This is a genomic window from Paenibacillus sp. FSL R7-0048, from assembly GCF_038004505.1.
GTDB classification, from domain to species: Bacteria; Bacillota; Bacilli; order Paenibacillales; family Paenibacillaceae; genus Paenibacillus_AQ; species Paenibacillus_AQ odorifer.
In genome coordinates, this window is record NZ_JBBORF010000001.1 from 2881303 (window position 1) to 2938973 (window position 57671).

The window sequence follows — 57671 nt, forward strand, 5'->3', positions numbered from 1 at the left end:
GTGCTGTTCAGTTCGCCAATGCAGGGTAGAATGATGCCCATTGAGGAAGTGCCTGATCACATTTTTGCGGCTAAGCTAGTGGGCGATGGTGTTGCATTTTTGCCGGAAAAAGGGGAACTTACTTCACCCGTATTCGGGAAAGTTATGCACGTCTATCCTACAATGCATGCCGTGGGTATTTCGACACCGGAAGGGTTAGAGGTACTCATGCATATAGGGATCGACACTTCACAGCTCAAGGGACCCTTTGAGGCGGTTGTAAAAGAAGGCGACAGCGTGGAGCCAGGTCAATTGCTTGTTAAATTCGACCTCGCTTATTTGCGTGAACATGCGGCCTCATTGGCTACACCGATGGTGATCACGAATCCTGATCGAGTCAAATCATGGAGCTATGCTCCATTTAAAAATGTTAAAAAGGGGCAATCATCAGTAATGTCCGTAGTCTTACACGAAAGTAACGTTGGAGGGATTGAAGGATGATACAAGGCATAGGCGCAGCAGCAGGTGTAGCTATCGGGAAGGCCTTTGTCTTGCCGAACTGGGAATGGAGCTTACCGGATACACAAGTGAACCCAGTGGATCTAGCTAAGGAGTTTGAGCGTTTATACGAAGGTATCCGTACCTCTAAGGACGAGATTGAATTCATCAAAAAAGAGTTCAGAGAAGTGGTAGGTCCGGAGGAATCGAGTATTTTTGATGCTCATCTGGCGATCTTAGATGATCCTGTGTTCATGAGTGAAATCCGAGGGATCATTGAGCGCCAGTACAAGGCGGCAGAAGTAGCTGTGAAAGAAGCGATTGATCATTTTGTAGCGATGTTTGATCTGCTAGACGATGAGTACATGAAGGAGCGGGCGGTGGATATCAAGGATGTCGGAAACCGTCTTTTAAAACATCTTTTAGGCGCTCCAGAGGTTACGTTACCATCGGATACACAGCCATATATTCTTGTTGCGAAGGAGTTGTCTCCTTCCCAGCTAGCTCACTTGAATCCAACTTATGTTCTAGGTATTGTCACTATGATGGGCGGTAAAACCTCACATTCCTCCATTATGGCTCGTGCGCTAGGCATTCCTCTTGTAGCAGGCTTGGAGAATAATCTGTCTAATCCTATTCAGACCGGGGACATGCTTGTGATCGACGGTGATACCGGATCTGTACAAATCCATCCAGATGAACTTACGATAAATGAATACGTAGCGATTCGGGATAAACAGCATAAAAAGAAAGAGCAACTGGAACTGCTCGCCACCGTGGAGGCTGTTACCAAGGATGGTGTGAACCTGCGACTTGCCGGCAATATCAGTTCAGTTAAAGAACTCAACATAGCGCTTAAGTATGGAGCTGAAGGCGTAGGCCTGTTCCGCACGGAGTTTCTTTATATGGATCGCAGATCTTTTCCAACTGAGGATGAACAATTTGAAGTGTATAAACAGGTTGTCGAGAAGGTGGGCAATAACACTGTAGTGATTCGTACGCTGGATATTGGCGGGGACAAGCAGTTGGATTATATCCAGCTGCCTGAAGAGCAGAATCCTTTCCTTGGTTATCGGGCGATTCGCATCAGCTTGGACCGATTAGATATGTTCAAAACCCAGCTAAGTGCCATTTTGCGGGCAAGTGCATACGGGAATGTAAAGTTAATGTTTCCAATGATTTCTTCCGTAGAGGAAGTGCAGGCGGCAAAAGTTGTTTTAGAAGAAGTGAAAGCTGAGCTGGAGCAACGAGATATCCCTTTTAACCGGAATCTTCCTGTGGGTATTATGATTGAAGTTCCGGCAGCGGTTATGATTGCTGATTTACTGGCTGAGGAAGTTGACTTTTTCAGTATCGGCACTAATGATTTGGTTCAATATGTGTTAGCGGTAGACCGTATGAATGAACAAATTGCTCATATGTATCATCCGTACCATCCAGCGGTTCTGCGAATGATCCGTATGACGGTAGAAGCGGCACGTAATGCCAAGATTGATATCAGTGTATGTGGTGAAATGGCGGCGGATGAGCGTTCTTTGCCTCTTTGGCTGGAGCTTGGAATTAGAGAACTCAGCATGTCGCCGCAGGCGCTGCTGAAGGTTAAACACCGCACACTGAACACACTGGCCAAGGATGCTAAAAGAATCGCCAAAGCGTGTTTCCACCATCGTACAAGCTCAGAGACGGAAGAAATGTTAACTGCGTTTGCCCAAAAAAGTGGTCTTACACTTGGATCAAGCGGGGAACTACAGGAGAAAGCCTCATCCTAAAATTACTGTAACTTTTATTCATTTCATATCAAGGTTCGGCATTCTTGCCGAGCCTTTTTCTTTATTTAAGCCATACTTTTAAAAAAAACAAAACCGTTTGCCCTGCGGCGCAGTCAATACATAGAGAGAGTTACACAGAACCGATTTAAGAATAAAGGCAAGGGGGGAGGCGGGCCGAAAATGGATCACATTATAAATGACGAAATGGAAATGGCTGCTACGGACGAAGAGCTGTTTTATGAGCAAGTGGCTGGACAGAAAAGAAAACTTTATAGCATTGCTTACAGCTATTTGCGAAATGAAGCGGATTCGCTGGAGGTTTTGCAGGAGGCCACCTGCCGTGCATGGATTAAACGAAAAAGCTTAAAAGATGCGGAGCGTTTCGCTCCTTGGTTAACACGTATTTTGATTAATTGCTGTAATGATGAGCTGAAGCGCCGAAAGAGGAATACAGTCGCAGAAGCTGCTCGAAGTGATGAGGGGATCATGGAGATGAAAAGTGACCGCAGACTGGACATGGAACAAGCGCTGGATGGAGTGAAACCCAAATATCGCCAAGTGCTGGTGCTCAAATATTACAAGGATATGACCCTTGCCGAGATTGCAGAGGTGCTGGATAAACCCGAGGGCACAGTGAAGACATGGCTGAATAAAGGATTAAAACAACTGCGTGACAAAATGAAGCGGAAGGGGGAGCTATTTTATGGCTGAGTCTGAAGAGAAGCTGCTTAAAGATTATTTTCAGAAAATCGATGCGGAGGCAGAAGAAATTCTGGATGTAAAACTGGACACCGCGATCCGCAAGGGGATGCAGCAAGGGAACCGTTCACGTTTGTCTTTTAGAAAAAAGTACGCTGTTGTTGTATTGGTAGTCTTGGCATTCGCCTTACTTATAATTGTGCCTTGGGCAAATCAGATGATAAATCCCGTACGTGCGCAATTACCTCCAAAAAGCTGGGGTCAGCTTGAAGTGTTTAGACCCGTTATTGCTAATAATCTGACGATTAAATCAGCACTTGATGCGGGGATGATGAAGGAGGTAAATATCTCTTCTCCTGAGGTGGATGGGATAACATGGACTGTTAATGGAATCATTGCAGACCGGAGAGGCATTGCAGTACTTTATACAATCCAGAACAATACGGATCAGAAGATGCGGCTTTTTGGCTTGTCTTTGAAAAAGACTCCAGAGGATAAATACCACCTTAGTGGATACAGCGGGTTTAGCACTTCTAATGCACAAGAGGTTGGGTCCCCTGGGACGACTCGTATGTATGAGCAAATCGTCTGGGATAAATATCAGGATGAGATACCAGAGGAGTTGAATATCACACTATCGCTTTTTCCAGATGCTCTTGGTCAAGTTTTTAATAACAAGGATATAAAAGAAATGGATGTCAAAATTCCACTGGAAGCTGATAACAATTATTTTGAAGGAGAACTCGTTGATCTGAAGGATAGTCTGTCTATCGGCGGACAGAAAATTATAATGGACCAGGTTTATATTGGGCCTACGGGTATTTATATGCGACAAACCTTTGGCAGAGAGAATACGATGAGGATTTTCAGTTTGCTTTCACCTAAGCTTGTCCTCGGAAAAGGGGATCATCAAGAGGAACTAATGTGGGCAAGTGCTTCGAATATTTACCACAATGACAATATGAGACCTGATGATCCAATCAAACTTGAAGTTGAGGGAATCTCTGCTCTAGATCAGTCAGAGGTCGAACTTGTGATTAATACGGAAACACAGCAGATTTTAAAGGCACCGGATAACTATCTCACGATTTCTAAACGGACCGCGGATGAGGAGAAGGGGATTATATTATTGGATTTATTGATTCCCAAAAAAGTTGAGGAGTTGCATGAAGCAACCGGTTTTGGGATAGACGATAATTTTGTGGATAGCGCTGGAAGCGGACATTGGCTTGTACATGATTCTGAGGGTTATTCTAGATATAGAGAATACCGTGAGGACGCTAAGGGAACTACAATAACTTATTTTCTCAACGTAGGCAAAGAAAAGCTGCCTCAACCGCTGACCTTCAAATTTAACGATTATCCAAACCTGATCATGGAAAAAGTAAGCATGCGGATTAGATAACCATCTGGATTTTAAACACCTCAAATCAAAAGCCCTGTTCCTCAAATTGTGAGAAACAGGGCTTGTTTGATTTTAAACTATATACCTACTGTTTTATTCCCCAGCGAGTGCATCGCAAAAGGCTTTCCCGTATGGCGGAAGATCTGGCGGGCGGCGAGCAGAAATGATATGTCCATCCGTAACCACAGCTTCATCCTTCCAGATGGCTCCGGCATTCTCCATGTCATCACGGATGCCTGGCGTGGAGGTGACGGTTACACCTTCCAGAATTTTAGCGGAAATTAATACCCAGCCTGCATGGCAGATCTGCCCAATCGGTTTTTTAGCCGCATTAAAATCCTGTACGAGCTTTAGAACGGCACTGTATCTACGGATTTTATCAGGAGCCCAGCCGCCTGGAACCAAAATCCCATCATAATCTGCGGCATTAAGCTCGTCCCAGGAGTATTCTGCTTTAGCAGGTACGCCATATTTACCGATGTACGTCTTATCTTTTTCCAGACCTGCCAAATGAACCTCAGCACCTTCTTCTCTCACCCGATACACGGGATACCAGAGCTCCAAATCTTCAAATTCATCGTCTACGAGTGCTATGACCTTTTTACCAGCTAGTCTCATTTAGTTAAGCTCCTTTCGATTCCCATGATTCTTTCATTATTCTATCAAATTTAAAATATGAAGTCATCTTTAGGGATGCAAATTATAGACAAATTGCCAATTTAATCATTATATGCAATAAAGGAGGGTTTTAATCGAGTGGAGTCGAATATAGAAGTTGAAAAAGTCAAACTTTGTGCTTTATTAATTTTGTGCAAGAGGTGTAGAAGATGTATAAAGATAATTTGATGGAGAAGTTGTGCAGTTGTGGTGGCCTCATGAACTTACATATGCATTCTTTGATTTTTAATACGAAGATGAAGATTACCCATGTTCCTGTCTATACCTGCCCAGAATGCGCTAGTTATGAACCTTTGCAGTTTATTAAAGCAGATCTAGGCAAATTAGTAAAAGAACTCAGTGGAGAGGATCCGGGAAAAGATTTTTTGTTTACGGAGAGAAATGAATTGGCCAGTGTATTAAAAGAATCCTTGTCAGAAACTATAATAGGGGGAATATCAGAACTAGAGACAATAATCCGAGAGAGGATTCAGAGTCGAGTCGATATGCTTCTCGATATCTATCGTTTAGCTGAGAAGCTGTCAGACCAGCATTGGATGGAAGAAACTAGTCGAAGATTGTCTCAATTAACCTTCCAAATGGCTGAAAATGAAGATTATAAAAAAATTGTGTGAAAATAATGAAAATTTTTCACGGAATGTTGGATTTTTCACTCACTTTTTGTTACGATAGATAGAAGTTACATTATTGATGCTCTTGGACAGGTTAACCAGCACTGGTCACAATTTTAATCCAGGGTGACGTTTTCAGCCTTGAAAGAAATTTTGAAAGGAAAATGAAGCGTTATCATTGCACAAATGTACAAAGTGTCGTATCATATTTTTAATTAGTCGAACGATAAAATTTATCGCAATGGAGAGAGTAATTTGACGGTAACCATTTACGATGTAGCTCGAGAAGCAGGCGTATCTATGGCTACGGTATCACGGGTTGTGAATAATAACCCTAACGTGAAACCGCAGACCCGGAAGAAAGTTTTTGAAGCGATTGAACGTTTGGGATATCGTCCCAATGCCGTGGCAAGAGGTCTTGCCAGTAAGAAAACGACAACCGTTGGGGTTGTCATCCCTGATATTTCAAACTCGATTTTTGCAGAAATTGCACGCGGGATTGAAGATATCGCGAACATGTATCATTACAATATCATATTGTGTAACGCGGATAAGCGTAAAGAGAAAGAAATTCGTGTCATTAATACCCTTTTGGAGAAACAGGTCGATGGTCTGCTCTTCATGGGGGGTACAGTAACTGACGAACATATTCAAGCTTTCCAGACTTCTGCAGTTCCGATTGTTCTATGTGCTACACGGGATGAGAAGGGAACTTATCCTTCCGTTGACATCGATCATGAAACCGCTGCTTTTGATGCTGTGAACACATTGATTCGTCACGGTCATCGTGAGATCGCTATGATCAGTGGCACACTGCAGGATCCTGCAAATGGATATGCACGTTTCCATGGTTACAAGAAAGCATTGGAACAGGCAGGAATCGAGTACCAAGAGGATTTGGTACGCATCGGTAACTACCGCTATGAATCTGGTGTAGAAGCAATGAAGTATTTCCTTGGACTCAAGAAGAAACCAACCGCTATTTTTGCGGCAACGGATGAAATGGCTATTGGTGCCATTCACAGTATTCAAGATGAAGGTCTGAAGGTTCCGGATGATTTCTCCATCATTAGTGTGGATAATATTCGTATGGCTTCGATGGTTCGTCCTTTGCTGACAACCGTAGCTCAGCCTATGTACGATTTGGGCGCAGTTGCGATGAGACTTTTGACCAAGCTTATGAAGAAAGAAACCGTTGAGAATCCGCGGGTTATCCTGCCTCATGAAACGATTCTCCGCTTGTCGGTTAATCATCTAAATAAGTAATTTAAGAACTGAACAGTTATTCCGTAAAAAGCTCCTTATGGAGCTTTTTATGTTTTTATTTGCTAAATAAATCTTCAAAGGAGGTATTTACTGTGAGTGAAGTCATCGGATTAATCGGAGCGATGGATGAAGAAATCAAGCTGCTTCTAGAGGGTATGGAGGACAAGCGGACAAAAGTTAAAGCAGGTATACAATATTACTTAGGAAACATATTAGGCAAATCCGTAGTGCTCTGTAAATCTGGCGTGGGTAAAGTAAATGCAGCAGTTACGACTCAGATTCTAATTGATAATTTTGGCGTATCCCGTGTGTTGTTTACGGGGGTTGCTGGAGCAGTACATCCTGAATTGAATATTGGAGATATTGTTATATCGTCTACATGTGTACAACATGACATGGATGCTACGGGGCTTGGATTCGCAAGAGGCGAAATTCCTTATCAGGAGACTTCCGTCTTTCAGGCAGACCCTGCGCTAGTACAGCTTGCTGAGAAGGCATGCAATGAGCTAGGTCAAAAGTACTTGATAGGCAAGGTGTTATCTGGTGATCAATTCATTTCTAATGCGGAGATTGTAGCTGAATTAAGAGAGCAAATGGATGGAGCTTGTGTGGAAATGGAAGGGGCGGCGGTTGCCCAAGTCTGTCATATGAACGCCACACCCTTTGTCATCATTCGCTCCATGTCAGATAAGTCTGATGGATCAGCTGAGGTGAATTTCAGGGAATTTACAGAACAATCCTCACAACGCTCGCATTCCATATTAGAATTTATGCTGCAGCATATTTAATGATCAATACATAAAGCGTTGTCTAAAACGTACTCTGTCAAAGGTCTCCTGGGAGGACATGGGCACCTCTTGTCCAATGCGAACCATTAGGCAGTTAGCGGGATGTGAACAAATTTCTGGATCATCCGTAGCATACCAAACCATATTAACCGTCTTCATCAGCCGTTCCATCATCTGGCGATAGGCCCATACGTCCAGCCCACTGCCTTTTAAATCCCAGTGCCAGTAATACTCTGTTGTAAAAACAATACAATTCTCCAATTGCTCCCGCTCAAAAGCAGTAGAAACCAGCAGCCGGCCTAGTCCGGCCCCTCTATAATCATTACTCACCTCTATCGCTCCAAGCTCAATAAGATCCTCCATACCACCCTGTGACCATAACTCCATTTCATCTGGATAATGGAAGGTCACATAGCCTACTATAACGTCATTCTCTACTGCGGTAATTACACGGCCCTCTGGCAAGCTGGCGATCTCTACGAGCGCCTCTTGCTGCTCTAAGGGCCTGCGGAAAGCATCAAGGTCCTGATGCATATGCAGGACTTCAAGGTCCTCGGGAGATCGGGGTCCGCTCACAGTTATCGTTCTACCCATATAGCAGAGAGTATGGGAAATAGGGATTTTGCGATGCTCCATGACAGTGCTCCTTTCAGATCAAAAAAATGGTATGTAAACGCTTGCTATGGTATACTAATTCAGACATAAAAAATTCACATTCATTGCATTGACATCATTATTTAAAACATGAGTCTTACCCTTAAAGCTTAAATCAAACGAGTGAGGGAGGCAAGAGTGATGGGTCAAGTCCATAGCGAAATTTTGCCGGGTCGTGTGCAGAGCTCCAATATGTCTGATTATGCGGAGGCAGTAGCCAATTTTGAGTGGGAGGATGTTGAACGTAATTTCTCATGGTATGAAACCGGCAAGGTTAATATGGCCTATGAAGCCGTTGATCGCCATGTGGATGAAGGGCGGGGAGCGGCAACGGCCCTACTCTACAGTGACACTGTACGGGAAGAATCCTATACATTTGCCGATCTGCAGGAGCGGTCGAACCGGTTCGGAAATGTATTGCGTAAATATGGCATCGGTAAAGGAGATAGGGTATTTATTTTTATGCCTCGCCAACCGGAACTGTATTTCAGTCTGCTAGGTATTCTCAAAATCGGAGCCATAGCAGGACCCTTATTTGAAGCCTTTATGGAAACAGCAGTTAAGGATCGTTTGGAGGATAGTGGGGCTGTTGCGCTGGTAACTACGCCTGAATTGCTGCATCGGGTCAAGCGAGAAGAGCTTCCTGAGCTGCGTCATATTTTTCTAGTAGGTGGAGCAACTGATATTGAGCAAGGAAACTTAGGATTCGCAGAAGAGATGGCTAACGTTTCTGCTGATCTTAATTTAGAATGGCTTGATTTGGACGATGGCCTTATTATGCATTATACTTCTGGTTCTACAGGTAAGCCAAAAGGCGTTTACCATGTGCATAGAGCAATGATTCAACATTATTATACAGGTAGAGTAGTGCTAGATCTACGTCAAGACGATATATACTGGTGTACGGCAGATCCTGGCTGGGTGACCGGAACTTCATACGGCATATTTGCCCCTTGGTTAAACGGGGTGACCAATGTAGTCAGAGGCGGCCGCTTTAGTCCTCAGGATTGGTATAAGACAATCGAACGGAATAAGGTATCTGTATGGTACAGCGCACCTACAGCTTTTCGTATGTTGATGGGTGCAGGGGAGCACTCTTTACAGGGGATTGATTTAAGCAGTTTGCGCCATGTTCTATCGGTTGGTGAACCGTTAAATCCGGAAGTAGTACGTTGGGGAGATAAATTTTACAATCAGCGTATTCATGATACTTGGTGGATGACTGAAACAGGGGCACAATTGATTTGTAATTATCCGTCAATGGATATCAAACCAGGCTCGATGGGCCGTCCGTTACCGGGGATTGAAGCAGCGATTCTGGATGACCGGGGAAATGTTCTCCCGCCTTTTTCTATGGGGAATCTTGCGATAAAAACTCCGTGGCCATCCATGATGAAAACGATCTGGAACAATCAGACGAAGTATGAGGAATATTTCCGGATTCCTGGCTGGTACATTTCTGGCGATTCAGCTTATATGGATGACGAAGGATACTTCTGGTTTCAGGGACGAATTGATGATGTCATCAACTCTTCTGGTGAGCGTATTGGTCCATTTGAAGTGGAGAGCAAATTAGTGGAGCATCCGGCAGTGGCAGAAGCGGGTGTAATCGGCAAACCGGATCTTGTGCGGGGGGAGATTATTAAGGCTTTTATCTCGCTTAGAGAAGGTTATACTCCAACTGCTGCCTTGAAAGAGGAGATCGCCGCTTTTGTCAAAGCGGGTCTGTCTGCACATGCTGCCCCGCGGGAAATCGAGTTTAAGGATAAACTTCCGAAGACACGATCAGGTAAAATCATGCGGCGTGTACTGAAGGCATGGGAGTTGCATCTACCGACAGGAGATCTATCCACGATTGAGGATTAGAATGAATTGTAAAAAAACACCGTTCCCGGATGAATTCATGGGAACGGTGTTTTGCTGTGTAAAATTATTTAATGATCTTTGGGTTAACGTGTCCCTGCATTATTACCTGCTGTGGTATTATTACTGCCTCCAGTACTGTTACCTCCGCCGGCTGGTGTTTCCGTCGGTAGTAGCGGGAGAATGTTACCTGGATCCTCAATAACGTCTCCTGGTGTCGTCTCAGGCTCTGTAGGCGCCTCTGTACCAGGTTGTTGATCAGGTGTAGGAGTTGCTTCGGGTGTTGGTGTAATCCCTCCAGCAACGCTGCCAGAAGCCGTCTCATTACCTGCAACATCCACGGCTGTTACATAAAAGGTTGCATTAGCACTTGCAGGTGTACCCGGTGTGAATACCTTGTTCTCATCTGCCATGAGTATAGATTGCTTCTGGAAAGAACCTCCGTTTAATGAACGATATAAGCGGTATCCCACAACATCTGCCGAGCTGCTAGCGGAGAAGCTGATGACCGCTTTACCAGTGCTATAAGAGACGTTAACATTTCCGGGAGCAGCAGGGGAAGCCCCATCGTCCACACGTGGATCAACTTCTGTTGGAAAATCCGTCTTGGCATCGGCTGGCATATAATACTCCAGTGATTTATGATCCTTCATCTTAGGGAAGGCAGCCAGGAGTTCTTTGACTAGTTCCTGTATCGGCTTCTCGCGTTTAACGACGATTTTTTCCTTTAGGAACTCCTCTGGAGTGCCTTCCAACGGGATATAATTGACGCCTTTGTAAGTAATATACTTGGCTTTGGAAATCCCGTCGTCGCTCTCTTTTGGCACATATTTTGTATTAAATATATCCGTTGTGAATTTATCAGTCAGGGATGTTGGCAGTTTGCCGCTATATGCGGAAACTGTCTTTTTAATAATTCCCTCAGGTTGTGCAAATTTGTCTGTGACGAATAGTTCCGGCTGCTTATCAATGACAGCATTCAACACTTTTGCCCATAATGTTTGGGCTTGACGTTTTTGTGTATCTCCCGTAAGGGTGTTGATTTGCTCTTTGTAGCCGACCCACATTCCCAGTGTGACATCAGGAGTGTAGCCCATAAACCATACGTCTCCATAATTCTGGGTAGATCCAGTCTTACCGACAATCGGAATTTCTTTAGAGTGTTTGTATTCTCTTTTTACGGTGCTGGCTGTACCCTCTGTAATTACAGTTCGCAGCATATCTGTCATTAGGTAAGCTGTTTGCTTAGAGAATACTTGCTCAGGATTAACCTTGTGCTGATAGATAATTTTGCCCTCTGAATTGACGATTTTCTCAATCATGTAGGCATCATTAAAAGCTCCTTGGTTACCGATAGCGGAATAGGCATTGGTTAACTCTTCTACGGATACACCGTATTTGAGACCACCTATAACTCCAGTCTGCGCGCTGTAATCATCATCTGTGAGGGTGGTGATCCCCAGCTTTTTAGTAAAGGCCCAAGATTTCTCTATTCCGACCTTTTCATTAAACAGCTTAAGCGCAGGCAAGTTGAGCGATTTGTTAAGTGCGTAACGGGCAGTGACCAGACCTTGATAGCGATTATTGGCATTCTTAGGAATGTGGAATCCTTTTCCGCCGTCTTTTAGAATAATTGGCGCGTCATCCACAATCCCGGCAGGCTGAATTAGCCCTGCATCTAAGGCTGGTAAATAAGCTGAAATTGGCTTCATGGTCGATCCGGGCTGACGGATCATTTGAGTAGCATAATTCATCTGCTCAATATTGAAGTCGCGACCCTCAATCATGCCGAGAATGGCTCCGCTTTTGTTGTCGATTAACATGCCAGCCGTTTGTTCCATACCTTTGGTTTTGCTGTCTTTAGTAAAATTATTGCTGTCTTCTGAGACACTATGCATTGCATTGTAAACTTTTTTATCAATGGTTGTGTAGACTCGATAACCGCCGGTCATGAGCTGCTGTCTTGCTTCCTCAAGTAACACGGCATTGTCAGTAGTGCTATTGGCATCCGTTGTGCCATTTTTCTCTTCATTCAATGATAGAAGGATCTCGGATGCTTTACGCTCAGTCTCCATCATCAGGTATGGATAGGTAGCATAGGCTTTTTTGGTGTGCGGCGCCAGAGAACTCTTGATATCAAATTGAAGGGCTTCATCATATTGAGAGGTAGTAATCTTATTCTCTTCAAGCATACGACGAAGTACAAGATGTTGACGGTCCATAGCTCTGTTGAAAGCTTTTTCGTTGAATTCACCTATGCCATTAAATGCAGAATAAGTGGAAGGGAGCTGCGGAAGACCAGCCAAATAAGCTGCTTGAGCCACATTCAATTTGTCCAGATCGTCTAGACCGAATATCCCTTTGGCTGCTGCTTTAATTCCGAATACATTGTAGCCATTCGAGCCATTGCCGAAAGGAACCTTATTCAGATAAGCCGTTAATATTTCTTGTTTGGTCAAGAAGCGTTCCAATCTAAGAGAAAGTAGAATTTCTTTTACTTTGCGATCTTCTGTCCGATCCAGATTCAGGAATACACGTCTTGCGAGCTGCTGGGTGAGTGTACTGCCTCCGGTTTGAACGGATTCATTGAGAAGCTTTTGTTTGACGGCACGCAAGGTGCCTTTGAAATCCACGCCATTATGCTCATTAAAATTATTGTCCTCTATAGCGAGAACTGCATCGATAATAAGCTGGGGGATATCGTTGAATTCAATGAGCCTTCGGTCTTCTTCTGTCCGAAGCTGGCCGATCGGTGCGCCGTCTCGGAAATAAGCGAATCCGGTGATCGCATTTTGACTGACCTGCTGCTGAATCATTTCTTCGGAGCGAACAGGTTCATCCTTCACAATGGAAGCGACATAGCCTGCTACAGCACCACCGGCAAATAGAACGCCTATTATTCCAAGAATAAACATCCACTTAACTACAGAACCGAACCTGCTTAGGGCGGATCTGCGGGGTGAAGGCTTCTTAGCGTTTTTTTTCTTGTTCTCTTGAGCCATCGACGATAATTCCTCCTTTTAACGGAATTATTATAGCATAAATTGGCGTTTTTGAATGCGCTTCTACCTGATTCTCATGGACTTAAGATTCGACTTTTGTGCAAAAATTATAAATAAAGTAATTTAGGGTATGATTTGCGGAAGCATAACCTTTTACAAACGGCATGGAATTTAGGATATTGACATAACAAAAAGCCCCCGGATTAATCCGGAGGCTTCGGTCATACCCGCTAAAAGCGAGATATTAACGGTTGTAGAACTCGACGATTTGTTTCTCATCGATATCCTGGGAAAGCTCGGAACGTTCTGGCAAACGAATATATTTACCTTCGAAAGATCCTTCAGCATATTCCAGGTAAGCTGGAAGGTGGTTACGGTTAGCAAGAGCTTCTTTAATGGAAGCCATGCCTTGGCTCTTCTCGCGAAGACCGATAACGTCGCCCAAGCTTACACGGTAAGAAGCGATGTCGACTTTTTTGCCGTTTACAGTTACGTGTCCGTGGGATACCAACTGACGTGCTCCAGCACGGGAGTTAGCAAATCCAAGACGGTAAACTAGGTTGTCCAAGCGGCTTTCAAGCAAGAACATGAAGTTTTCGCCCGCAAGACCTGGAAGTTTTTGTGCTTTAGCGAAGAGAGTACGGAATTGTTTCTCTCCCAAGCCGTACATGTGACGCAGTTTTTGTTTTTCCAAAAGCTGCATTCCGTAGTTACTTACTTTTCTGCGTTGGTTAGCGCCGTGTTGTCCTGGTGGGAAAGGGCGTTTCAGGTCTTTGCCTGTACCGCTAAGGGAAATGCCCAGACGGCGGCTGAGTTTGAATTTAGGTCCGGTGTAACGTGCCATGTTATAGTAGACTCCTTTATATTTGAAATTTCAGGTTAGGGCTCTATTTGCGCCGCATTTCGTATCCGTGATTAGCATTAATGGCTTCCACACTACCAGGGAAGTTCAGCCGCTGCCCTGGCAGTAACGAAATGCGTGAGGGTGACACAACGTTACGCCCAAGTAAGACTTGTTACAGTCTTGTTCAACAATAAATATTATATGAAAGTAGCATATAAAGTCAAGCGCATATTAAAAGAGTTTTTGTCATTCTTTGTCGTTAGTTCTTTGGTCCTAAAAAAAATCCCGGAAATAAGGAAAATATAATGCAATACACAAAGAAAGGGAGTAAAATATAGTTAATTAGATGTTAATTGGGAAGTTTTTTTTTCTTAAATGAGAAGCAAAGGGGATCTTCGTTATGTCAGAACAGAAAGCATACGCTTCTCAAGACAGTCGTATGCTGATACAGGACAAATTGCACACTAGTAGAGATTCCGAAGATCCCACCGCCTGGCTTAGGGAAACGGAAATAGTGTCCCATGACTTCCCATATTTGGCCAATCTGATTGCAGACAGCTTCGAGGAATGGATCGATGGGCTAGAGGCTCTACCATTCGCTAAATCATGGGATTGGTGTGTGCTGAATTTTGAAGGCAGATATTTTGCTAATATTGCCGATCAGCAAGAACGATGGAGGCACCAATGGGAGCAAGCGGCTGCAGCTAGTTTACTTTCTGGCGCAACCTCATCTGTTCAACTTACGGTGCAGGGTCAGGCTATGAGCTTTTTTACTATACCGCTCATCACTCGCGTTGACAAAGAAATTTTTGCCTTCCTGGGCTGTGCTATGCCGACACAACAATATTTAATGGGTGGACGAGATACTGCTGAGGCTATATCTTTGCAGTACCGGACCATATTCTATCATAAGTTTGAACATATTTTTGTAACTGATCTTGCGAGTGTTCATCAACATGCTGAACGTGAGAGCAATCGCCGCTCCTTGTTATTTCAGATCGTTCAGCGGATGCATGACAATATTGATGTGAACGCTGTGCTTACGGAGGTTATAGATAGCATTTCTGCAATGTACCCTGGTGCCAGGCTTGAGCTGTTTATGTCGCAAGATCACCGCAGCACTCATCCGCAGGTCAAACCTTTACCGTTTCAGATGTCCAGTGATGATGTCTGCGCTAGAGCATTTAAAGACGGCCGTGTTGCTCTGAACACCAACACTGAAGATCAACACATTGTAGAGATTGGTCTTCCGCTAGGCGGGAAGCAAGGGGTTTATGGCGTATTCCACATGGTGATGGATAACTCGATCTTTATGGATGTAGATTTACGGTTTCTCTCGATGGTGGCGGATACCGCAGGTACTGCTTTTGAGAATGCCAAGCTGTATGAACGCTCCAATCAGCTCATTCGTGAGCTGCGTATGAGTAACGAACTTACACAACGGCTGAATCAGAGCTTGCGTTTAGGGGATATTTTTCAATTTGCGTTTGAAGAGCTGCTTGAGATGTTTGGCGCTGACTACTGCTGTATTTTACATATGAACGAAGAAAAGGGCGGGCTAGAGGTTATTGCTTGCAATCATTCCTCCTTGCAAAATGAAATTTTAGAAGTAGGACAAGGTTTAGGCGGGAAGGTCTATACTACTGGGGAATCATTAATCATGTCTAACTACATAGATAATCCTAATACTACTTCTCGTTTAATGAATGCTACCGGGTCGCAGTCGCTGATTGCCACACCTTTAAGTGTAGGTGGTGAAGTGCGTGGTGCCATCATGTTGGCGCATCGCGATGCCCATTATTTCTCTTATGACAATTACAGATTGCTTCAGGCGATGGCGGGGCATATTGGACTAGCTGTAGGGAATGCAAGGCTGCATGCCGAAGTTAGACGTCTAGCGAACAGAGATAGCCTAACTGGACTTTATGCTCGTCATTATCTGGACGAAGAAATAAAGGAACGGCAGTCTACAGATTTTTGCGGTTGCTTAATTGTTGTGGATATCGATCAGTTCAAGATGGTGAATGATACCTATGGTCATCAAAAGGGCGACAAGATCTTAAAAGAGGTCAGTGAAATTGTGAAGTCCTCCATCCGTCAAGGGGATATTGCTGCGAGGTGGGGTGGAGAAGAACTGTCGGTCTATTTACCATTAATGGGAGTAGAACAGGCAGTAAATGTGGCTGAACGTATTCGTAAGAGAGTGATGAATGAGACCGAACCTAATGTAACAGTGTCCTGCGGTATAGCAGAATGGAGCTGGATGGACGAACGTGTAAGCGTCGAATCCCTGTTCTATCGAGCAGATATGGCACTGTATAAAGCTAAGAACAATGGGCGTAACCAAGTGATCGTTGACACTAAAGAGAATGGCAGCGGTGTGAAGGGATTGCCTCATAAGTAAAAAAAATAGCAGAGCAGCGGTTCTCCCGTTATTGGAGAGTCGCTGCTTTTTGTTTTGGCAGATGGCTGGCGCTTCGACTGTGTATCAAATATGCCGCTGCGATGCATTCGGACCCAGATGACGCTATTGGCATGTATTTTGCCTTTGGGGCATGTTTTCGGACACCAGAGACACTATTGCTTAGTAATGGGGGCATATCGGGCGCATTTCGGGTAAATAGCTGCGCTGGAGTCCGTTGGTATGGGAAATATCGGGAAATGCTGCGTTAAGGGTCAGCTGTGTCCGTTAGAGACAACGGTGCGGCAACTGGCATCGGTAATATTCGCACATCGGCATTTGACCAGCAGTTCTCCCGTAATAAGGAGTTGCTGGTCATTGTTTTTAATAGTTGGCTGGCTGCTTCGACTGTGTATCAAATATGCCGCTGCGATGCATTCGGACCCAGATGACGCTATTGGCGTGTATTTTGCCTTTGGGGCATGTTTTCGGACACCAGAGACACTATTGCTTAGTAATGGGGGCATATCGGGCGCATTTCGGGTAAATAGCTGCGCTGGAGTCCGTTGGTATGGGAAATATCGGGAAATGCTGCGTTAAGGGTCAGCTGTGTCCGTTAGAGATAACGGTGCGGCAACTGGCAGCGGTCATATTCGCACATCGGCATTTGACCAGCGGTTCTCCCGTAATTGGAAGGTCGCTGGTCATTGTTTTTAATAGTTGGCTGGCGCTTCGACTGTGTATCAAATATGCCGCTGCGATGCATTCGGACCCAGATGACGCTATTGGCATGATTTTAGCTTTTTAAGTGAGGTTTCGGACTCCAGAGACGCTATTGCTTGGAAAAGGACTCATTTTGTGCGTTTTTAAGGTCAATTGCTGCGCTGGAGTCCGTTGGTATGGGAAATATAGGGAAATGCTGCGTTAAGGGTCAGCTGTGTCCGATAGAGATAACGGGGTGGCGATTGGCAGCGGTAATATTCGCGCATCGGTACGTGACTAGCGGTTCTCCCGTAATAAGGAGTTGCTGGTCATTGTTTTGTTAGTTGGCTGGCGCTTCGATCGTGTATCAAATATGCCGCTGCGTTGCATTCGGACTCAGATGACGCTATTGGCATGATTTTAGCTTTTTAAGTGAGGTTTCGGACACCAGAGACGCTATTGCTTAGTAAGAGGGGCATATCGGGCGCATTTCGGGTCAATAGCTGCAATGGAGTCCGTTGGCATACGAAATACCGCAAAATACTGTAATTAAGGTCAACTGTGTCCGATAGAGACAACGGCGTGGCGACTGGCAGCGGTAACTTCGTGAGTCTGAAGGTGGTATGTACTGACATTCAGAAGCAAGCGACGAACGCGCATAAGCTAGAGCAATGTATGGAAACCGATAGCAGCAACGTATTTGCATTTGTATAAGGCGCGCAGGAAGGGAGAACCCTATAGTGGGCTGTAAAGTAAAATACTCCAAGAAAGGCCTGATGACCGTGAGAAAGTCATTATTACTGAAGGGGTTAGTTCTTATGATCTTCACCTTGTCCTGCGTGTTCAACAGCGGTTGCAGCGTTATTAGAGACAAACCAGCCAAGGAAGATCTAAGTTTGGTGTTAGCGGGTATAACGGGCAGCGATGGAGTTACTTTTAAAGGGTCAACCATGCTTACAAAAGGTGGAAAGACCGTTCCGGAATCCATGATATTTTACGAAGGCACAGTACAGGACCATAAGAAGGTCAATCTGTATACACTGCTTCCTGATAAATCCTCATCCACAAAAAAATCAGCAAATAGCGCTAAAGATTTCAAAAGCAGCATCACTTCTATGAAAGCTTTCCATAGTCAGCTAGAGAAAAAAGAGGGGGAATGGGTAGCGTTGACCACTGAAGGTTCCTCTGAGGACGGAAATCCGCTTGTTTTGCTTAATCCGTTGAAACAGCTGGAGGAGCTGCAATCCATGGAGGCTAATGTGACTGAAGATGCGGGTGCAGGCAGAGGGACAAATGTGCTGCGGATCGAGCTGACACCTGCTGAGGCCAGAAAGCAGCTGACTGCTGAATTGGAAAAAGAGATGCAAGACCTTCGACCTGAAACACCAGATTCTGCTGGAAAAATAACAAAGAACGATCAGGCGGTTACGCAAGCTTTGGTGGAGCTATGGGAGAAGAAAAATAATGAATTACAGCAAAAGCTGAAACAAGCTAATGTTGAGACTGTCTACCATTTAACCGTTGATACAAAACATAATCTTCCGAGAAAACTCACCTTAAATCGTAAGGTTACCTACTCGGAAGCGGGGAATAAATCTGATAATGAAACTTATGTATCACAGGTGAATTTTTCAGGCTTTCGTTGATTTTCACATTATCCCACAGGTCTTGCGCTCCATACAGGGCGTGCTACAATAGAAAAGCTTGCTTATTTTTTAGACAGAGGAAGGAAGAATACACAATGAAAGATCCCAGAATTCAAAAGCTGGCAGCTAACCTAGTCGGTTATTCCGTAAATGTCCAGCCAGGCGAGAACGTGCTCGTCGAAATGATTGGCAATGAAAGAGATTTAATCAAAGCTGTTGTAGAGGAAATCGGCAAGGCCGGCGGTCATGCTTTTGTACAATTAACAGATCGTACAGTCCTGCGCAGCATGCTTAAATACGCAACTCGTGAGAGTCTTCAGACATGGGCTGAAATTGACTTGAACCGGATGAAGCAAATGGATTGTTATATCGGGATTCGTGCAGGTGAGAATGTGAACGACCTGTCCGATGTTCCTGAAGAAAATATGAAATTGTATAACTCGTTGTACTCTCATCCAGTGCATAGCGAACAACGTGTGAAGCATACGAAGTGGGTAGTACTGCGTTATCCGAATGCTAGCATGGCTCAGCTTGCGAATATTAGCACTGAAGCGTTTGAGGACTTTTATTTCGAAGTGTGTAATTTGGATTACGCCAAGATGGACAAGGCTCAGGATGCTTTAGCTGATCTCATGCGCAGAACGGATAAGGTACATATTTTGAGTGCTGGAACAGATCTTAAGTTCTCGATTAAAGGAATCGGTGCAGAGAAATGCTCCGGGCAAAAAAATATTCCGGATGGCGAGGTTTACAGCGCCCCAGTTCGCGATTCTGTAAATGGAACGATCAGCTATAATGCACCGTCAGTATATAATGGAGTGACCTTTGAAAATATCAAATTTACATTTGAGAACGGAAAAATTGTTGAAGCCACCAGCAATGACTCCGCCCGTTTGAACGAAATTTTGAATTCAGATGACGGCGCACGTCATATTGGCGAATTCGCTATTGGTTTTAACCCTTACATTCTTCACCCGATGAATGATATTCTTTTTGACGAAAAAATCGCAGGCAGCCTGCACTTTACGCCAGGACAAGCATATGATGTTACAGATAACGGTAACCGCTCCTCCATTCACTGGGATCTTGTGTTGATCCAACGTCCAGATTATGGCGGCGGAGAAATTTATTTTGACGATGTATTGATTCGTAAGGATGGAATTTTTGTGTTGCCGGAACTCGAAGGTCTGAATCCTGAAAACTTGAAATAAAATGTAATAACAAGAAAACTCCTTGCACAAGTAAGCGGATTCAATGTATCATAAGAAATGATAACAAAAGACTAAAGTTTTATAATCAAGTTGCGGAGGGATTTCTATGTCCAGTAACAATGCGGCAATTGTCGATATTGCCCAAACGGCAGGCCAGTTCAACTCTTCAATCGTTCTTCAAGCGGACAACAAGTACATTGATGTTAAAAGTATCCTTGGTTTGTTCACTACTTTGGTATCCAGCCAAAGCTATGAGCTTCATGTTCATGGGGCAGATGCTGAAGAAGCTAAGAAGGCAATGACTGAAGTGTTTGCAAAACACGGTTTGAAATTCACAGTTGTTGCTGAGTAATAGTCGTGCTAAAAACGTCCTACCGGTTTTCGGTGGGGCGTTTTTTCTAGAAGTAGATATGAAACTTGATAGGATAACGCAGCAGGTTCTTTTAAATATATGGTTAGTATAAACTGAATTGTTGTATTGATACCGGATTTCGTCTAATATTAAGTAAAATAGTAAAAGCAGCTTAACTTTTGGACATGGGGGGGATAGAGGCATGACTTCATCGGAATTACAGGAACAGTATAATCTTAAAGCAATCAATCTTCTACAAGAAGATGCCGATAAAATTCAGCAACTTATAGAAGTGCAGATGGAGAATCTGGCAACACGCTACTGCCCTCTCTATGAGGAAGTGCTGGATACCCAGATGTACGGTTTCTCCAGAGAAGTGGATTTTGCGGTTAGAGCAGGGTTGGTCCCAGAAATTACTGGTAAAATGGTACTAAGTAAGCTGGAGCGTAACTTAGCAGTACTCTACGAGGCTTTGAACAACAAAGCGAAGGAAGAATAAATATCGGTTTCTTAAGTATTTATAGAAGCGCACATGAGGACGAATCGCTCATGTGCGCTTTTTGTTGTGTACAATGTTTAATAATGATTATACGAGATAGAAGGAGACTCCTAAAATCAGGTAGACCGTTAATAACAAGAGACCCTCATACCAGTTAGTCGAGCCGTCCTGAGTAATTGATTTGGCAATAAAGACAGCTACACCGATGGCGACAATTTCGATGGTCGTAAAAACTATGTCCATTGTATCACCCATGAAATAACTGGCGAAGATTAGGACAGGCGCTACGAACAGGGCGATTTGCAGACTGCTTCCAACCGCAATTTCTACTGCTGCACCGATTTTGTTCTTCATGGCCAGCATAATAGCTGCACTATGCTCTGCGGCATTACCGATGATGGCTACGAGGAACGCACCTACAAACAGCTCGCTGAATCCGAAACGTTCTGTTAAAGTCTCTAACGTTCCTACCAGCCACTCACTCACGAAGGCGACCATTACAGTGGCAAGCACGAGATAAAGGATGGATTTGTTTCTGGACCAAGCAGGGGCATGTTCATGAGCTAATTCTTCTTTACCCTCTTCTGTAACGTCCTCTAGATGTTTCTTATGCGTGATCATGGAGAAGATTAGCCAAGCTATGTACGAAGCGATGAGCAGCCCGGCAACGATTAAACTGAGCACATCTGTATCCTTCTCCGTAATAGAGTGGGTGGTAAAGAACATAGCGGGAACAAATAAGGCAATGACGGCAACGATCATCAGGGAGCCATTCATTCCGGCAAGGGTTACGTTGAAGTTCTGAACTTTGAACTTCATCCCGCCGGCGAAAATACTCAATCCTAGAACAAGCAACAGGTTGCCGATAATAGAGCCGGTAAGACTGGCTTTGACCATGTCGAACAATCCTTCCTTGACCAGGAAGAAGGCAATGATTAGCTCAGCAGCATTGCCGAAGGTGGCGTTAAGGAAGCCGCCCAGTCGCTGTCCGGCATAATGAGCTACACTTTCAGTAGCCCGGCCGAGAAATCCGGCCACAAACACCACAGCGATTGCTGAGAGAATGAACTGCAGGGTATGATCCCAATCGGCATAATGGCCGATTGCACTAAGGATAAAGGCGATACCCATCAGTGATGGTGAAATCCATTTTTTCAATGTAAAGGACACTCCTATCTATGTATTTAGATTGAATTCATAATCAATATACCCAAATTGTTCCTAGGTGTAAACGAGAAAGCGATAAAGTGATTTGCTTTTTAGCCTGTTTTGGAATTACAATAATTGATAATGAGTGTAGGGGGGATATGGCATGGCAGAACAACTTCAACTGGAAATGGGAAATATACGAATTTCAAATGACGTCGTCTCAAAAATTGCCGGTTTGGCTGCCTTGGAGACTCCGGGAATTGCAGCCATGTCTGGTGGCCTGTCAGAAGGCTGGGCGAAACGTCTAAGCGGTAAGAACGTTCAGAAGGGCGTTACCGTTGAAGTAGGACAGCTGGAAGCAGCAGTAGATCTACGAATTATCGTTCTCTATGAAACACCGATCCACGAAGTGTGCCGGATGCTTCAGCAGAACGTACGTGAAGCTGTGGAGAGCATGACTGGACTTCATATTGTTGAGGTAAATGTCAAAGTTGAAGGCGTAGCTTTCAAGAATGATGAAATCTCTTAAAAAACTTGTACACAAAAAAGCAGTCCAAGATTAATTCCCTGGGCTGCTTTTTTACGTGTAAATTCCCTAACCTCCGGCTTTATAAAGCTTACCGGGAACGAACCTGTCTAACCGTTGTTACAGATTTCGTTACTTCCTCTTTGGCAGGAAGGTTGGTTTCTCTTGAGATGCTTAGCATAATTCCCATGCACAGCATGCTGACAAGGAGTGAAGAGCCCCCGTAGCTGATAAACGGCAAGGTAACGCCGGTAAGAGGGATTGTATTGGTTACACCGCCGATATTGACAAAGGCCTGAATGGCTATGAGGCCCATAATCCCAATTCCGACGAGGGTACCAAAGGGATCCTTACACCTTAAAGCGATTAGAATACCTCGCCAGATAAAATACAGATATAACATCAAAAATATGGAGGTCCCCAGAAAGCCGAACTCTTCACCAATTACGGGGAAGATAAAGTCCGTATAAGGGTATTTTAGATAGTCCAGCTTTTGAATGCTTTTGCCGAAGCCGGAACCACTTACTCCACCTTGGCCAAGAGCGGTTAAGGATTGAATAATGTTATAACCATCACCCTCAGCAACCTGATAAGGATCTAAAAAGGCAACGATACGACCTTTTCTATAATCCTGAGTGTCAGTGGCTTTATCGGATGGAGATAAGGAATCAATCGCTGCTTTGGCGCCTATAACTAGTCCTACACCCAGCACTAGCAGTGCTATAGAGCCCAGAATATGCTTCATGCTGGCACCACCGGCATAAATAACAAGTCCGCTGGTAGCTACGAGAATAAGGCAAGAACCTAAATCCGGCTGCATCATTATAAGTCCGGCAACAATACCCACGATGACCATTACAGGGATATATCCTGTACGGAAATCTCTAAACCGTTCACCTTTTTTGGTGATGAGTGCTGAGATATACAGGATAATCGATATTTTGGCTAATTCGGTGGGTTGAATTCCAAGTTTTCCGATACTAAGCCAGCTCTTGGCACCATTAATTTTTTCAGAGAAGGCTACCACGAGCAGAAGTATAACGGTGATGATAAAAATAGGTACATACCACTTCTTAAACTTACTGTAGTGAATGTTCATAGCTATAAACATAACAACGATTCCGAGTACGATCCAGATCACTTGGCGTTTAATGAAATATAGAGGGTCATTACCGAACTTCGGGCTTGCTAAGGTTAAGCTTGAGCTAGCACTGAAGACCATGACTAGACCGAAACCCACAAGTAGTAGTGTTAAGATAAGTAGTTGGAAATCGGGTGTTCCTCTTTTGGGCAGGCTGACATTTTGTTTCGTCGTTCCCTTTCTGTTACTCAAGCCTCTAACAGCTGCTTTAATTCAAGAATCCGCTTAGCAGCAGTGTCCAATACTGGTTTTGGCACCGGAGATTCATATTCCAGGCCATGAGGGAAGGTTGCTTTTCCTAAGTATACGGCTTCAATTGCAAGTACGGCATCAGACTTCTCTAGTTTTCCCTCGACAGCGCGAGTGTTAATGCGTAGGAAGTATTCGCCACCATCCTGTGGGTCTTCAATTTTGCAGTCGTAAGTGGCACGATAGTATTCCCATTGCCAGCGGATGAAGCCAGCTTTTGTGGCACTCTCGTCCAGATAGAGAAGATCACTCTTCAATCCTACGAGGCCCGTGTTCTCAAAAATCATAGCACGCATATCCCCCTTATGAAGTATAATGATGAATTTCTGATCCGATTGCTGATGTTCTACCTCATGATAGTATGTTTCTAAAGGTTGTGCAAGAGTAGGCAGTGCCTAACAATACCCAGTTTTTTGCGTTTCTGCTACAATAAAAGAATTATAGTCGTTCGCGGCTGGAACAAAGTGAACAGGACTGCTATCGCTTGCTATGGATGCGGGTTTATCGAGAAGGGGATGGAGAACTTATGAAGAGCTTAGCGGTTGATTCGCTCATGCCGGAGATCGTGGAATGGAGACGCCATTTGCATCGTCATCCGGAGTTGTCTTTTCATGAAAAGGAAACGTCAGCATTTATAGCAGATAAGTTAGCCGAATTTGGAATTGAAGTCAGAAAAAGCGGGAAAGGGTATGGTGTGCTTGGCATACTACGGGGAAAGCGGCCGGGGAAAACTGTGGTTCTTCGTGCGGACATGGATGCCCTACCTATTAAAGAGGAGAACAAGAAGGATTACGTTTCGCAAAATGAAGGGGTAATGCATGCCTGTGGACATGATGGCCACACTTCCATACTGCTCGGTGTAGCCTCTTACTACAGCAGCCGGCTTGAGGAGCTGGAAGGGGAGCTGCGTTTTCTTTTTCAGCCCGCAGAGGAAGTATGCCCAGGAGGGGCGCAGGGGATGATTGCCGAAGGCATGTTAGAAGGAGCGGATGCGGTGTATGGTCTGCATCTGTGGACTCCATTGCCTATGGGAACTGTTGGGAGTGCTCCGGGACCGTTGATGGCATCTGCGGACGAGTTTTTTATAGATATCATTGGCAAAGGCGGACACGGCGGCATGCCTAACCGTACCATTGATAGCATCGTGGCGGGAGCGGCGCTGGTGACCCAGCTCCAGAGCATTGTAAGCCGCTCTGTGAACCCGCTGGAGCCCGCTGTACTCAGTGTAGGGACCATCCAAGGAGGATTCGCCCAAAATGTCATTGCCGAGCAATGCCGGATCACAGGGACAGTACGGGCATTCGACGAGGAGACACGGCATTTGATACGCCAGCGAATCGAAGAAATGACCGTTTCTATTGCCAGCGCTTACGGGGCAGAAGCTAAGATAGATTACGTTATGGGATATCCTCCCCTCGTAAATCACGATGGTGAAGTGCAGCGGTTTTTCGAGGTGGCCCCAGCGGCTTTAGGAGAATCTGTTGAAGTGATTCGGATGGAAAAGCTGATGCCAGCTGAGGATTTTGCCTATTATGTTAAGGAGATTCCAGGCTGCTTTATGTTTGTGGGTGCCGGAAATCCGGATAAAGAGGCTGACTATCCACATCATCATAGCAAATTTGATTTTGACGAAGATGCCATGCTGCACGGAATGAAGCTGCTCATTGCTATGGCGAATTCCTGTATGCGTGAGGACACAATCGTATAATTTCGTTTCATAGAGGAGAACCTATTCCCATAACATGGAGACCATGATTAGGAGGGTTCATTCTTGAAGACAGTGAAAGAGGTTATGACGAAGGAGCCTGCAACGGTTACGCTGCAAGATAATGTGTATGAAGTTGCCGTGAAAATGCGAGATTATGACACTGGATTTATACCTGTTGTTGATAATGAAGAACATAAGACACTGCTCGGTGTAATTACTGACCGCGATCTCGTGATTAGAGGTTATGCGGCTAAACACCCTGGTTCAACCTCAGTGGAAACTGTAATGAGTAAAGAGATTCAGGCCGTCTCGGAGAATACTTCAGTAGATGAGGCTGCAGAGTTAATGGCTGGCTGGCAAATTCGCAGGCTGGCGGTGACACGTGACCAGAAGCTGGTGGGCGTAGTGTCGATTGGAGATCTGGCTGTGCGCGACATTTTTGCGGATGAAGCTGGTGAAGCCCTCCATGATATTTCGCAGCAGCACTTACATTAAATAGTCAGATAGGGAAGCTCATGACCGTTATGCGGGGATGGGCTTTTTCCTGTTATATGAAAATAAACAAAATTACATAGCGCAAGCTTAAATCACTTGAACACTAGGGAGGAAAAGCTATGAATGGATCAGGAGCTTGCATCGTACGCAGGGACCGGACAATTTTACTGGAATGTGCTCATCCGGATTTTGAGGTGGCAAGGAAAAAGCTAGGGACCTTCGCGGAGCTGATAAAAAGTCCTCCTGCTTACCATACCTACCGAATTACCCCTTTATCTCTTTGGAATGCAGCTGCGCTTAATTATACTGCTGAGGAGATTATCACTAGCCTGCATCACCTTGCACGCTGGGGTGTTCCCACAGGATTGGAGGAGGAAATTGAAACTCTTTTGTCCAGATATGGAAAGCTGACTCTTCATGGCCAAGAGACTCAGAATGAGGTCGTTATGTTAAGAGCGGATGCTCCTGAGCTTTTGAATGAATTGAGTGATGTACAAGGTCTAAAAGCGTTGGGTCTACTGAGAATAAATCCTCTGGAATGCTCGTGCCCCGCGGAGAATAGAGGGCTTTTGAAACAAGAGCTGATGAGAATGGGGTATCCAGTTCTCGACTACGCCGGATATCATGAAGGGCAAGCGCTTAGCTTGACCTGGAAGGAGAATCTCGATACCTGCAAGGCTGATTCGGCAAACGATTCATTTGGCTTACGTGAATATCAGCAGGAGGCCGTTCAGCTGTTTCAAGGGACAGAAGGACAAGGGGGAAGCGGTGTGGTGGTGCTGCCTTGTGGCGCAGGGAAGACAATTGTAGGAGTAGCAGTACTTGAAAGTCTCCAATGTGAAACCCTAATTTTAACTTCAAATACAACGTCCGTAAGGCAATGGATGGATGAACTGCTGGAGCGAACAGATTTGGCTGGGGAGGCAGTGGGGGAATATTCCGGTGAAAAAAGAGAAGTGCGGCCAGTTACCATTGCCACCTATCAAATATTAACGCATCGTTCGTCCAAAGACGGTCCGTTTCTCCATATGAAGCTGTTTAACGAACGCAATTGGGGCTTGATTATATATGATGAGGTTCACCTGCTTCCAGCGCCTGTATTTCGGGCTACAGCAGACATTCAGGCTACACGTCGACTGGGGCTTACAGCCACTTTGGTTAGAGAAGACGGGAAGGAAGGGGATGTGTTCTCTTTAATCGGACCGAAACGCTACGATTTGCCTTGGAAGGAGCTGGAGCAGCAGGGCTGGATCGCTGAAGTGGAATGTGTAGAGATCATTGTGCCGATGAATCCGGAGCTTAAACAAGAATATATGTACGCGGCGGCAAAAGAAAAATTTCGTATGGCTTCCTGCAATCCTGCCAAAGCTGAAATTGTAGCTAAGCTTCTAAAGGTCCATACAGGTTCTTCGGTGCTGGTTATTGGACAATATCTCGACCAGTTAAGTGAACTGGCTGACAGGATCGGGGCGCCTTTAATTACCGGCAAAACGAAGCAGCGTGAAAGAGACGAGCTATATGCGGCTTTTAACGAGGGAGATATACAGGTACTGGTGGTGTCAAAAGTAGCGAATTTCGCGGTGAATTTACCTGACGCGTCAATTGCTATTGAAGTCTCGGGAGCTTATGGATCACGGCAGGAGGAAGCCCAGCGACTAGGTCGAATCCTCCGTCCCAAAGCGGGGGAGAATAAAGCCTATTTCTATACACTGGTATCTGAAGATAGCCGGGAACAGGATTTCGCTTTGCGACGCCGGATGTTTTTGACTGAGCAGGGCTATGAATATGTCGTTAAAAAGATGCCGAGTGGAGAGGAGCGAACCATCCATTGAACCAGCTGTCTACAGAAGCATTAGAGGTCTTAAAGCGATTATGTGCAGCTTATGCTGCCCAGCCGTTTGAGGAAGGGAAGGAAGAACGATTGCGCCCTGTGGCGCTTTGTCGTGCTGAGCAAAAGCTTGCAATGAACGAATTGCGCCGCGAGGGGCTGTTAACTGCAAGGCATAAAATATTAGGCGAAAAGCTGTACCAGATTCCTGTTGATCAGCTGCCGGCAATTGAACAAGAATTTTTCCCGTATCAGCCGCAATTCATTGCCGGGCATTTAGTGAGTCTTACCATGGAAGCAGGAGCCGGACTGGCGATAGATTTGTTTCGGGCTTTGCTGTTCACCGCTTGGGAAGGGTTGCCGCTGACAGCCAAGGGGATTATTCATAAAAAGCATCTTAACCGCTTAGCGGCGCAGCTCTCTTTTGGGGAGGAGCATTTGCAAGGGCTCTCCGTAGGTTCTCTATTAGAGGAACAGAAAACTCTTTCTGTCATTGTGACGGTAGACATCCTGCTGTGTCTTGGACTTATCCACAGGCAGAACACCGGATACACGCTTGATCTGGAGCTGTTGGATCGTTGGCTGCAGCTTCCTGAAGCGACGATGAGTGACATTCTTTATGGGATTGTAATTAATCGCTCTGGAAGCGTGGGGCCAGCCGATCAACATTTTCGTTATATAATTTCTAATGCAGATTTTATCCCCGGGAAATGGATAATGCTGCCCGCACTATTAGACTGGATGATGGCTTCTAATCTCACAGGTAACGTTGCCCGTAATGAGCTTGAACAATCAAGCTTGAACTGGTTACGTTGTTTAACAGGCTTTGGCTGGTGTGAACTGGGAGAAACCGCTGAGGGCATGTTGTGTTTTCGCTGGACCGCTGCTAAGCCAATGCTATCTGCTGAGAGGGGATCATTCGCTGCTGTTGGGTCTGGAGATACACAGGAACAGTTTATTGTGCAGCCAGATTTCGAGGTGCTGGTTCCACCGGAGGTCCCCTATTCTGTACGATGGACACTGGCTGGCTGCGCTGAGCTCCAGCAAAGTGATACGATATGGAGCTTCCGGCTGACGAAAGAGAGGTTGGAACTTGCAGCTGAGCGTGGAATGTCACCGAATGACATCATCTCCTGGATAAGTGAGCATGCAATGGGCGGGCTTCCTTCGGTGGTTCAAATGTCCCTTGAGCAATGGGCAAAAAGCATTGGCCGTACTTCACTATCGCAAGTAATTCTCTTGACCTGTCAGACGGAAGCCGATGGAGCTGCTATCGCAGCTCATCCGCGTTTACAGGAGAATCTTGAACGTATCGGTCCTTTACATTTCATAGTGGACCCGGAATATATGGAACAGATACGAAAAGAACTGTACTCCGCGGGGCTAGCGCCTTCCAGAATCATTGGAGGACAGGTGGAGGATACAAACGTAGGGTGGTGTTGGTTTCCTGATGAAACAGGAAACCCCGAAGCTACGTATGTTCTTCCAGAGCTGAATGTAGAACTAGGATTGCTGTCCAAAGGGAATCCTTTTCTTAACCTGCCGGTTATTGCTCCTGAACAAGAGGAGGAGATTCTCTTCGGTGGAGAAAATGTACCGCAGATCTGGAGCAAAGAATGGCGGCATTATCATAGCTCGACTGCACAAAAGGTGATGGAGCAAGGGTTAAGATGGGGAGTCAAGGTGCGTTTTGCACTAAAAGATCAGATGTTAGATTTTATCCCTTCCCGCATAAGCGGAAATCCATGGAGAGTTTCCGGACAGCTGCTCTATCACGATGGTGAAACGGTTGAAGATATAGAGCTCACTCCGGAAGACTGGAAGGAAATGAAGTTAGTTATTCCCAAAGGACGAAGAAATTCCTCTTCTGCTCAAGCGAGTGATTATGGTATGATAGAAAAGTCTACTGAATCGGTAGATCATTAACGAAGAAAAGAGCTGAGTTCATGAGCGTAGCTGAAATAAATACGGTCGATATGGCTGAAGTGCTGACATACGCCTATGAATTAGGCGATATGATTAATCAATCCGCCGAGGTGTCGGATTACTTATACTGGAAAGGACGGGTTGATACGAACCCCGAAATTCAGGCCATGGTCAAACGACTTCAGACTAAGAAGGAGTTGTTTGAAGAAACACAGCGATTCGGACATTTCCACCCGAATTATCATTCAGCAAAGGATGAGGTTTCGGCAGTAGAAGCGGAACTGGAGCGGTTCGAAGAAGTTGTTCGTTTCAAGCTGGCAGAGAAGACCCTTGACGACATTCTGCATTCCATGTCGGAAGCGATTGCTTTTTCAGTATCCGATAGCATTAAAGTACCAAGTAATGATCCTTCCCCTAAAGGTGGATGCGGCAGCGGGGGAAAATGCTCCTGCGGATAAGCTTCCCTTAGGATTTAGAGAGAGAAAGGCGGTTTAGCTTATGTTTGCGGAACGGACAGGATACATCATTTGGGTAAGTGACGTTAAAGCGGCACGTAACCTTGAGAAATACGGAACATTACATTATGTTTCTCGGAAAATGCATTATGCAGTTATGTATGTAAATGCAGAACGGGCCGAGGAAGTTATGAAGAATGTCCGCAGACTCTCCTATGTGCGAAAGATTGAAAGATCTTATCGTAACGAAATTAAGACAGAGTATACTAGTAATGGACCGGACAAGTCCCGTAATTACAGTATGTGATTCCAGGAGATAAACAGGCGCTTAAACAGCGTCTGTTTTTTTTATGCTTATTTACAAAAAAACGCCATTACTCTCGACGGTAGAAACTTGTACAACTTTCGGCAATGAGGTAAGATGACAACATTAAGTGCATACTAAGACCCTTATGGTGGAGTGTGATGATGATGCGCAACAAGGGGACGGATTGGCCCAGCACTTATGAGCCCTTCCACATCATGCTGAACGATTACAGGGTCGCCGATATCGTTATAACCAATCATGCGAAGAGCCGTTATATGGACCGCATCAGCAATGGTGCAAGCAATGCCGAAGAGGTCGCTGCATGGATGTGGCAGTGCCTAATGCAGAATCGGATCAAGCCCTTTTCAAGCAGTGATTATAACGCATATTTAATTGACGATGACTCTGTAGTAATCGCTGAGTTTACGGAATTGACAGGTGAGAGAGATCTCTCAGGCCAGCCATTATATTCTATGATCATCGTTTCGTTTCTTGGGAGAATCTCGGAGATGCCACAGTTGAGAGATTTAAAGACCTATTTTTCACTGCTGCGTAATTCTCACCGCACAAAGCTGTCGAAGAAGAAACGAAGACGCAAATAGTTTATAAAGAAACGGGCAAGAGGCATGCGGCGAGTCTGCATGTCCTTTTTAAAAATATAAGAATTTATATACAGCACGATTATAATATTCTTAAGTTTCTACGAGAAACGATTGTCGTCTTTAAAGGACGTTCTTTTTGTAATATAAGGAGTTGCGAAGCATGAACTTTCATCAGCTGCATATTTTTTATACGGTCTCCGAGCGGGGAAGCTTCTCGGCGGCGGCGCAGACTTTACATATGACTCAACCAGCTGTGACCATGCAGGTACAGGCACTGGAGGATTATTTTGGCACCAAATTGTTTAACCGTTCCACCAAAAAAATCGTACTCTCCGAAGCAGGGCACACCCTGATGCCATACGCGCTGCGCAGTATTCAGCTGATGCGTGAGACGGATCAAGCGATGTCAGCATTCACACATATGCTGGAGGGGCGGCTGCAGCTTGGGGCGAGTCTTACGATAGGAGAATACGTGCTGCCACGGCTGTTAGGCCCTTTCGGAAAGCAATATCCTAACATTTCAATTATGATGAAAGTGATGAACACCTCGCAAATTATGGAGGAAATCCTCAAGCATCAACTGAATTTTGGTTTAATTGAAGCCCCGGTCACACATCCGGACATGGAGATCGAGCCCGTGATGGGGGATGAGCTGAAGTTGATCGTGCCACATGATCATCCACTTGCGGAGCAGCAAGAGGTTACCTTGGAGCAAGTGCTTCAGCATCCTTTTGTATTGCGTGAGCAGGGCTCAGGAACGCGGCGTGTGATGGAGGAGCAGCTGTTCTCCAAGGGACTTGATCCGGGAACTATGAAGATCGTGATGGAGCTTGGAAGTACGGGAGCTGTGAAATCAGCGGTGGAAGCAGGTCTTGGCATAACGATCATATCGACCTCTTCGGTCAAGCATGAAGTTGCGCTGGGACTGTTGAAAATTGTGAATATCTCCGATGCCTCTTTTAAAAGACAATTCTACGCCATTCATCTAAAATCAACACTGCTGCCAATTTCTGCAGTAACCTTCCTGACTTATTTGCGTGAGCATTCGAATCAAATCTGATAGTTAAAGCGGGGGATATTACAATGTCAATTGTTCTACGTGGAGAAAAGCTAGTATTGCGCGATATTACAGAGGCTGATTTTCAGAAGCTTTATTATCACTATCATGAAGCTGAAGACCGTGAACACTTGAAATGGGATGGTCCCTATAAATCTCTGGCACATCAAAGATTCGAAAAGTTTACCGAGGACTACATAGGTCATTTGGCGTTAGTTGAGACGGAAACCCCGCGTAACCTGTTGATCATAGAAATAGACGGCAAGGTAAAGGGGAAAGTAGGGCGCTACTGGATATCGCAAGAAACCAACTGGATGGAGATTGGTATAGTAATCTTTGATTCTAGTTATTGGTCAGGTGGTTACGGTACGGAAGCGTTTAAGATGTGGATAGATTATTTATTTAATTCTCTTGATACAGTCCGTCTTGGAATAGGCACCTGGTCAGGGAATAAAAGAATGATCGGGTTGGCAGCGAAATGTGGCATGGTGGAGGAAGCTCGCGTCCGTAAAGCACGAATCGTGCGAGGAGAATACTATGATGCCATAAAAATGGGGATTCTGCGGGAAGAGTGGGAGAATGCAGGTAACCTATCTGCTAAGGATGTATGTGACCTCCATACCCATACTCAAGCCTCTGACGGCATGCAGCCGCCAGCGGAGAATGTACGGCTTGCTAAGGAGAAGGGGCTAAGCGCTGTTGCCATTACGGATCATGATACAGTAGCTGGCGTGAAGGAAGCCTGTGAAGCAGGAGAGAAGTACGGAATAACCGTTGTGCCTGGTGTAGAGATCAGTACGCGTGCTGGTGGCAAAGACATTCATGTGCTGGGCTATTATGTTGATCCTGAGAATGAACAATTTCTCTCACGTTTGGAAGGGCTAAGAGATACCCGGGTACTTAGGAATGAAGCGATAATTACCAAGCTGCAAGACCTTGGGATTGCGATTACCTTGGAACAGGTTATAGCGGGGATCGGGCGGGAATTGAAGCCTGATGAAAGCATCGGCCGGCCACATATTGCCGACGAGCTGGTTCGGCTTGGGGCAGCTACCGATATGAGAGATGCCTTCAACAAGTATTTGGCCGAGGGTGCAGCGGCCTATGTGTCACCTCCCAGAATCACACCGGAGGAAGCTTGTGAGTGGATCATTGAGGCAGGAGGGTCTCCAGTATTAGCCCACCCGGGCTTGTACGGGGATGACCTTCTGGTGCGAGATATTCTGGAGCAAGGCGCCTTTAAAGGGATTGAGGTCTATCACTCTGATCACGGACCTGCGGAAGAAGAACGTTATCAAGTTATGGCTGAGGATTATAATCTGTTAATAACCGGAGGTTCTGACTTTCATGGTGCCCGTCAAGGCGTAATTTTTCACGGGGATATCGGCAGTGTTACGGTTTCTACAGAAGTACTGAAGTTTTTAAACAAGAAGGCATGAAATTAGTCGATTTGCGGAGCGAATTATAAAAACCTCCAGCCTTAGATGTTCAACATCTGCAGCTGGAGGTTTCTTTATATCTAGTAGTTAGCTTCTCAAAGTATTTGGAAGACTCTTAATTCTTTCCTCATTAGGTGTGACGAACAGTGTCTTTTGATGATCATAGATTACAAATCCCGGCTTGGAACCGCTTGGCTTACGTACATAGCGGATCAATGTACAGTCCACAGGCACACTGCTGGACTGTTTGGCTTGGCTGAAATAAGCGGCAAGTTGAGCGGCTTCTTCTAGCGTTGCATCTCCAAATTGCTCACTTCGGATGACCACGTGTGATCCGGGGGTGTCCTTGGTATGCAGCCAAGTATCATTCGGAGAAGCCAGCCGATTGGTGACGTATTCGTTCTGCAAATTATTTTTGCCGACATAAATATCGATTCCTTCCGAAGAGGTGAAGACCTGTAATGTGGGTCTGGTGGCCTTTTTCTTCTTTTTACCCTTTTTGCTCCGGTCACGCAGATAACCTTGGCTTACAAGCTCGTCGCGGATCTCCTCAATGTCGTTGAGGGAAGCGTGGGCAAGTTGCTGCAGCAGACTCTCCATATACAAAATTTCCTCATGCGTCTTCAAAAGCTGTTCATTAATAACAAGCAGGCTGTTTTTATATTTGTTGTATTTTTTGAAATAACGTTGTGCATTGTCCGAAGGATTTAATAACGGATCGAGCGGAACCACCATTTCCGCCTGATTTTCATCATAATAATTGACCAAGGAGGCTTCTTTATCCCCTTTGGATACCGCGTGTAATGAAGCGAAAAGCAACTCACCCCAAATGCGGTAACGATCAGCATCCTGAGCTTCGTCGAGATCCTTCTGCAAATTCGCGAGTTTTTTAACGTTTTTGCTCCGTTCATTGCTGAGGAAACGGATCAAATCACTCACCCGTTGCTTTACAGTATCGCGCTCGGCTTTATCCCCGTAATAATCCTCCATACATTCACTGATGGAGTTGTAATGTTTCGCACTCTCACCCAGAAGTGTTAAGGGGATCGCAGAAAAAATCATTTTACCTTTTGCGTTTGCACCTGCAACAGGAGAAAACTCGTTATCGCATACGGGTCCCATTACGGAATGGAAGGCAACCCATAATTTTGTTGGAAACGCTGCTTCGGTTTCTGTAACTTCGCCTTTATCCAAGGTGTTTCTCAGACGAAGAGCAATTTCACCAGCAATCAGCGGGCTCATTCCGCTGAAAGCATGTACCATCCAGCCTACCGGGTCAGCTGAGGGAGATGGACCGCCAGAGCCGTCAGGTTTTTGCTCTACTGCTTCTTTTGTGATCAGATTAGCAAGCTCTCCCTCAATGATTTCTTCTGGCTCAGCTTTCTCCTCAACATCCTCTATCAGCGCAGCTTCTTCAGCAGCTGAGATTAAATTGAGAAATTGCTCCTGGCCGATTTCCAAAGGGTTCAGCTTATGCTGCTGAGGCGGCTCTGTGTAGGCGATGCCGGGCATCACAATCCGATAGCTGCTAATCGATGGAGTTACATGATGAATGCCGTCTATGATCGTTCCAGAGCTGAGATCAGTAAGAATGATGTTACTGTGCCGACCCATGAGCTCTATGATGATCTTTTTGGCAAATACGTCACCAAGCTCATCTCTAGTCTTGACGTTTATGTGAATAATTCGTTCCATGCCTACCTGCGTAATGCTTTCAATGGTCCCTCCCTCACAATGCTTCCGCATAAGCATGCAGAACATGGGTGCTTCCGAAGGATTAATGCTGTTTCTTTCGGTAAAATGCACCCGAGGATACGTAGGATTAGCAGAGAGCAGCAGCTTGCCGCCGCCACCTGCGCCGCGCAGGTTAAAAATTAAATCGTGATTGTTCGGTTGATATATTTTTCCTATACGTGCACCTATGAATGATTGCAATTCGTGCACGATAGCTTTGGTAACAATGCCGTCTAATGCCATGATAAAGCTCTCCTGTCGCCGTGAAATGAATTTCTTAAATATAAGAAAGTAAAAGTTTCACACAATACTTTATGTCTTATATTTCTCGCTCAAACGCCTACCTGTCCTTATAAGGACGCCAAAGACGTTTATGCTTACCTCTCTATGATGCCATACTTTAGGACATTCGCGCAAAAGGGGAATTGGATAGGGGTGATATTATTGGACGACCTTGAATACATTTGTCATGAACAGGTGGAAAAGCTGTGCGCCGCCGGAAGTAAAGAAACGACCGGGAGGGAAAGAAAAGTCATGGAACAAAACAGTTGGCACCGTCTCGGTGCAGAAGAGCTGCAGAAAATGTTCAATGTCCAGCCAAGGACGGGCCTCAGTGATGAGGAAGCCGCGGAGAGACGAAAGGAGAACGGGTACAACGAGCTGTCGGAAGGAAAGACAGTATCTCCGTTTACCCTGCTGTTGAACCAGTTCAAGGATTTCATGGTGCTTGTGCTCATGGGTGCAACGCTTGTATCCGGGTTGCTAGGCGAATACTTGGATGCCATCACGATCATCGCGATTATCCTACTGAATGGAGCGCTTGGATTTGTTCAGGAGTTTCGCGCCGAACGTTCGCTCAGAGCTTTAAAGCAGCTCTCCGCACCTTCTGCGAAAGTGCTACGTGGAGGGAATAGCGAGATTATCCCAGCCAAGCTGTTGGTGCCAGGCGATATTGTCTTGCTGGAGAGTGGTGATCGGATTCCTGCTGATGTACGTTGGTTGGAATGCAGTGCTCTATATGTGGAAGAATCCGCACTTACTGGGGAATCATTGCCTGTCTCGAAGCATTCGGAAGCGATCCGTGCAGAAGAGATTCCGCTTGGTGATCAGAAGAATTTAGGCTTCATGGGCACTATGGTAACCAGAGGAACAGGGAGAGCTGTTGTAATCCGTACCGGTATGAATACGGAAATGGGTAAGATAGCAGATCTAATCCAAAATACGGATTCTCAGGAAACACCTTTGCAGCACCGGCTTGAGCAACTAGGAAAGATTCTGATCTACGTATCTCTGGGATTGACAATTGTAGTTGTGGCAGCAGGTATTCTGCATGGACAGCCTGCCACCTCCATGTTCTTGGCTGGTGTGAGCTTGGCAGTTGCCGCGATTCCGGAAGGGCTCCCCGCTATTGTAACTATCGCGCTTGCGCTAGGTGTGCAGCGGATGATCAAACGCAAAGCTATCGTTCGTAAATTGCCGTCAGTGGAAACGCTGGGCTGTGCCTCGGTAATCTGTTCAGACAAGACAGGAACTTTAACGCAGAATAAAATGACGGTGACCCGATTATGGACGGGTGGACGTGGTCTTGAGGTAACAGGCGAAGGGTATGCTCCAAATGGACAGGTTCTGGAGAAAGGTAAAGCAGTGGATCTAAAACATGATCAAAGCTTACGGCGGATGTTGCAGGTCGGCGCATTATGCAGCAACGCGGAAATCATCGAGACCTTCCAGTCTGAAGTGCGAGGCAAACGCAAAGGGAAGGATAAGGATGCTATTCTTGAAAAGTCTGCAGACAACACTTCCGTTTGGGAACTGAAGGGCGACCCGACTGAAGGAGCACTCGTGGCACTGTCAGGAAAGATGGGTCTGACCGCTCAGACGCTTGCTGTAACCTACACTCGTGAACAGGAATTTCCGTTTGATTCTGAACGGAAGCTGATGTCTGTGATCGTAGGCCATCCTGGAGGACGGATGGTATGTACAAAAGGTGCGCCCGATGTACTGCTCAATCGCTGCTCATACATGCTTTGGGAGGGCGGTGTTGTGCCTTGTACGCCGACTTTGCGGCAAAAGGTGCTTGATGCCAATGAGCAGATGGCTTCTGGAGCCCTTCGTGTGCTAGGTATGGCTTACCGGGATATGCGTCCAAATGAACATGTGAATAGTGAAAAGGATGCGGAGAATCAATTAGTCTTTATTGGTTTGGCTGGAATGATTGATCCGCCACGTCGTGAAGTCCGCGATGCCATCAGCGTCACACGCCGGGCCGGGATTAAGACGGTTATGATTACCGGTGACCATGGAACAACTGCCGAGGCTATTGCTCACCAGCTGGGAATTCTGCAGCGTGGTGGAACGGTGCTGACAGGTGCTCAGTTAACCCGGATGGATGATGATGAGCTGGATAAGGTATCGGACAATGTGTATGTATTCGCCCGCGTATCTCCAGAGCATAAGCTTCGGATCGTTAAATCGCTACAACGTCATGGTCACGTAGTGGCTATGACCGGAGATGGAGTGAATGACGCTCCAGCCATTAAGGCTGCGGACATCGGAATAGCCATGGGTATCACAGGCACAGATGTGACCAAGGAAGCATCATCACTTGTTCTCGGAGATGATAACTTCTCTACGATCGTTGCTGCCATCGAAGAAGGCAGAAACATCTATGAGAATATTCGTAAATTCATTCGTTATTTGTTGGCATCCAATGTAGGAGAAATTCTGACAATGTTCTTTGCCATGATGCTCGCTCTGCCATTGCCACTCGTTCCCATTCAAATCCTTTGGGTCAATCTGGTGACAGACGGACTGCCAGCGATGGCCCTTGGCGTGGATCAGCCCGAGAAGGATTTGATGGAGCATAAACCGCGTGGTGCGAAAGAGAATATTTTTGCCCGCCGCTTAGGCTGGAAAATTATAAGCCGTGGACTCTTAATTGGCTTATGTACGCTAGGAGCATTTTGGCTAACTTTACGTATAGCACCAGAGAATCCTGCACAATTGATTCGCGCACAGTCGGTGGCTTTTGCGACACTCGTTATGGCACAGTTGATCCACGTCTTCGATTGCCGCAGCTCGCGCTCAGTGTTCCACCGCAATCCGTTCCAGAATAAGTATCTAGTGCTTGCCGTATTGTCATCAGTCTTACTGATGCTGGCCGTAATGTACGTGCCTGTGCTCCAGCCTGTCTTCAAAACAGTGCCGCTCAATTTCCGCGAATGGTGTCTGGTGTTTGTAACAGCCGGAATCCCAACCTTCTTGATGGGTGCCGGCAGTGTTTGGGGCGGCAAACGTAATCGGGGGCGCAGCGGCAGTACGATGATAAAAAGTACAAAAATTTCAGCATAAAGTCAATACTAATGCTCCATTCCTAAAGGTATACTTGTTGCAGTTAACCGCTCATATGCTTGCGAAATGCTAAATTACACAGAACCTTAAGCTTAAGCGAATGCTAACATAACATAACCTTTAGGAGTGGACTTTTAATGGAATTTACAAAAATGCACGGCCTCGGTAATGACTTCATCGTTGTTTTCGGTGAGCAAGAGCTGCCAAGTAATGCAGCGGAGCTTGCTGTAACCCTATGCAACCGGTTCTTTGGAATCGGTGCTGACGGACTGGTATATATCCTTCCTTCTGAGCGTGGCGATTTCATGATGCGTATTATGAATTCTGATGGTTCGGAGGCGGAGCAGTGCGGAAATGCCATTCGCTGTGTCTCTAAATATGTATATGACCACGGACTGGTAAGCTCAGAGCAGATTGTAATAGAAACGATTGGTGCCGGAGAACAAAAGGTTACATTAAACGTGAAAGACGGTGTTGTGGAGACTGTAACCGTAGATATGGGCGAACCTGTATTGTCCGGTCTGCAAATTCCAGTATCTATTGATGCAGAGCCAGTGCTCTCTCAGCCGATTGAAGCGGACGGAACCGAATTTACGTTCACAGCGGTATCCATGGGAAATCCTCATTGCGTGATTTACGTAGAAGATGCAGTGAATTTTGATCTTGCCACATGGGGACCTAAGCTTGAGGTACATCCTTTGTTCCCGAGAAAAGTAAACGTTGAATTCGCAACGGTACTGGATCGGGGGAGAGTGGATATGCGTGTCTGGGAACGTGGGGCAGGACCTACGCTTGCCTGTGGCACTGGAGCCTGTGCAACCCTTGTCTCCTCTGTGCTGAATGATCTTACAGACCGGGCAGCTTGGATTAGTCTAAAGGGCGGCGATCTCTATATTGAATGGAATGAAGAGGATAATCATGTGTATATGACTGGACCTGCTGAGGTCGTATTCACGGGCAGTGTAGCAATATAAAAAAATAACAAAAAAGGCAGTCCAAGAGCGCATTCTTGGACTGCCTTTTTTGTGTTTCTAACCTGATGTGACTTTAAGCAGCCGAATAATGGAAGGAGTAACCGAGAATAATACTACAATGTTTATGAAAAAAAGGAGGGGAGCTTGTTGAACATCAACGGGTTAAGTAAAAGAAATAAATCCGGTAAGGGACAGCAAGCAGACCCGGCGGGTTCAGGTTCTGGAGCCAGATTAACCATTCATCTGGAGCAGACACTAAACAATATCATTACCGAGCTGGGAGATAGTCCGGATCTTAGAATCCGCCAGGTAAAGCTTGGTGAGCAATCCTTTGTTGAGGCTGCTGCGGTACATCTTAATGGTCTAGCTAAGACAGAAACCGTTAATCAATTTGTAATGGGTTCATTGCTCTCTATTACGGATGAGATGCTCAAGGAAAGTAATACTGCAGCAAATAATCTGAATGACCTCATCTTAAACCGTGCCCTGGAAATAGGTGAAGCGCAGCTGCAGGAGGATTGGAACGAGGTGCTGCTCGGAATTCTTTCTGGGAAGACACTGATTCTCATTGAAGGTTATGACAGTGGCATCATGTGTGAGACTGAAGGAGGGGAAGCTCGTTCTGTCACCGAACCCTCGACTCAGCTAGTTGTGCGTGGTCCAAAGGATAGTTTTGTTGAATCTTTGGCTACGAATGTCTCATTAATACGCAGAAGAATAAGATCACCCAAACTAAGGCTCGAGCATGTGAAGATCGGGTCGGTAACTCAGACCGATGTGGCTTTAATGTACATCAAGGATACTGCGGACGAGAAGCTGGTTGAAGAAGCTAGAAAACGGCTGCAACAGATTAATGTAGATGCCATCATGGAATCCGGTTATATCGAAGAGCTGATTCAGGATAAGACCTTTACCCCTTTTCCAACGATCAATAACAGCGAGCGGCCAGACGTGGCTGCAACGAATCTGTTAGAAGGGAGGGTAGTGATTGTCGTTGATGGCACCCCCTTTGTATTGATTTTGCCTGCGGTTTTCACTCTTTTTTTTCAGTCAGCTTCGGATTATGCGCAAAGGTTCGATATTGCTATTCTGATGCGAATTATTCGGTATATCAGTTTTATCGTGCTTATTCTAGGGCCTTCCGTGTATATAGCTTTGACGACGTTTCATTATGAGATGATCCCTACGACTTTGCTGATCAACCTGTTATCGCAACGAGAAAATGTGCCTTTCCCCGCTTTTGTCGAAGCTATTCTAATGGAAGGTGCGTTTGAGATCATCCGGGAAGCGGGAGTAAGAATGCCACGTGCAGTTGGGCAGACCGTATCTGTAGTAGGTGCTCTGATTCTTGGTCAGGCCGTGGTAGAGGCTGGAATTATTACGCCCGTTATGGTGATTGTGGTCGCGTTGACCGGGATTGCGAGCTTTGCCATTCCAGCGTATAACATGGCGATTGCGGGCAGAATTATCCGCTTTGGTTTTTTGATATTGGCCGGTATGTTTGGTTTTTACGGGATTACATTGGGTTTAATCGTATTGGTTGCACATATGAACAGTCTGCGGACTTTTGGCGTTCCTTATTTGTCTCCAATCGTGCCTTTGTCATCTAGAGGTCAGAAGGATGCTGTCTTAAGGCTGCCTTTGTGGGCGCTTGGCACAGCAGAACCAGCTCCTGCTACTGCGCAGCAAGGGAACATTTCAGAAGGGAAGGAGATCACAACCGGACATGAACAGAACCTATCTCCAAAAATTCTTGATAAGACTAAAGGGACACAGTCGCATAAGAAAGGAAAGCAAGATTCTGAGTAAATGCAATTTTTTCTTAGCAGGACTTTTACCTTGCGTATTGATCTGTCTTAGTCTCACAGGCTGCTGGGATAGTGTGGAATTAAACAGAAGAGCCATCGTTTCGGGTGTGTCCATAGATAGAGGACCTACAGAAGAAGAGAAATACGTAGTATCCTTTCAGGTTATCGTTGCTGACGAAATCTCTGGGAAGAACGCTAGAGGGACTTCACCTGTTTCGGTATATAAAGGTAGCGGCCGCTCTATGTTTGAAGCATTAGCCAATGCCTCGCGTCAGACTGCACGTTTTTTGTCTTTAGGACATATTCGGGTAGTCATCATTTCCGAGAAGTTCGCGCAAGAAGGCATCAAGGATATCATGGATGTGCTGGAAAGGGAAAGTGAAACCCGGCTGACAAGCCTGATTTTTATTTCCAAGGGACAGCCTGCTAGTGAATGTATGACGACTATGACCGTGTTCGGAAGAATTCCATCCAACGATTTGGTGGAAAAGCTGCAGACGACCTCTAAACAATTCGGATATAACTATCGGATGGAGGTGGATGATATTATCCGGGGGATACAGGTTCCTGGTGGAGGGCCAGTGATCAATGGCGTGCTAGTGACTGGAGATTTGGAGCAGAGGGAAAGTAATGATAATTTAAAAAAAATAAGACCGGAGGCCATAATAAAAGTTACGGGTCTTGCAGCTTTTAAAGAAGACAAGCTTAAAGGGTGGCTGCAAGGGGAGGAGGCGATCGGTACCGTTTTGCTTAAGAATAAAATCTCTCAGATGCCGGTACTGGTCTCGATAGGTGAGAATGATTATATATCGTTTAATGTGTATTTATCACAGGTACATATCCACGCTGATGCGAAAGACATAGAGCATCCTATCTTCACGATTAACGTCACTCAGCAGGCTGGATTAAAGGAATCGCCCAATGGCTTGGATCTAACAGATCCAACGGTGTTAAATAATCTTTCGAAGCTTTTGGAAAAGAATATTAAAGAACAGATTCGTGCTGCCATAACAACTGCCCGTTCGTTAAAAAGTGATTATCTAGGTTTTGGTGAAGCAGCAGAAAGAGCTAATCCACGTGGCTGGAAACAAGTAAAAGATCATTGGGACCGTATATTTGAAACCTGCCAGATTAATATCAATACGGATGCTGTGATCAGGCATACGGATATGCGGAGTGATTCCTTTCAGTCCAAGTATAAGTAATGACGATAAAGGAGGAGCAGTTATGGGAAAAATAAAAATAGGACTACTCCAATTTTTCACGTTGACTTTGTTGTTTGAACTTGGAACAGCACTGGTAGTGAATCTTGGGATGGAGTCTGGTAAAGATGCGTGGATATCCATACTGCTCGGAAATTTGATCGGTTTGATTATTTTTTCGGGGTACACTTATTTATACAGAAAGTTTCCGGATCTCCCCTTAACGGCATATACCCGCAAGCTGCTGGGAAGATCCTTAGGTACGGTGATTTCCGTTCTCTACATTATCCTTTTTCTCAATTTAGCGGGTCGTGATTTACGGGATGGCAGTTCCATGCTGGTTATGGCTACTATGCACCGCACACCGTTGTTTATCATATCTACATTGATGATCTTATCTTCTGCGTATGTTTTGCATAAAGGAGTAGAGGTGTTATCCCGAACTTCATTGGTATTCGCAACTCTCGTAATGCTGATAGGTATATTTTGCTCGATTATGCTGATGTTATCGGGCTCCATTAATTTGAATCGATTGCTTCCTGTTTTTGAGAATGGGTTCCAGCCTGTGATCGAATCTGTCATTCGCCAGAACTATATGTTCCCTTTTGGTGAAATGATTTGTTTTACCATGCTAATGCCCTATCTGAACAATGTTAAAAAAGGTCCTTGGGTCATCGGAGCAGGGATATTTGTTTCAGGTTTGCTCTTAAGTCTGACTATGATGCTGAATATCTCCGTGCTGGGCACAGATATTGTGAAACGTTCACCCCTCCCTCTGATGCCCACGATTAGCAAGATTTCAATCTCCGATTTTATTCAACGTGTGGATATTCTAGTAGTTATGGTGCTGATTATCGGCGTTTTTTTCAAAATGTCAGTGTTTTTTGCGGCGGCACTTATAGGGATTTCCGAATTATTCAAAATTCCTTACCGGAGAATGGTCTATCCCTGTGCTCTGATCATTCTGTTCAGCTCGATGTTGAACGCGCGGAGCTTTACTGAACATATTAATGAGGGAGGGAGATTGTTATATACGATTTTCCCCTTCTTTATGGTGTTGATCCCTGTAATTCTTGTCATTGTTGCGGCGATAAGAAGTCATCTTTCCCCGCCACGTTCTGGTTGATGTCCTGTTTTCCAGTAGTAGATATCGGGGATGAACAAGCAGAGCAGCAAAATACAAGCCGTTGCTTTCTCAGAGGCGGTATAGAATAGATAATTAAGGATATAGCCGACGTTACCCAGCCCATAGCCATACAGCCAATCTAGCAAATAAATATACAATAAGCAGAGAGTGGCTAGCAGTAAAGTTACAGCGTATTTTCGGATCAGAAACTTTCTTGTTTTTTTCTTCAAAGTATTCTCTCCTTTATGGAAATATCAGCATTAACGTTAGTATGAAGCTTTTTATAGATGAACATGCATGGTGGATATTTTGGTCTAAATGCATTTCTTTTGGAAAGCTTATCATCCATACCGATTTATGTTACATTAGTATGAAACTAAAGTTAGAAACTAATGTGGCAGGGGAGGATCTTGTTGTGAAGCCGGATTTACGTTCCGCATGGGGAAATAAAGTATTAGTCGGAGACGGAGCGATGGGCACCTACTTATATCAGAAGGGTTTCCCGGTCGGCATTTCCTATGAAGAATTGAATTTGACCTCTCCGGGGGTAATCGAAGATGTTCACCGCAGCTATATTGAGGCAGGGGCAGTGCTGCTGGAGAGCAACACCTTCTCGGCGAACTATGACAGGCTCTCTAAATATGGTCTAGAATCTAAGGTTGAGGAAATCAATCGAGCCGGGGTTAGAATCGCTCGCCGGGCTGCTGGAGATCATGGGTATGTATTAGGAGCTGTAGGATCTATTCGCGCGGGCAAACGTGCGAATCTCTCTTCCACAGAACTGAAAAAATATTTTACACAGCAGATTGCTGCATTGTTAGAAGAGGACGTAGATGGCATTATGCTGGAAACCTTCTACGATGTTGAGGAACTGCATTTAGCTCTAAGAACGCTCCGCAAGATCAGCTCGCTTCCTGTAGTTTGCCAATTAGCTGTCGATGAAACAGCACGCACATTAGATGGATTAACTTTGCCGGAAGCTTTTCGTATCCTGGAAAGCGATGGCGCTGATGTTATCGGATTTAACTGTAACACAGGCCCGAACGGAATGAAGCGGGCGCTCAAAGCTGTACAAGGGAGCCTGGTTTTGCCAGCTTCTGTGTATCCAAATGCGGGTGTAGCGGATTATGTAGACGGAGAATACCGGTACGGGGCTTCTCCAGAATATTTTGGGCAAATGGCGCAGACTTTTGCGGAGATGGGCTGCCGGATAATCGGTGGTTGCTGTGGTACAACTCCGCAGCATATCGCAGAAATCTCGTCTGCACTGAAGAATTATGTACCGCAACCGCTTCCTAAACCGTTGCCACCTACTGTGGAGCGTGTATCGCTGCAAGATAATTTTGGCGATGATAATAGAGAGGGTAGAGAGCCGAACCTGGTTGATCTGGTAAAGGAACGACATACGGTTATTGTTGAGCTTGATCCACCTCGTGAATTGGATATCGCAAAGTTTATGCAGGGTGCAGAAGCGCTAAGAAGAGCAGGCGCGGATGCGTTGACACTCGCCGACAACTCTCTGGCTGTTACACGGATGAGCAATATGGCGTTGGGGCATTTGGTGCACGCTAAAACCGGACTTCGTCCGCTAGTGCATATTGCTTGCCGGGATCGTAATTTGATTGGTACTCAATCCCATTTGATGGGTTTTGATGCGCTTGGAATTGATCATGTGCTGGCCGTAACAGGTGATCCTGCGAAATTTGGAGATCTTCCCGGCTCAAGCTCGGTTTATGATTTAACTTCTTTTGAGATAATTAGAATGATCAAGCAGCTGAATGACGGGATTTCCTTCTCAGGTAAACCTTTGAAACAGAAAGCGAATTTTGTAATCGGAGCTGCGTTTAACCCGAATGTTAAACATTTGGATAAGGCAGTGCAACGTCTGGAGAAGAAAATCGCCTCTGGTGCCGACTATATTATGACCCAGCCTGTCTATGATCAGGAACTTATCGTGAAGATAGCTGAGGCAACAGCACATCTGGAAATCCCTGTATTCATTGGGGTTATGCCACTGGCAAGCGGACGAAATGCAGAGTTTCTGCATAATGAGGTTCCCGGTATTCAGCTTACGGACGATGTCCGCAACCGCATGAAGGGACTTGAAGGGGAAGCTGGAAGAGCAGAAGGTGTCGCTATCGCTAAGGAACTGTTAGATGTTGCTACTGCACATTTTAATGGGATCTATCTGATGACTCCGTTCATGTTCTACGATATGAGTGCACAGCTAATGGAGTATGTGTGGGAGAAATCAGGACGCAAATTGTCCCCCTTGTTTCGCTAGTAATAATCAATTACAATAGTGTAATGGATGTGATTCCGTTGTCATTTAGCATGACCGGATACGGTCAATCGTCCCTGCAATTCGGCGGCTACAAGATTATGTTCGAAGTGAAATCGGTGAATCACCGGTACTGCGAAGTTGTACTGCGGATGCCCCGGGATTGGACGGGTTATGAGGATGTGTTGAGAAGAAAGGTTCAACAGCACATCAAACGGGGAAGAATAGATGTTACCATCAATAGAGAGCACGATGAGTCGACTGTTAGACCGGTTCTGAATCACTCTGCTGTAATGACCTATCTAAAGGCAGCAGAGCAGCTTAAGAATGAATATGGTTTGAGTGGTGAGTTGACTTTACGTGATATACTTTCTATACCCGGTATTATGGACAGCAAAGACGAGGCTGCGGGTGCCGTGTCTGCGACATTAGAAGACTACTCCGAAGTATTGGAGGCGGGACTTGAGCAGTGTTTGCAGTCTCTGCTGGAGATGCGCGCCCGTGAAGGAAGTTTTCTAGCCGCTGATATTGAACAGCGCCTGAACCATCTTGAGAACATGCATGCTGAAATGGTTGAACTTGCACCTGTCGTAATCATTGAATATCGAGAGAAACTTCGACATCGATTAAATGAACTAAATGATGGGACGTTCGCTTTTGATGAGCATAAATTTGGGATGGAGATCGCTATTTTTGCAGATCGCTGTAATATTGATGAAGAGTTGACCCGGTTGTATAGTCATTTCGAGCAATGCAGAGCCCTCCTGAAGGGGAAAGGACCGGTAGGACGCAAACTGGATTTTCTCATTCAGGAGATGAACCGTGAGACGAATACAATCGGATCGAAATGCAATCATCTAACTCTCGTGGGTCTTGTGCTAGATATGAAAGCAGAACTGGAGAAGATTCGAGAACAAGCTGCGAACATAGAGTAATCGGGAATAGGTAATAGCATAGAACTTTATGGGGGGAACTACCGGAACATGGCAATCAAACTTATTAACATTGGCTTTGGAAATATTGTGTCTGCCAACCGCATTATTTCTATCGTCAGTCCGGAATCTGCACCAATCAAACGTATTATCCAGGAGGCACGTGATCGGCATATGTTGATCGACGCCACCTATGGCCGACGGACTCGTGCCGTAATCATTACAGATAGTGATCATGTCATCCTATCGGCTGTACAGCCGGAGACTGTGGCGCATCGCTTATCCAGTAAAGATGACGACAACGACGAATAACAACTAAATGGAGTGTATTATGTCAAAAGGATTGCTCATCATATTATCCGGACCTTCCGGCGTAGGTAAAGGTACTGTTTGTACAGCACTACGTCCGAAGATGCCCGAACTTGTCTACTCAGTTTCTGCTACTACTCGCAGTCCGCGTGCGGGTGAGGAAGATGGCGTCAACTATTTTTTCAAAAGCAAAGATGAATTTATGGCAATGATCGAAGCCGATCAATTGCTTGAATACGCGGAGTACGTAGGTAATTATTACGGTACTCCACGTGATTTTGTGGAGAGAACTCTCAATAGCGGCAAAGACATTATTCTCGAAATTGAGGTTCAAGGCGCTCTCAAAGTTAAAGAGAAATTTCCTGAAGGGATTTTTGTGTTCCTTCTTCCTCCATCCATGGACGAGTTGAAGGACCGCATTCGCGGACGGGGTACTGAGCATCCAGATGTGATCGATCACCGCATGACTGTAGCGGAGGATGAGATCAACTTAATGCAGCATTATGATTATGCTGTTGTGAATGATGAGATTGATCTGGCTTGTAAGAGAATAGAAAGCATTATTATCGCCGAACATTGTAAAGTCAGATAATTTATGCTGAAGGTCAAATGTATTAACAGTAAACTATGAAGAGGTGTCCCAGTGCTATATCCATCCATTGATGAAATGATGACTAAGGTTGACAGTAAGTATTCGCTCGTTGTCGCTGCTGCACGTCGTGCTAGACAATTGCGTGAGGGTGGCAAGACAGATGTGAAGAATCCTAGATCGCATAAATTTGTTGGTGTTGCTCTTGAGGAAATTTACGAAGATCGCATTACTCTAACCCGCGGTGAAGAGTAGTCTCAAGCATAAGTAATAATGACCTATTGTAGAAACGGATGCCGCCTATTTGTTTGAGGCGCTGCCGTTTCTTCTTGGGTTATGGAGCATTTACGGGTCTTAAATTTATGATGAAAGCCCAGAACCGGGCTCTTTATGACAACCGGAAGGTTGTTATTTTTTTCTCGTCGTAAAGATAGCCATTCGTTGTAAGAGTAGGGAACAGGGGGGAGATCATGTTGAAGAGCTTGAAGGGGAAGACTATTTTACTTGGGATCACAGGAGGAATTGCTGCTTATAAAGCGGCGTCCTTGACCAGTAAGCTTGTCCAAAAAGGTGCCGAGGTCCATGTCATTATGACAGCTTCGGCGAAGCAGTTCATTACAGAATTAACTCTACAGTCACTATCGAAGCAACGAGTATACAGCGATACATTCCAGGAGAGAGATCCATCCTCCATTTCACATATTGATCTGGCAGATGCTGCGGATCTTGTGCTGGTAGCACCCGCGACCGCAAATATGATTGCCAAAATGGCGCACGGGATCGCCGATGATATGTTATCTACAACGCTGCTAGCTACTACGGCTCCTATTATGGTTGCACCAGCTATGAATGTTCATATGTATCAGCATCCAGCTGTACTTAATAATTTGAATATTCTCGCTACTCGGGGCATTCAATTTATTGAGCCTGGTGAAGGACTGCTGGCATGTGGATACGTTGGCAAAGGTCGGCTAGAAGAGCCAGAGGCTATTGTGAGTGTGGTTGAGAATTTTTTTGCACATCAAGCAAGCGTCGCATCCAAACCTCTTGTGGGTAAAAAAATCGTCATCACAGCGGGTGGAACGGTAGAACGCATTGATCCAGTACGTTATATCTCCAATGATTCATCAGGTAAAATGGGCTTCGCATTAGCACGTGCTGCGCGCGCAATGGGAGCTGAGGTAACGTTGATTGCTGCGCGTTCAGATGAGGCCCCTCCACAGGATCCAGAGATTTCAGTCATTCGTGTTCAATCTGCACAGGAAATGTATGAAGCAGTTACCGCACAGTGGGACAGCTGCGATATTATGATCAAGGCGGCGGCTGTATCGGATTACCGTCCGAAGCATAGTGAGCCTTCTAAGATTAAAAAAAGCGGAGAGACGATGACGCTTGAGCTTGTGAAGACAACGGATATTCTGGAAACACTCGGTAAGAACAAAAACAAGCAGTTTTTGGTTGGCTTTGCTGCGGAAACGGGCAATACGGAATTTTATGCTAAGGACAAGCTGGTCCGCAAAAACTGCGATCTCATCGTTGCTAACAATGTAGCGGCTGCAGGAGCCGGATTTGGAGCGGATACGAATATCGTTTCGATATATGATGTGAATGGATTGGTGCTTGAATTGCCACAATTGTCGAAGGATGAGGTTGCTCGTCGTTTGCTGACGCTCGTGGCAGAGCGAATTACTGGAGCTTCATTATAATGGATATCGCCAAGGTCATTGTGGATGTGCCTGTACGCAGCACTGACCGGCCATTTGATTATAGTATTCCAGAATCCCTGAAATTATGGATTGAAGTGGGCAGTCGGGTAGCCGTTCCGTTTGGGCACCGGACAGTCCAAGGTTTTGTAGTTTCTTTAGAATCAGGCGAGACCCTAGTGAATCCTAGCCTGAAGCCAATCCAAGAAGTGTTGGATCTGCTCCCGCCTTTATCTCCTGAATTAGTTGAGCTTGCGGACTGGATGAGTAAAAGATATGCATGTAGACGAATTTCAGCACTGCAGGCGATGTTGCCCACCGCTCTAAAAGGGAAGGCAGAACGGCTGATTTCACTTGGAGATGTGCAGGAAGAGACAGCATTTCCAGAGGATGAATTGTTCCCAATGTTTGCGGACACAGGGGATGAGGAACGGCTAATCACAGAATTTATTGGACGTAGTGGCGAAGTTTCCATGAAGCAGCTTACTCGTGCATTTCCTGAGGCTGCTGAGACGGTGAAGTTCATGCTGCGGCGTGGAGTACTTATAGAGAGTCAATCCATTAAGGATAAAATGGGCAAGAAAAAGCTCAAGGCAGTCGATCTGGCGATAGGTGTCACTGCTGCCCGTGAGGCTTTGAACAAATTTCCGAAAAAATCAGCACGCCAGAAGGAAGTTCTGAGCTTTTTAGTTGATATGGAAGCTACACTCCCCATGGCCCTTAAAGAAGTTTTGTCTGCACTCCAAGTAACGGCAAGTACTGTAAAGGCCTTGGAGGAAAAAGGATTTATCGAGATCAGTGAAATTGAAGTCTATCGCGATCCTTATCAAGGGCGAGATTTTAAACCTACCGCACCTCTACCGCTCACAGCGGAACAAGAGGTCGTATATACAAGGATTTCTCGAACCGTAGAAGAGCAGCTTCACGAAGTATTTCTGCTTCATGGCGTTACGGGTAGTGGTAAGACAGAGATCTATTTGCAGTGTATTAAACGTTGTTTAGATCAGGGTAGACAGGCTGTTGTTCTTGTTCCAGAGATTGCTTTAACGCCACAAATGGTGGAGCGGTTTAAGGGACGGTTCGGCAGCGGGGTCGCGGTTATGCATAGCCGGCTGTCTGTTGGTGAGCGATACGATGAGTGGCGTAAAATCCGTGAAGGAAAGGCCACAGTCGCTGTAGGCGCAAGATCGGCCGTGTTTGCTCCTTTCTCCAACTTAGGGCTGATTATTATGGATGAAGAACATGAGACCTCTTATAAACAGGAGGAGAATCCGAAATATCATGCCCGTGATGCTGCTATTCGTAGAGCAGAGCAGTGTGGGGCAGCTGTGATTCTTGGATCTGCCACGCCTTCGCTGGAAAGCTATCATGCTGCAAGATCGCAGAGTGATATTCATTTTTCACCGGTACTGCTGGAGATGCCTACCCGTGCGCTTGGAAATGAACTTCCAAAGGTGAACGTAGTAGACATGCGGGAAGAGCTTAAAGAAGGCAACCGTTCGATGTTCAGCCGAAAGCTTCATTCAGCACTGGAAGAGAGGCTGGAACGCGGAGAACAGACGGTGCTGCTGCTTAACCGTAGAGGTTTTTCAACCTTTGTCATGTGTCGTAGCTGTGGTTATGTAGCCGGTTGTCCAGAATGTGATATCTCACTAACATATCATAGCCGTAGTGACAATTTGCGTTGTCATTATTGTGGCCATGCTGAACCAGCACCTAAGCTTTGTCCGGAGTGTGGGAGTGAGCATATCCGGTTTTTCGGAACGGGTACACAGCGGGTGGAAGAAGAGCTTGGTAAGCTCTTCCCAGGCATACGAGTGATTCGTATGGATGTGGACACAACAACAGAAAAAGGCTCACATGAGAAGCTGCTGAACCAATTCCGGGACAAAAAAGCGGATGTTCTCCTGGGGACTCAGATGGTAGCAAAGGGACTGGATTTTCCAGATGTCACTCTTGTTGGTGTAATCACAGCAGATTCAGCATTGAACCTGCCCGATTTTCGCGCAGCAGAGAAGACCTTCCAATTGCTTACACAAGTTGCAGGCAGAGCAGGCCGGCATCAGCTTCCAGGCGAAGTGGTCGTTCAGTCCTATACACCAGAGCATTATTCCATTATTCATGCCAGCGGACATGACTATCTCTCTTTTGTACGTGAAGAGCTGAAGCATCGTAGAGGCCTCCATTATCCGCCGTATTGCAGACTCATCCTGGTCACATTGTCTCATGAACAGCTGCCGCTTCTACTGCGGATGGCAGAGAATTATGCTCTGAATCTTCAAGGAAAAGCCAGACAGCTAAGATGGTATGGAAGTCTCGATAAGCTAACCAGTGATGTGTTAGATCTGTTGGGTCCTGTGGCTTCACCTATCCCTCGATTAAAGGGTAGATATAGATTCCAGTGTATGATAAAATGGCGCGGCGCCATCGATGTAATTGGACTTGTCCGCCAAGTGGCTGAAGAGTTAGAGGATTCTGTACGGGATACTGGTCTTCAGATCAGCATTGATGTGGATCCGCAGATGTTGATGTAAATCCGTATCATGTTACAATGTAAAAAAAGAGCTTTATCAATTGACTTTAAATATAGAAATGTTCAGAACGGGAAGGTGTTTTGTAATGGCTATACGTTTGATCGTTAAGGAACCGGATGAAGTATTGCACAAAAAAGCTAAAGAAGTAGCTGTAGTTACTCCTAATGTTAAAAAATTGCTGGATGATATGGCACATACGATGTATGACGCTGAAGGAGTAGGGCTGGCGGCACCCCAAGTCGGAATTTTGAAACGTCTAATTGTGGTGGATGCGGATGAAGAGCATGGATTGATCAAAATGATTAACCCTGAAATCATCAGCATGGAAGGTGAACAGCTAGGACCAGAAGGATGTCTTAGTATTCCTGGCTTGAATGGTGATGTACGCCGTGCGGAGACTGTAACTGTACGTGGCCTTAACCGTGAGGGAAAAGAGATTACGATAACCGGCAGTGGTTTACTTGCCCGGGCTTTTCAGCATGAGATTGACCATTTGAATGGAGTTCTGTTTACAGATATCGCTGAAAAAGTGTACGAGATGACTGCTAACGAGACTGAGGAGTGAGGAATATGAAGATTGTTTTCATGGGAACTCCAGCCTTTGCGGTGCCAAGCTTGCAAATGCTGGTAGATGAAGGCTATGAAGTTGTAGCTGTCATCACCCAACCGGATCGTCCGCAGGGGAGAAAAAAGATCTTGGCTCCTTCACCAGTTAAGGAAGCCGCATTAGCTCTCGGATTACCTGTGCTTCAGCCTGAACGCATGCGTCGTCCTGAGGCAGTCGCTGAGCTGGCTGCGTATGAGCCGGATTTGATCGTCACGGCTGCTTATGGTCAAATTTTGCCTAAAGCTGTGTTGGACTTACCGCGGAATGGTTGTGTGAATGTACACGGTTCGTTGCTTCCTAAATATCGGGGAGGTGCTCCGATTCAGCGTAGTATCATCAATGGTGAGAAAGTGACCGGCGTTACTTTGATGTATATGGCGGAAGGGCTGGATACCGGTGACATGATCTCTCGTGTCGAAGTGGCTATTGAGGATGAAGATACCTCAGGAATTCTTTTTGAGAAGCTAAGCCTAGCGGGACGAGATCTGTTAAAGTCTGAAATGCCACGTTTAGTGAGTGGAAAAGTTCAAGCTGTTCAGCAAGAAGATAGTGAAGCAACTTATGCTCCTAACCTTAATCGCGAGGATGAACGTTTGGATTGGAACGCCAGCTCGCGTGATAACTATAATCGAATTCGTGGATTAGTTCCTTTTTCCGGTGCATTTACGCTCTGGAATGGTGAGACCTTTAAAGCTTGGGCTTCTAAACTGCCTGAAGAGCAGAAAGCAAGCGATAGTGCACCAGGAACGGTGCTTTCTGTAACCGAGCAAGGTGTCGAAGTGAAAACAGGTGACGGAAGTCTGCTGCTGACAACGGTTCAACCTGCTGGCAAAAAAGCAATGAGTGCGGCCGATTTTAGCCGTGGTGCTGTTATGAAGCCAGGGACGGTGTTAGGTTGAGCGGCGGTGGAAACGGTGTTGGCCGATCAGCAGTAAATCCTAACGCTGGTAAGAGACAGGGGAATAATTCAAAAGCAGTTGGCAACAACGGCAGAGCTGGCAACAAGGGTAAGGTTACCCCTGCTTCTGCCCGGGAAATCGCGCTTGATATAATGGTTAAAGTTGAGCAGCAAGGTGCATATAGCAATTTGCTGCTCAACAGCAGTCTACAGAAGGCAACACTTAGCAGAGAAGATGCCGGACTGGTGACAGAACTTGTTTATGGCTCTATTTCGCGGATGAACACCTTGGATTATGTGCTTGAAGGATTTGTTAGTAAAGGGATAGCTAAACTACAGCCATGGGTCCGTAATTTACTGCGGTTAAGTTTATATCAAATTATGTATCTTGATCGTATACCGTCCCATGCAGCTGTAAATGAGGCTGTTAATATAGCGAAGAAAAAAGGTCACCAGGGAATCTCAGGGATGGTTAACGGCGTGCTGCGCAGTGTGTTGCGTGCTGGTGATCTACCGGTTCTGCCTGAGGGACTGAGTCAAGCGCAGCGGATATCGATATTATACTCACATCCGTTGTGGTTAGTGGAACGTTGGATTACCGAGTACGGTGTCGACACGGCGGAAGCGATTTGTGCATCTAATAATGAGCCGCCTGCGGTCAGCGTACGTGTGAATACAACGATGATCAGTCGTGAAGCTCTGCTGAACCAGATGATTGAACAAGGTCTGCAAGCTTCAGCATCTGAGGTTAGTCCCTATGGCATTGTTGTGAAAGGCGGCGGAAACATGGCGCTCACCTCCTGGTATCGTGATGGATATCTCTCCGTTCAGGATGAGAGTTCTATGCTAGTAGCTGAAGCGGTAGCTCCGGAGCCTGGTATGAGGGTGCTTGACTGTTGCGCTGCTCCTGGGGGCAAAACAGCACATATGGGCGAGCTCATGAAAGATGAAGGATCAATTTACGCTAATGATTTGCATTTGCATAAAGCGAAATTGATCTCAGATCAAGCAGAACGTTTAGGTCTTGATTGCGTATCTACAGGCAGTGCAGATGCGCTGGAGCTGGAGCACACTTTAGAGCATCAATCCTTTGATAGAATCCTTCTCGACGCACCTTGCTCTGGACTTGGCGTAATTCGCCGTAAGCCAGACCTCAAATGGCGTAAGCAGCCGGAAGATGTGGCTAGCGTAGCGTCATTGCAACGGGAATTGCTGCAGTCGGTCTCTAAACTGTTGAAACCGGGTGGCATTCTGGTATATAGTACCTGTACTACTGAACAAGCAGAAAATAGTGAAGTAGTAGCTGAATTTTTGAAGCAGAATCCTGACTTCACCGCTGTGACTTTTGCCTCCCCATTATGGGACAGGCTGGAGGGTACTGCGCTGGCTGAGGGTGAAGGGATTCAGCTGCTGCCTCATCATTATGGGAGCGACGGGTTCTATATTTCCAAGCTTCAGAGAGTCTTGTAATATAGCAAATTTTCTGACAATTGTAGTATCCTCCGCCCGCCGGGCTACCGTACGGCGGGCGTTTTCTTTTACCGTCTCTGAAATTTGTGTTAAAATAGGAAGAATGAGAAATAATACGCATATCCTTATGAAAGAACAGGTGTAGATAATAATGAAACCTTTAATATATGATTTTTCTTTAGAAGAGTTACAACAGTGGGCGAAAGACAATGGTGAGCCTGCTTTTCGTGGTGGACAAATTTTTGATTGGCTGTATGTAAAACGTGTGAATGACTTCGAAGCAATGAGCAATTTGTCCAAAGGGCTTCGTCAGAAGCTGAATGAACAATTCTCTATTGCTGCACTAACTGAAATTACTAAAATGGAATCTAAAGATGGAACTGTAAAATTCCTGTTTGGATTGCATGACGATCATGCTATCGAAACAGTTATCATGAAACATAATTATGGCAATAGCGTTTGTGTAACAACCCAAGTAGGATGCCGAATCGGCTGTACTTTCTGTGCTTCCACACTCGGTGGATTAAAACGGGATTTGACAGCGGGAGAAATTGTAGCTCAGGTTGTCCGTTCCCAACAAATCCTTGATGCGCGCGGCGAACGTGTCAGCAGCATTGTTATCATGGGTACTGGTGAGCCGTTTGAGAACTATGATGCAACAATGAGATTCTTGCGTCTTATGATTCATGAGAAGGGCCTAAATATCGGACAACGGCATATTACTGTTTCCACCAGCGGTATTGTACCGAGCATTTATAAATTTGCAGAAGAAGATACCCAGATTAATTTGGCGATTTCGATTCATGCACCTAACGACGCCTTGCGTTCAAAGCTAATGCCTGTTAACCGCCGTTTTCCGTTTGATGATGTAATTGAATCATTGCGTTATTATCAAGCTAAGACGGGACGACGTGTCAGCTTTGAATATGCCTTGATCGGCGGGGTAAATGACCAACCGGAGCATGCTGAGGAATTGGCTGGGGTGCTTAAGAGCATGTTGTGCCACGTCAATTTGATTCCGGTAAACCATGTGCCTGAGCGGAAATATGTACGTACTTCACGCAATGATATCTTTGAGTTTCAACGTATTTTGGCTGATAACGGGGTGAATGTTACTATTCGCCGTGAGCAAGGCCATGATATCGCGGCCGCATGCGGACAGCTGCGTGCCAAACATATGGAGTTGGGGTGAGGATATTTGATCAGAACAGTTCATGCCAGCGATATTGGCCGAGTGCGCTCTGTCAATGAGGATTCGGTCTGGATCGGCGCGACGCGCCACGGTTATACACTCGGCATAATTGCCGATGGGATGGGTGGACATCAGGCTGGTGAAACCGCAAGCAGGCTCGCTTTGGAGACAATGAGGAATAACCTGGACGGGTTAGAGCCTGAACTTCAAGACGAAGCTCTGCGTGATGCGTTGTCAGCTGCTATTTTGGAAGCTAACAGCACTGTGTTCAGGGAGGCTTCCGGTGACGATAAGTATCATAATATGGGTACTACTGTCGTTGCTGTTCTTTTGAATGGATCAAACGGATATATTGGCCATATCGGAGACAGCAGAGCCTATTTAATAAAAGACAGTGCGGCAGTTCAACTAACCGAGGATCATACGCTAGTCAATGAGCTGTTCAAGAACGGTCAGATCAGTGTGGAGGAATTGGATAATCATCCGCGTCGTAATGTGCTGACGAGGGCGCTTGGAACAGATGCTGAGGTTGAGGTTGATATGGCGCCTATAGCTCTGCTACCAGGGGAAATTTTGCTTCTATGCAGCGATGGTTTAAGCAACTTTGTCACAAATGAGCATTTAGGCAAAGTAGCAGGTATACATGAGATATCGTTAGAGGAAAGAGCGGACCGTTTACTTCAGCTGGCACTGCTCGCCGGCGGTGGCGATAATATTAGCGTCGCTTTGTTAGAACATCATGGAGAGGCCGCTGTGCCCGAAACAAAGGAGTGGGATTGATGATCGGTCACGAATTGGGCGGCCGTTACCAAGTCATCGAACGGATCGGCGGAGGTGGAATGGCGCTCGTCTATAGAGCACATGACATTCTTTTAAACCGAAATGTCGCCATCAAAGTATTGCGCAATCAGTTTGTGCATGACGAGGAATTTATTCGCCGTTTTAGGCGTGAGGCGCAGTCTGCCGCATCTTTGTCTCATCCGAATGTCGTCAGCATATACGATGTAGGACAAGAAGACGAAATTCATTACATTGTCATGGAGTATATTGAAGGTCAGAATCTTAATGAAATTATAAAAGAACGAGCGCCATTGCAGGTTGATGAATCCGTACGGATCGCTTCACAAATCTGTGATGCCCTAGATCATGCGCATCAGAATCAAATTATTCATCGTGATATAAAACCACATAATATCCTGATCGGACGCAATG

General features: G+C 45.6%; 53 protein-coding genes and 1 pseudogene (2 of these 54 only partly in view). 45 read left to right on the forward strand and 9 right to left on the reverse strand.

The window, feature by feature from the left end:
• From NSQ91_RS12590 to NSQ91_RS12605, 4 genes are all read left to right on the forward strand, one after another.
• On the forward strand, window positions 1-480 hold the 3' end of the coding sequence (locus NSQ91_RS12590; protein ID WP_036686132.1) for a glucose PTS transporter subunit IIA. 1407 nt of this gene lie to the left of the window's left edge; 480 of the gene's 1887 nt are visible here — the last part of the coding sequence; its start codon lies off the left edge, out of view; the stop codon is at window positions 478-480.
• A complete protein-coding gene (gene ptsP / locus NSQ91_RS12595) occupies window positions 477-2246 on the forward strand; it encodes a phosphoenolpyruvate--protein phosphotransferase (protein ID WP_076136100.1) in 1770 nt (589 codons plus the stop codon). Before NSQ91_RS12590 ends, ptsP begins: the two co-directional genes overlap by 4 nt.
• 180 nt (window positions 2247-2426) lie before the next feature.
• Complete coding sequence (locus NSQ91_RS12600; protein WP_094902125.1) at window positions 2427-2957, forward strand: sigma-70 family RNA polymerase sigma factor; 531 nt, start codon at window positions 2427-2429, stop codon at window positions 2955-2957.
• A complete protein-coding gene (locus tag NSQ91_RS12605; RefSeq protein ID WP_340918011.1) occupies window positions 2950-4350 on the forward strand; it encodes a DUF4179 domain-containing protein in 1401 nt (466 codons plus the stop codon). The genes NSQ91_RS12600 and NSQ91_RS12605 overlap by 8 nt, the downstream gene beginning before the upstream one ends.
• A gap of 93 nt (window positions 4351-4443) precedes the next feature.
• On the opposite strand, the gene NSQ91_RS12610 is transcribed toward NSQ91_RS12605, so the two are convergent.
• On the reverse strand, window positions 4444-4968 hold the full coding sequence (locus NSQ91_RS12610) for a type 1 glutamine amidotransferase domain-containing protein (protein WP_076189861.1): 525 nt from the start codon (window positions 4966-4968) through the stop codon (window positions 4444-4446).
• A 209-nt stretch (window positions 4969-5177) separates the two neighbouring features.
• On the opposite strand from NSQ91_RS12610, the gene NSQ91_RS12615 reads away from it, so the two are divergent.
• From NSQ91_RS12615 to NSQ91_RS12625, 3 genes are all read left to right on the forward strand, one after another.
• Window positions 5178-5642 carry a hypothetical protein gene (locus tag NSQ91_RS12615; RefSeq protein ID WP_076279819.1) on the forward strand — a complete coding sequence of 155 codons (465 nt, stop codon included), beginning with the start codon at window positions 5178-5180 and terminating at the stop codon, window positions 5640-5642.
• 252 nt (window positions 5643-5894) lie between these two features.
• Complete coding sequence (gene ccpA / locus NSQ91_RS12620) at window positions 5895-6905, forward strand: catabolite control protein A (protein WP_036686140.1); 1011 nt, start codon at window positions 5895-5897, stop codon at window positions 6903-6905.
• Between the two features lie 92 nt (window positions 6906-6997).
• Complete coding sequence (locus NSQ91_RS12625) at window positions 6998-7693, forward strand: 5'-methylthioadenosine/adenosylhomocysteine nucleosidase (protein ID WP_076305211.1); 696 nt, start codon at window positions 6998-7000, stop codon at window positions 7691-7693.
• A gap of 3 nt (window positions 7694-7696) precedes the next feature.
• Here NSQ91_RS12625 and NSQ91_RS12630 read toward each other — a convergent pair whose 3' ends face one another.
• Window positions 7697-8329, reverse strand: a complete 633-nt coding sequence (locus tag NSQ91_RS12630; protein WP_076305210.1) for a GNAT family N-acetyltransferase — start codon at window positions 8327-8329, stop codon at window positions 7697-7699.
• Window positions 8330-8488: 159 nt separating this feature from the next.
• Here NSQ91_RS12630 and acsA point away from each other — a divergent pair, with 159 nt between their 5' ends.
• Window positions 8489-10213: an acetate--CoA ligase gene (acsA, locus tag NSQ91_RS12635; protein ID WP_076129125.1), complete on the forward strand. Its 1725-nt coding sequence runs from the start codon at window positions 8489-8491 to the stop codon at window positions 10211-10213.
• An 83-nt stretch (window positions 10214-10296) separates the two neighbouring features.
• Here acsA and NSQ91_RS12640 read toward each other — a convergent pair whose 3' ends face one another.
• Together NSQ91_RS12640 and rpsD are read right to left on the reverse strand one after the other, a co-directional pair.
• Window positions 10297-13212: a transglycosylase domain-containing protein gene (locus NSQ91_RS12640; protein WP_076189866.1), complete on the reverse strand. Its 2916-nt coding sequence runs from the start codon at window positions 13210-13212 to the stop codon at window positions 10297-10299.
• 244 nt (window positions 13213-13456) lie between these two features.
• The gene (gene rpsD / locus NSQ91_RS12645) at window positions 13457-14056 is read right to left on the reverse strand and encodes a 30S ribosomal protein S4 (RefSeq protein ID WP_036686147.1); all 600 of its coding nucleotides are present in this window, start codon (window positions 14054-14056) and stop codon (window positions 13457-13459) included.
• A 400-nt stretch (window positions 14057-14456) separates the two neighbouring features.
• On the opposite strand from rpsD, the gene NSQ91_RS12650 reads away from it, so the two are divergent.
• The 8 genes from NSQ91_RS12650 (at window position 14457) to NSQ91_RS12685 (ending at window position 20867) form a co-directional block, all read left to right on the forward strand.
• Window positions 14457-16460, forward strand: coding sequence for a sensor domain-containing diguanylate cyclase (locus tag NSQ91_RS12650; protein ID WP_076305209.1), 2004 nt, complete (start codon window positions 14457-14459; stop codon window positions 16458-16460).
• A 375-nt stretch (window positions 16461-16835) separates the two neighbouring features.
• Window positions 16836-17057, forward strand: coding sequence for a hypothetical protein (locus tag NSQ91_RS12655; RefSeq protein WP_340918017.1), 222 nt, complete (start codon window positions 16836-16838; stop codon window positions 17055-17057).
• A complete protein-coding gene (locus NSQ91_RS12660; RefSeq protein WP_340918021.1) occupies window positions 17029-17265 on the forward strand; it encodes a hypothetical protein in 237 nt (78 codons plus the stop codon). Before NSQ91_RS12655 ends, NSQ91_RS12660 begins: the two co-directional genes overlap by 29 nt.
• Window positions 17266-17720: 455 nt before the next feature.
• Window positions 17721-17873: a hypothetical protein gene (locus tag NSQ91_RS12665; protein WP_179088161.1), complete on the forward strand. Its 153-nt coding sequence runs from the start codon at window positions 17721-17723 to the stop codon at window positions 17871-17873.
• 26 nt (window positions 17874-17899) lie between these two features.
• Complete coding sequence (locus tag NSQ91_RS12670) at window positions 17900-18805, forward strand: hypothetical protein (protein ID WP_076304152.1); 906 nt, start codon at window positions 17900-17902, stop codon at window positions 18803-18805.
• Window positions 18806-18900: 95 nt separating this feature from the next.
• Window positions 18901-20016 (forward strand): aminopeptidase, encoded by a 1116-nt coding sequence (locus NSQ91_RS12675; protein ID WP_076136119.1) that lies wholly within the window; start codon window positions 18901-18903, stop codon window positions 20014-20016.
• A 106-nt stretch (window positions 20017-20122) separates the two neighbouring features.
• The gene (locus tag NSQ91_RS12680; protein ID WP_036686154.1) at window positions 20123-20368 is read left to right on the forward strand and encodes an HPr family phosphocarrier protein; all 246 of its coding nucleotides are present in this window, start codon (window positions 20123-20125) and stop codon (window positions 20366-20368) included.
• Window positions 20369-20570: 202 nt separating this feature from the next.
• A complete protein-coding gene (locus NSQ91_RS12685; protein ID WP_036686156.1) occupies window positions 20571-20867 on the forward strand; it encodes a YlaN family protein in 297 nt (98 codons plus the stop codon).
• Window positions 20868-20954: 87 nt separating this feature from the next.
• On the opposite strand, the gene cax is transcribed toward NSQ91_RS12685, so the two are convergent.
• Entirely contained in the window at window positions 20955-22025 is a 1071-nt protein-coding gene (gene cax, locus NSQ91_RS12690; protein WP_076304153.1) for a calcium/proton exchanger, read from the reverse strand.
• 154 nt (window positions 22026-22179) lie between these two features.
• Here cax and NSQ91_RS12695 point away from each other — a divergent pair, with 154 nt between their 5' ends.
• On the forward strand, window positions 22180-22545 hold the full coding sequence (locus NSQ91_RS12695) for an Asp23/Gls24 family envelope stress response protein (RefSeq protein ID WP_019911482.1): 366 nt from the start codon (window positions 22180-22182) through the stop codon (window positions 22543-22545).
• 88 nt (window positions 22546-22633) lie between these two features.
• On the opposite strand, the gene ftsW is transcribed toward NSQ91_RS12695, so the two are convergent.
• Complete coding sequence (gene ftsW, locus NSQ91_RS12700; RefSeq protein WP_081391836.1) at window positions 22634-23875, reverse strand: putative lipid II flippase FtsW; 1242 nt, start codon at window positions 23873-23875, stop codon at window positions 22634-22636.
• Window positions 23872-24219 carry a YugN family protein gene (locus tag NSQ91_RS12705; RefSeq protein ID WP_036686159.1) on the reverse strand — a complete coding sequence of 116 codons (348 nt, stop codon included), beginning with the start codon at window positions 24217-24219 and terminating at the stop codon, window positions 23872-23874. Before NSQ91_RS12705 ends, ftsW begins: the two co-directional genes overlap by 4 nt.
• 239 nt (window positions 24220-24458) lie before the next feature.
• Here NSQ91_RS12705 and NSQ91_RS12710 point away from each other — a divergent pair, with 239 nt between their 5' ends.
• From NSQ91_RS12710 to NSQ91_RS12755, 10 genes and pseudogenes are all read left to right on the forward strand, one after another.
• Window positions 24459-25640, forward strand: a complete 1182-nt coding sequence (locus NSQ91_RS12710; protein WP_076223878.1) for a M20 family metallopeptidase — start codon at window positions 24459-24461, stop codon at window positions 25638-25640.
• Window positions 25641-25703: 63 nt separating this feature from the next.
• A complete protein-coding gene (locus NSQ91_RS12715) occupies window positions 25704-26135 on the forward strand; it encodes a CBS domain-containing protein (RefSeq protein ID WP_076129131.1) in 432 nt (143 codons plus the stop codon).
• A 119-nt stretch (window positions 26136-26254) separates the two neighbouring features.
• Window positions 26255-27967, forward strand: a complete 1713-nt coding sequence (locus NSQ91_RS12720) for a DNA repair helicase XPB (protein WP_076304155.1) — start codon at window positions 26255-26257, stop codon at window positions 27965-27967.
• Window positions 27964-29889: a helicase-associated domain-containing protein gene (locus tag NSQ91_RS12725; protein ID WP_340918032.1), complete on the forward strand. Its 1926-nt coding sequence runs from the start codon at window positions 27964-27966 to the stop codon at window positions 29887-29889. Before NSQ91_RS12720 ends, NSQ91_RS12725 begins: the two co-directional genes overlap by 4 nt.
• Before the next feature lie 20 nt (window positions 29890-29909).
• Entirely contained in the window at window positions 29910-30347 is a 438-nt protein-coding gene (locus tag NSQ91_RS12730; RefSeq protein WP_076129134.1) for a YlbF family regulator, read from the forward strand.
• Between the two features lie 40 nt (window positions 30348-30387).
• Window positions 30388-30651, forward strand: coding sequence for a YlbG family protein (locus tag NSQ91_RS12735; RefSeq protein WP_036686170.1), 264 nt, complete (start codon window positions 30388-30390; stop codon window positions 30649-30651).
• Window positions 30652-30815: 164 nt separating this feature from the next.
• Entirely contained in the window at window positions 30816-31253 is a 438-nt protein-coding gene (locus NSQ91_RS12740) for a hypothetical protein (RefSeq protein ID WP_076129159.1), read from the forward strand.
• A 160-nt stretch (window positions 31254-31413) separates the two neighbouring features.
• Window positions 31414-32313 carry a selenium metabolism-associated LysR family transcriptional regulator gene (locus NSQ91_RS12745; protein WP_076129135.1) on the forward strand — a complete coding sequence of 300 codons (900 nt, stop codon included), beginning with the start codon at window positions 31414-31416 and terminating at the stop codon, window positions 32311-32313.
• 23 nt (window positions 32314-32336) lie between these two features.
• Window positions 32337-32789, forward strand: a pseudogene (locus NSQ91_RS12750) (GNAT family N-acetyltransferase); the annotation flags it as partial.
• Between the two features lie 72 nt (window positions 32790-32861).
• On the forward strand, window positions 32862-33749 hold the full coding sequence (locus NSQ91_RS12755) for a PHP domain-containing protein (protein WP_076304226.1): 888 nt from the start codon (window positions 32862-32864) through the stop codon (window positions 33747-33749).
• A gap of 87 nt (window positions 33750-33836) precedes the next feature.
• Here the strand turns inward: NSQ91_RS12755 and NSQ91_RS12760 are convergent, their stop codons facing one another.
• A complete protein-coding gene (locus NSQ91_RS12760; RefSeq protein WP_076304157.1) occupies window positions 33837-35726 on the reverse strand; it encodes an Rqc2 family fibronectin-binding protein in 1890 nt (629 codons plus the stop codon).
• A gap of 291 nt (window positions 35727-36017) precedes the next feature.
• Between NSQ91_RS12760 and NSQ91_RS12765 the strand changes: the two genes are divergently transcribed.
• The 5 genes from NSQ91_RS12765 (at window position 36018) to NSQ91_RS12785 (ending at window position 43944) form a co-directional block, all read left to right on the forward strand.
• Window positions 36018-38834, forward strand: coding sequence for a calcium-translocating P-type ATPase, SERCA-type (locus tag NSQ91_RS12765; protein ID WP_076189874.1), 2817 nt, complete (start codon window positions 36018-36020; stop codon window positions 38832-38834).
• 137 nt (window positions 38835-38971) lie between these two features.
• On the forward strand, window positions 38972-39808 hold the full coding sequence (gene dapF / locus NSQ91_RS12770) for a diaminopimelate epimerase (protein WP_076129138.1): 837 nt from the start codon (window positions 38972-38974) through the stop codon (window positions 39806-39808).
• Between the two features lie 147 nt (window positions 39809-39955).
• Window positions 39956-41617: a spore germination protein gene (locus tag NSQ91_RS12775; RefSeq protein WP_076304158.1), complete on the forward strand. Its 1662-nt coding sequence runs from the start codon at window positions 39956-39958 to the stop codon at window positions 41615-41617.
• Complete coding sequence (locus NSQ91_RS12780; protein WP_081383232.1) at window positions 41535-42821, forward strand: Ger(x)C family spore germination protein; 1287 nt, start codon at window positions 41535-41537, stop codon at window positions 42819-42821. Before NSQ91_RS12775 ends, NSQ91_RS12780 begins: the two co-directional genes overlap by 83 nt.
• A 22-nt stretch (window positions 42822-42843) precedes the next feature.
• Window positions 42844-43944: a GerAB/ArcD/ProY family transporter gene (locus NSQ91_RS12785; protein ID WP_076129140.1), complete on the forward strand. Its 1101-nt coding sequence runs from the start codon at window positions 42844-42846 to the stop codon at window positions 43942-43944.
• On the opposite strand, the gene NSQ91_RS12790 is transcribed toward NSQ91_RS12785, so the two are convergent.
• Window positions 43917-44174, reverse strand: coding sequence for a hypothetical protein (locus tag NSQ91_RS12790; protein ID WP_036686181.1), 258 nt, complete (start codon window positions 44172-44174; stop codon window positions 43917-43919). The genes NSQ91_RS12785 and NSQ91_RS12790 overlap by 28 nt on opposite strands.
• A 185-nt stretch (window positions 44175-44359) precedes the next feature.
• Here NSQ91_RS12790 and NSQ91_RS12795 point away from each other — a divergent pair, with 185 nt between their 5' ends.
• From NSQ91_RS12795 to pknB, 13 genes are all read left to right on the forward strand, one after another.
• Entirely contained in the window at window positions 44360-46228 is a 1869-nt protein-coding gene (locus NSQ91_RS12795) for a bifunctional homocysteine S-methyltransferase/methylenetetrahydrofolate reductase (protein WP_076304159.1), read from the forward strand.
• A gap of 38 nt (window positions 46229-46266) precedes the next feature.
• On the forward strand, window positions 46267-47160 hold the full coding sequence (locus tag NSQ91_RS12800; RefSeq protein ID WP_076129143.1) for a YicC/YloC family endoribonuclease: 894 nt from the start codon (window positions 46267-46269) through the stop codon (window positions 47158-47160).
• A gap of 48 nt (window positions 47161-47208) precedes the next feature.
• On the forward strand, window positions 47209-47469 hold the full coding sequence (gene remA, locus NSQ91_RS12805) for an extracellular matrix/biofilm regulator RemA (protein ID WP_006209218.1): 261 nt from the start codon (window positions 47209-47211) through the stop codon (window positions 47467-47469).
• Between the two features lie 19 nt (window positions 47470-47488).
• Entirely contained in the window at window positions 47489-48058 is a 570-nt protein-coding gene (gene gmk, locus NSQ91_RS12810) for a guanylate kinase (protein ID WP_076129144.1), read from the forward strand.
• A 51-nt stretch (window positions 48059-48109) separates the two neighbouring features.
• On the forward strand, window positions 48110-48310 hold the full coding sequence (rpoZ, locus tag NSQ91_RS12815; RefSeq protein ID WP_036686188.1) for a DNA-directed RNA polymerase subunit omega: 201 nt from the start codon (window positions 48110-48112) through the stop codon (window positions 48308-48310).
• Window positions 48311-48525: 215 nt separating this feature from the next.
• Window positions 48526-49761: a bifunctional phosphopantothenoylcysteine decarboxylase/phosphopantothenate--cysteine ligase CoaBC gene (coaBC, locus tag NSQ91_RS12820; protein ID WP_076304160.1), complete on the forward strand. Its 1236-nt coding sequence runs from the start codon at window positions 48526-48528 to the stop codon at window positions 49759-49761.
• Window positions 49761-52292: a primosomal protein N' gene (gene priA, locus NSQ91_RS12825; RefSeq protein ID WP_076275857.1), complete on the forward strand. Its 2532-nt coding sequence runs from the start codon at window positions 49761-49763 to the stop codon at window positions 52290-52292. The genes coaBC and priA overlap by 1 nt, the downstream gene beginning before the upstream one ends.
• An 85-nt stretch (window positions 52293-52377) precedes the next feature.
• A complete protein-coding gene (gene def, locus NSQ91_RS12830) occupies window positions 52378-52857 on the forward strand; it encodes a peptide deformylase (protein ID WP_036686193.1) in 480 nt (159 codons plus the stop codon).
• Between the two features lie 5 nt (window positions 52858-52862).
• Entirely contained in the window at window positions 52863-53798 is a 936-nt protein-coding gene (fmt, locus tag NSQ91_RS12835) for a methionyl-tRNA formyltransferase (protein ID WP_076304161.1), read from the forward strand.
• Between the two features lie 152 nt (window positions 53799-53950).
• Window positions 53951-55267: a 16S rRNA (cytosine(967)-C(5))-methyltransferase RsmB gene (gene rsmB, locus NSQ91_RS12840; protein WP_370510764.1), complete on the forward strand. Its 1317-nt coding sequence runs from the start codon at window positions 53951-53953 to the stop codon at window positions 55265-55267.
• A 151-nt stretch (window positions 55268-55418) separates the two neighbouring features.
• Window positions 55419-56459 (forward strand): 23S rRNA (adenine(2503)-C(2))-methyltransferase RlmN, encoded by a 1041-nt coding sequence (rlmN, locus tag NSQ91_RS12845; RefSeq protein ID WP_036686196.1) that lies wholly within the window; start codon window positions 55419-55421, stop codon window positions 56457-56459.
• Window positions 56460-56465: 6 nt separating this feature from the next.
• The gene (locus NSQ91_RS12850) at window positions 56466-57239 is read left to right on the forward strand and encodes a Stp1/IreP family PP2C-type Ser/Thr phosphatase (protein ID WP_076129149.1); all 774 of its coding nucleotides are present in this window, start codon (window positions 56466-56468) and stop codon (window positions 57237-57239) included.
• Window positions 57239-57671 carry the 5' end (the start) of a Stk1 family PASTA domain-containing Ser/Thr kinase gene (gene pknB / locus NSQ91_RS12855; RefSeq protein ID WP_076304163.1) on the forward strand. The gene runs 1814 nt beyond the window's last position, so the window shows 433 of its 2247 coding nt (coding positions 1-433); the start codon lies at window positions 57239-57241; its stop codon lies beyond the right edge, outside the window. Before NSQ91_RS12850 ends, pknB begins: the two co-directional genes overlap by 1 nt.

Bases quoted from the DNA above. Each gene is read 5' to 3' on its own strand.
- NSQ91_RS12685 (WP_036686156.1), top strand. From the start codon at position 20,571: ATGACTTCATCGGAATTACAGGAACAGTATAATCTTAAAGCAATCAAT.
- rpsD (WP_036686147.1), bottom strand. From the start codon at position 14,056: ATGGCACGTTACACCGGACCTAAATTCAAACTCAGCCGCCGTCTGGGC.
- NSQ91_RS12695 (WP_019911482.1), top strand. From the start codon at position 22,180: ATGGCAGAACAACTTCAACTGGAAATGGGAAATATACGAATTTCAAAT.
- NSQ91_RS12705 (WP_036686159.1), bottom strand. From the start codon at position 24,219: ATGATTTTTGAGAACACGGGCCTCGTAGGATTGAAGAGTGATCTTCTC.
- priA (WP_076275857.1), top strand. From the start codon at position 49,761: ATGGATATCGCCAAGGTCATTGTGGATGTGCCTGTACGCAGCACTGAC.
- NSQ91_RS12760 (WP_076304157.1), bottom strand. From the start codon at position 35,726: ATGGCATTAGACGGCATTGTTACCAAAGCTATCGTGCACGAATTGCAA.
- NSQ91_RS12615 (WP_076279819.1), top strand. From the start codon at position 5,178: ATGTATAAAGATAATTTGATGGAGAAGTTGTGCAGTTGTGGTGGCCTC.
- NSQ91_RS12680 (WP_036686154.1), top strand. From the start codon at position 20,123: ATGTCCAGTAACAATGCGGCAATTGTCGATATTGCCCAAACGGCAGGC.
- NSQ91_RS12755 (WP_076304226.1), top strand. From the start codon at position 32,862: ATGGGGATTCTGCGGGAAGAGTGGGAGAATGCAGGTAACCTATCTGCT.
- dapF (WP_076129138.1), top strand. From the start codon at position 38,972: ATGGAATTTACAAAAATGCACGGCCTCGGTAATGACTTCATCGTTGTT.
- rsmB (WP_370510764.1), top strand. From the start codon at position 53,951: ATGGTTAAAGTTGAGCAGCAAGGTGCATATAGCAATTTGCTGCTCAAC.
- NSQ91_RS12785 (WP_076129140.1), top strand. From the start codon at position 42,844: ATGGGAAAAATAAAAATAGGACTACTCCAATTTTTCACGTTGACTTTG.
- NSQ91_RS12600 (WP_094902125.1), top strand. From the start codon at position 2,427: ATGGATCACATTATAAATGACGAAATGGAAATGGCTGCTACGGACGAA.
- fmt (WP_076304161.1), top strand. From the start codon at position 52,863: ATGAAGATTGTTTTCATGGGAACTCCAGCCTTTGCGGTGCCAAGCTTG.
- NSQ91_RS12710 (WP_076223878.1), top strand. From the start codon at position 24,459: ATGAAGAGCTTAGCGGTTGATTCGCTCATGCCGGAGATCGTGGAATGG.
- NSQ91_RS12730 (WP_076129134.1), top strand. From the start codon at position 29,910: ATGAGCGTAGCTGAAATAAATACGGTCGATATGGCTGAAGTGCTGACA.
- NSQ91_RS12735 (WP_036686170.1), top strand. From the start codon at position 30,388: ATGTTTGCGGAACGGACAGGATACATCATTTGGGTAAGTGACGTTAAA.
- def (WP_036686193.1), top strand. From the start codon at position 52,378: ATGGCTATACGTTTGATCGTTAAGGAACCGGATGAAGTATTGCACAAA.
- NSQ91_RS12640 (WP_076189866.1), bottom strand. From the start codon at position 13,212: ATGGCTCAAGAGAACAAGAAAAAAAACGCTAAGAAGCCTTCACCCCGC.
- NSQ91_RS12745 (WP_076129135.1), top strand. From the start codon at position 31,414: ATGAACTTTCATCAGCTGCATATTTTTTATACGGTCTCCGAGCGGGGA.
- gmk (WP_076129144.1), top strand. From the start codon at position 47,489: ATGTCAAAAGGATTGCTCATCATATTATCCGGACCTTCCGGCGTAGGT.
- NSQ91_RS12765 (WP_076189874.1), top strand. From the start codon at position 36,018: ATGGAACAAAACAGTTGGCACCGTCTCGGTGCAGAAGAGCTGCAGAAA.
- NSQ91_RS12660 (WP_340918021.1), top strand. From the start codon at position 17,029: ATGGGAAATATCGGGAAATGCTGCGTTAAGGGTCAGCTGTGTCCGTTA.
- coaBC (WP_076304160.1), top strand. From the start codon at position 48,526: ATGTTGAAGAGCTTGAAGGGGAAGACTATTTTACTTGGGATCACAGGA.
- NSQ91_RS12650 (WP_076305209.1), top strand. From the start codon at position 14,457: ATGTCAGAACAGAAAGCATACGCTTCTCAAGACAGTCGTATGCTGATA.
- NSQ91_RS12675 (WP_076136119.1), top strand. From the start codon at position 18,901: ATGAAAGATCCCAGAATTCAAAAGCTGGCAGCTAACCTAGTCGGTTAT.
- NSQ91_RS12780 (WP_081383232.1), top strand. From the start codon at position 41,535: ATGAACAGAACCTATCTCCAAAAATTCTTGATAAGACTAAAGGGACAC.
- NSQ91_RS12630 (WP_076305210.1), bottom strand. From the start codon at position 8,329: ATGGAGCATCGCAAAATCCCTATTTCCCATACTCTCTGCTATATGGGT.
- NSQ91_RS12610 (WP_076189861.1), bottom strand. From the start codon at position 4,968: ATGAGACTAGCTGGTAAAAAGGTCATAGCACTCGTAGACGATGAATTT.
- ptsP (WP_076136100.1), top strand. From the start codon at position 477: ATGATACAAGGCATAGGCGCAGCAGCAGGTGTAGCTATCGGGAAGGCC.
- remA (WP_006209218.1), top strand. From the start codon at position 47,209: ATGGCAATCAAACTTATTAACATTGGCTTTGGAAATATTGTGTCTGCC.
- rlmN (WP_036686196.1), top strand. From the start codon at position 55,419: ATGAAACCTTTAATATATGATTTTTCTTTAGAAGAGTTACAACAGTGG.
- NSQ91_RS12605 (WP_340918011.1), top strand. From the start codon at position 2,950: ATGGCTGAGTCTGAAGAGAAGCTGCTTAAAGATTATTTTCAGAAAATC.
- NSQ91_RS12740 (WP_076129159.1), top strand. From the start codon at position 30,816: ATGCGCAACAAGGGGACGGATTGGCCCAGCACTTATGAGCCCTTCCAC.
- NSQ91_RS12720 (WP_076304155.1), top strand. From the start codon at position 26,255: ATGAATGGATCAGGAGCTTGCATCGTACGCAGGGACCGGACAATTTTA.
- acsA (WP_076129125.1), top strand. From the start codon at position 8,489: ATGGGTCAAGTCCATAGCGAAATTTTGCCGGGTCGTGTGCAGAGCTCC.